The following is a 55,397-nucleotide window of genomic DNA, read 5'->3' on the forward strand; positions in this document are numbered from 1 at the left end:
TGGGTTTCTACAACCCGGTGGCCGCTGGTGGCGAGAAGCGCGTGGAGCTCAACACCGAGCGCGTGAAGCACTGGGTCGGTACCGGCGCGCAGATGTCCGACAAGGTCGCCCTGCTGTACAAGGAAGCCTTGAAGTCGGCTGATGCTCCGGCCACCACTACGGCTCCGGCCGCGGCCTGATTTACCGGCGGTGCGCCTGGCGCACTGCCAACCACGATGAATGACTCCGGGCACCGCATCCTCCTTGGCAGGGTGCTTGGTGCCCTTGGTCTGCGTGGGGAAGTCAGGATCGAATCCTGGACCGAGCCCCGCGACGCCATTTTCCGCTACCAGCCCTGGACCCTGCGCGACGCACAGGGCAACGAGCGTGCGTGCAGCGGCGTGCGCGGCAGGGACACCGGCAAGCACGTGCTCGCCATCTTCCCCGAGGCCGCAGACCGCGACGCTGCCGAAGCGCTGACCGGGCTTGAGATCCATGTGCCGCGCAGCGCATTGCCGCCGCCGGCGCCCGGCGAGTATTACTGGGCCGATCTGGAAGGCCTGCGGGTCCGCACCGTCGAGGGTGTCGACCTGGGGCGCGTATCCCACCTGTTTTCTACCGGCGCCAACGACGTGCTGGTGGCGCGTGACGACGAGCGCGAACGGATGATTCCCTTCGTCCAGCCGCAATACGTCACCGCCATCGACCTGGAGCAGGGACTGGTCACCGTCGATTGGGACCCCGAGTTCTAGCGCCGGCATGCGCGTCGATGTCATCAGCCTGTTCCCGGATTTCATTGCCCAGTGCGCCGCCTTTGGCGTGACCGGGCGTGCGGTCGAGCGGGGCCTGATGTCGCTGCATGGCTGGAACCCGCGCGACCATGCGCAGGGCAATTATCGGCGGGTCGATGATCGGCCATTCGGCGGCGGTCCGGGAATGGTGATGCTGATCGATCCGCTGCGCTCGGCGTTGAACGCGGCCCGCGCGGCGGACCCGCGGCCGGTGCGGACCATCTACCTGAGCCCCCAGGGTGCGCCACTGACCCAGGCAAAAGTGCACGAGCTTGCGGGCCGTGAGCGGCTGCTGCTGTTGTGCGGCCGCTACGAGGGTATCGATGAACGCCTTATCGCCGCCGAGGTCGACGAGGAACTCTCCATCGGTGACTACGTACTGTCCGGTGGCGAGCTGGCGGCCGCGGTCGTGGTCGATGCGGTCGCACGGCTGCAGGAGGGTGCGTTGAACGACGCCGAGTCCGCCGTCCAGGACAGCTTCGAGGACGGATTTCTCGACTGCCCGCATTACACGCGGCCGGTCTTGCACGAGCTGGGATCGGTACCGGATGTGTTGATGTCCGGCAACCACGGCGACATAGCGCGCTGGCGCCGGCAACAGTCCCTTGTGAGGACGATGCAGCGGCGCCCGGATCTCTTCGAGGAACACGCATTGTCCAAGTCCGACCGGAAGCTGCTGGAGCAGTGGCGCGCCGAGCAAGCGGAACCCGATACCGCCAGCTGAAGTCGGGATTCGGCGTAGAGGCGTCACCATCGCGAGCGCGCCGGTCCGGCGCGACCGTACAGCCCGCACTGGCAATGGCCGCCGTATCTCCGCTACAATTCGCTGCTTGACACTTCACGCCAGACGCGGGTCCACGTGCACTCGCGCTACAACTACTCCAACAGGCCGCACCCATGAAGAAGCCCTCGATCCACACGCTGCTGCAAGAATTCGAATCCGAGCAGGTCACCCGCGAACTGCCCGTCTTCGGCCCCGGCGACACCATCGTCGTCAACGTCAAGGTCAAGGAAGGCACCCGCGAGCGCGTGCAGGCCTATGAGGGCGTGGTCATCGCGATGAAGAACGCCGGTCTCAATTCCGCGTTCACCGTGCGCAAGATCTCCCACGGCTTCGGTGTGGAGCGCGTTTTCCAGAGCCACAGCGCCGTCATCGACTCGGTCGAAGTGAAGCGTCGCGGCAAGGTCCGCGCGGGCAAGCTGTACTACCTGCGTGGTCTGGAAGGTCGCAAGGCACGCATCAAGGAAGACCTGGCCGGTGCCGCCAAGTTCAAGGCCGAGGCGAAAGCCGCTGCCGCCGCTGCTGCGGACACCGCCAAGTAATCCATCTGGCGATGATGCATCCGCTGCACCACAAGGCCGCCTCCGGGCGGCTTTCGTGTGTGTGCGCGGCGAAGATCGTCGGTGGCCTGCGCGCTTGCTCGAGGGACTGGCGATGACGGATTCTTCCGTCACCGTTCGGCTCGACCTGTGGCTGTGGGCGGCGCGGTTCTTCAAGAACCGCACGCTGTCGCGCCAGGCGATCGAAACCGGCAAGGTCGAGGTCGACGGCCAGCGCCCGAAGGTGTCGCGCGCGGTGCGCATCGATGACGTCCTGCGGGTGACGCGGGGAGAGGAAACCTTCGAGGTCACCGTGCTGGCGCTCGCCAGCAAGCGCGGCTCTGCGACTGTCGCGCAGGGCCTGTATCGCGAGTCCGAGGAGTCAAAGCTCGCGCGCGAAGAGGCGAGCGCGATGCGCGCGGCTGCGCGCGTCGGCTACGAGGCACCCAGGACAAAACCCGACAAACGCGCCCGGCGACTGATCCGTGCGCTGGGCGATATCGACGCGCTGTGACTCCCGTCGGGCGGCGAGCAGTCAGCCGCTCAAGTCCGGTTCCCAAAGATCGAGCCGCCGAGTTTCATCAGGTCGGACAGTCCCAGCTGCCCATCGCCATCCTGGTCCAGCACTGCGCCCAGCAAGCCGCCGCCGATCCCGCCTTGCTGACGGATTTCCTGGTGTTCCTGTCCGAGCAGGCCTCCAAGCGCCTGGGGTGAGCCAGCCTTTGTGCTGGCCTGACGAGCGAGATAGGCCATCACCAGCGGCGCGAGCATCTTCAACAGTGATCCTGCGCGGTCGCCGTCAAGGCCGGTCGCCGCCCCGAGACCCTGCGCTGCCGGCTGTTGCCTGCTTCCGAAAATGTGGCCCAGGATGTCGTTGCCATCGCCGCCGCCGCCCATGACCGAGCCAAGAACGCTGCCCATGTCCAGCCCGGCGTGGTCGCGTTGCAGGGCGCCGAGGAGTTGCTGGGCGCCGTCGTCGCGGCTGGCGTTGCGTCCCAGTGCGCCCATCAGCAGCGGAAGGGCGGCGGCTATCGCGCCTGAGGTCTGTTGAGGGGTCAGGCCAAGCTGCCGGCCGATGCCGGACATGGGCTCGCCTTGCAGTTGCTGCATCAGATCGTTGGTGAGAGTCGTCATTGAGGTCGACCTTTTTCGCGGGTGTGGATCAGGATAGACCGCGGGCGGTCATGACGATGCTCACGCCAAAGCCTTCATCCGGTACAGCGCCTCCAGCGCCTGGCGCGGCGTCAATTCGTCAGGATCCAGCTTGGCCAATGCGTCCAGCGCTGCCGATGAGGGCGCGAACAGGCCGATCTGCTGGGGCTGGTCCAGGGCCGCCGCCGTCATCGCAGGCTTCGGCGCATCCCGGCTCTGCTGCTCCAGCTCCGCCAAGCGGCCACGTGCCTGACCGATCACCTCGCGCGGCAGGCCGGCGAGCGCGGCCACCTGCAAACCGAAGCTGCGGTTCGCCGGGCCGTCCTTGACCGCATGCATGAACACCAGGGTGTCGCCGTGCTCGCGATCGTGGTGCTCGACGGCGTCCAGGTGGACGTTGGCGATGCCGGTCCCGGGCTCGGCCAACGTCGTCAGTTCGAAATAGTGGGTGGCGAACAGGGTCCAGGCCCGGTTGTGGTGGGCAAGGTGGCGGGCGCAGGCTTCGGCCAGTGCAAGTCCGTCGTAGGTCGAGGTGCCGCGCCCGATCTCGTCCATCAGCACGAGTGACTGATCGGTGGCGTGATGCAGGATGTAGGTGGTCTCGCTCATCTCGACCATGAAGGTCGACTGGCCCTTGGCCAGGTCATCGCCGGCGCCGATCCGGGTCAGGATGCGGTCGATCGGGCCGATTACGGCGCGCGAGGCCGGTACGAAGCTGCCGATGTGCGCCAGCAGCACGATCAGCGCGTTCTGGCGCATGTAGGTGCTCTTGCCGCCCATGTTCGGGCCGGTGATCACGAGCATGCGGCGGTCGTCGTGCATCACGAGGTCGTTGGGCTCAAAAGGCTCGCTGCGCACCGCTTCCACCACCGGGTGACGGCCGCGTTCGATGGCGATGCCGGGTTCGCCAGTCAGCTGTGGCCTGGACCAGTCCAGCGCCTGCGCACGTTCGGCCAGGCAGGCCAGAACGTCCAGCTCCGCCAGCGCGGCGGCGCATCGCTTCAGGGGTTCCAACTGCTCGCCGAGGGTGTCCAGCAATTGCTCGTAGAGCAGGCGCTCGCGGGTGAGCGCACGTTCGCGGGCCGAGAGGACCTTGTCCTCGAAAGCCTTCAACTCCTCGGTGATGTAGCGCTCGGCGTTGGTCAGGGTCTGGCGCCGGGTGTAATGGGTGGGCGCCTTGGCGGCGTGGGCCTTGCTGACTTCCAAGTAGTAGCCATGCACGCGGTTGTAGCCGACCTTGAGCGTCGGGATGCCGCTGGCCTCGCGCTCGCGGCTTTCGAGGTCGATCAGGTACTGGTCGGCGGTGCTCGAAAGGGTGCGCAGCTCGTCGAGCTCGGTGTCGTAGCCGCTGGCAAAGATGCCGCCGTCGCGGGCGAGGACCGGCGGCTGGTCGACCAGTGCCGACGCGAGCAGGTGGGCATGGTCGGCGTGCTCGCCCAGCTCGGCGGAGAGACGATCCAGCAAGGGGGAGTCCAGGGGCTCCAGGCCTTTGCGCACCTCCGGCAGCATGGCCAGGCCATCGCGCAGGGTGGACAGGTCGCGGGGACGGGCACTGCGCAGGGCGATCCGGGTCAGGATCCGCTCCAGGTCACCCAGCGCGCGGAAGTGTGTGCGCAGGGTCTCCCCGGCAGGACCGGACAGTGTCTCGACCGCATGGTGCCGCCGGCGGAGGATGTCGTGATCGCGCAACGGTCGGTGCAGCCAGCGTCGCAGCAGGCGGCCGCCCATCGGCGTGACCGAGGTGTCCAGCACGCCCAACAGGGTGTGCTTGCTGTCGCCATCCATGCGGGAGTCAAGCTCCAGATGGCGGCGGGTCGGTGCGTTCATCGCGATCGCGCCGTCGCCCGATTCGACCGCAATCGCCGTCAGGTGCGGCAGCCGCTGCTTCTGGGTTTCCTCGACATAGCCGAGCAGAGCAGACGCGGCGGCAATCGCCAGTGGCTTGTCCTCCAGCCCGAAACCGGACAGATCGTGCAGGCCGAAGAACTTCAGCAACTGGCGACGTCCGCTGTCGGCGTCGAACAGCCACGGCGGCCGCAGGCGCACGCCGTTGCGCTCGCGGACGAACGACGGCCAGCCGTCCTCGTCCGCACACAGCAGCTCTGCCGGCTCCAGACGCGCCAGTTCGGCCTCCAGGGCGTCCTCGCTGGCGACCTCGTTGACCAGGAAACGCCCCCCGGCCAGGTCCGCCCAGGCGATTCCATAGCCGCTCTTTCCACGGGAGACGGCCAGCAGCAACGTGTCGCGGCGTTCACTCAGCAGCGCCTCGTCGGTGACCGTCCCCGGTGTGACGATGCGCACCACCTTGCGCTCGACCAGCCCCTTGCTGGTGGCCGGATCGCCGATCTGCTCGCAGATGGCCACCGACTCGCCCAGGGCGACCAGGCGGGCCAGATATCCTTCCGCGGCGTGATGCGGGACGCCGGCCATCGGGATCGGCTGCCCGGCGGAATTACCGCGCTGGGTCAGGGTGATGTCGAGCAGACGCGCCGCCTTGCGCGCATCGTCGTAGAACAGCTCATAGAAATCGCCCATGCGGAAGAACAGCAGCACGTCGGGATGCGCGGCTTTTTCCCGGAAGAACTGGCGCATCAGCGGGGTGTGCTCGGTGGGTGTGTCCTTCAGGTCACCTTCCGTCGTGGCGTCAGTCACTGGCTGGCTTCTCCGGGCGAGGTATGGCTTCGAGTGGGGCGTCATTCTCACGCGTTTGCGGGGGGTGTGGCCATGGTTGTCGTGGCCACTGTTACGTGGGACGCGACCTGCAGGCCTTCCGGGCGAATGTCCCCCGGCCCTCGCCTGCGGCGAGTGCCTCCTCCTTTACTTCGCCCCGAAGGCCTGCAGGTCCCGTTGATACTGTCGGTTCTGCGCTCGGCAACCGCCGCGATGCTGCAACGACGGGTCCGGATGGCCTTGCGTGTGAAGTAAAGGAGGAGGCACCGGTCTTATCGGTGCCGGGGGACATTCACACGCAAGGCTATCCGCACCCGGCACCCGGCACCCGGCCACCCCGCACATGCGCGGTGTTTGGCGTTCGGACCATCTATGATGCATGGTTTCCCGCCCTCCGCGGGCCAATGTGGAACCTCCATGAAAGTGCTTGTGACCGGCACCGCCGGTTTCATCGGCTCCCATCTCGCCATGCGCCTGCTGGAGCGCGGCGATGAGGTGGTCGGCTTCGACAATCTCAGCGACTACTACGACGTGACCCTGAAGCAGGCGCGACTGGCGCGCTTCATGGACCATCCCGGTTACACCCACATCCAGGCCGATCTCGCCGACCGCGAGGCGGTGGAAAGCGCATTTGCGACTCACACGCCGCAACGCGTCGTGAATCTGGCTGCGCAGGCCGGTGTGCGCTATGCGGCGCAGAACCCGCACGTCTATGTGTCCAGCAACGTCACCGGCTTCCTGCACATCCTCGAGGGCTGTCGCCACCACGGTGTCGAGCATCTGGTGTTCGCGTCCACCAGCTCGGTCTACGGCGCCAACACCACGATGCCGTTCTCCGAGCATCAGTCGACCGAGCATCCGTTGACGCTTTACGCGGCGACCAAGAAAGCCAACGAGATGATGGCGCACAGCTACGCGCACCTCTACGGCATCCCCAGCACCGGCCTGCGGTTCTTCACCGTGTACGGGCCGTGGGGCCGGCCGGACATGGCGCTGTTCCTGTTCACCAGGGCGATCCTCGCCGGCGAGCCGATCAAGGTGTTCAACCACGGCCACCACAAGCGCAGCTTCACCTACGTGGATGACATCGTGGAGGGCGTGATCCGCAGCCTGGACCATCCGCCGGTTGCCAACCCTGCGTGGAATGCCGCCGCGCCCGATCCGGCGACCAGCAACGCTCCGTACCGCCTGTTCAACATCGGCAACGAGAGCACGGTCGAGCTGCTTCGCTATATCGAAGTGCTGGAGCAGTGCCTGGGTCGGAAAGCGCAGATGGAACTGCTGCCGCTGCAGGCCGGCGACGTGCCCGATACCGAGGCCGACGTGTCCGAGCTGATCAAGGCGGTGGATTACCGGCCGCAGGTCTCGGTGGAGACTGGCGTGGCGAATTTCGTCGATTGGTACCGCGACTACTACAGGGTCTGAACCGCCCACGCGTCGGCTGACGGCAGACCGCGGGTTCCACCGCGGATCTCCCGCGGTGCGACAGGGGGCCGCTAAAGTGGCGTCCCGCCCGTTTCGATGCCGCCCATGTCCTTCGCCAGCAAATCGTCCGCCAAGTCCGCCGCCAAGGCGAAGATCGCCTACGTCTGCTCGGAATGCGGCTCCGACCACAACAAGTGGCAGGGGCAGTGCGCGGACTGCGGTGAGTGGAACACGCTGGCCGAGTTCGTGATCGAGTCGGCCGCAGCGCAGAAAAGTGCGGCTCCGGCGCGTCGCAGCGGCTGGGCAGGCAAGGTCGATCCGCCCAAGGTCACCGCGCTCAAGGACGTCAGCCACTCGGGCGAGTCGCGCGTCTCCACCGGCATCGGTGAGCTGGACCGTGTCCTGGGCGGTGGCATGGTGGCCGGCTCGGTGGTGCTGGTGGGCGGCGATCCAGGGATCGGCAAGTCGACGCTGCTGTTGCAGGCGGTGTCGAAGATGGCCGAGTCACTGCCCGCGCTCTACGTGACGGGCGAGGAATCACTGGCCCAGGTCGCCGCTCGCGGCGCGCGTCTTGGCCTGTCGCTGGACGGCGTCAACGCGCTGGCAGAAACCGGCGTGGAGCGGATTCTCGAGCAGGCGGTTGCCACATCGCCGCGTCTGCTGGTCGCCGACTCCATCCAGACCCTGTGGACCGAGTCGCTGACCGCCGCCCCCGGCTCGGTCAGCCAGGTCCGTGAAAGCGCGGCGCGGCTGGTGCGCTACGCCAAGGAAACCGGCACCGCGGTGTTCCTGGTCGGCCACGTGACCAAGGAAGGCGGAATCGCCGGTCCGCGCGTGCTGGAGCACATGGTTGATGCAGTGCTGTACTTCGAGGGCGAATCGGGTAGCCGGTTCCGGGTCCTGAGGGCGTTCAAGAACCGCTTCGGCGCGGTCAACGAACTGGGCGTGTTCGCGATGGGCGACAAGGGCCTGCGTGAGGTGTCGAATCCCTCGGCGATCTTCCTCTCCGGCAGTGTTGCCGCCCAGCCGGGCAGCTGCGTGATGGTGACCCGCGAGGGCACACGGCCTTTGCTGGTCGAGGTGCAGGCGCTGGTGGACGCCTCGCCGCTGTCCAACCCGCGCCGGGTGGCCGTCGGCATGGAAGGAAACCGGCTGGCGATGCTGTTGGCGGTCCTGCACCGGCATGCCGGAGTCGGGGTGGGAGACCAGGACGTATTCGTGAACATCGTTGGCGGCATCCGCGTGCAGGAGACCGCCGCCGACCTGCCGGTATTGCTGGCGGTGCTGTCGAGTCTTCGTGACCGGCCGCTGGCGGAGAAGACGATTGCCTTCGGCGAGGTCGGACTGTCAGGCGAGATCCGCCCCGTCCCGAACGGCGAAGACCGCCTGAAAGAGGCGGCCACCCACGGCTTCAAGCGCGCGATCGTGCCCAAGGGCAACGCGCCACGCAGCGGGAAGATAGGCGCGATGGAAGTGATTGCGGTGGAGCGCCTGGCGGAGGCGGTTGAGGCCGCGGGCTGAGGGCGGGTAGAGCTCTGCGCTTCTTGGTTGCAGGGGGGCTGAGGGCGGGTAGAGCTCTGCGCTTATTGATTGCGGGGGGGGGGGGCGGAGGTGATTGTCCTTGGGTGCGAATGTCCCCCGGCACCGTTGAAGCCGGTGCCTCCTCCTTTATTTCGCACCCAAGGACACTCACCCCCGTCGGTCAGCGTAGCGGCGGTGAGAGCGCAATCGCGCCGCCTTGCTTCGAGCGTAGCGCGGCGGCCCGAGAGCGGGACCTGCAGGCCTTCGGGGCGAAGTAAAGGAGGAGGCCTCCGCAGGCGGAGGCCGGGGGACATTCGCCTCGAAGGCCTGCAGGTCTCGCCCAGCAAAGAAAAACGGCCGGATTTCTCCGGCCGTCTCGATCCAACGCGTAGCGTGCGGCTTACTTCAGGTTCGACGCCACGAAGTCCCAGTTGACCAGCTTCCAGAACGTTTCCACGTACTTCGGCCGCGCGTTGCGGTAGTCGATGTAGTACGCGTGCTCCCAGACATCGCAGGTCAGCAGCGGCGTGTCGCTGCCGGTCAGCGGCGTGTTGGCGTTGGAGGTGCTGACCAGCGCCAGCGAACCGTCGGTGCGCTGCACCAGCCAACCCCAGCCGGAACCGAAGGTCTTGACCGCGGTATCGCTGAACTGCTCCTTGAAGGTGGCGAAGTCGCCGAAGGACTTGTTGATCGCCTCGGCCAGCTTGCCGGTCGGCTCGCCGCCGCCGTTCGGGCTCAGGCAGTTCCAGTAGAAGGTGTGGTTCCAGACCTGGGCGGCGTTGTTGAACATCCCGCCCTGCGACTTGCGGATGATGTCCTCAAGCGGCATGTCGGCAAACTCGGTCCCTTCGATCATCTTGTTGAGGTTGTCGACGTAGGACTTGTGATGCTTGCCGTAGTGGAAGTCGATGGTCTCGCCGGAGATGTGCGGCTCCAGGGCGGTGCGTTCAAACGGAAGCGGTGGCAGTTCGATGGCCATTGGCGGGCTCCTTGCAGGCTGGCGGGGGAGACGACGGCACCCGGTGGGGCCGCCGACAGTGATGAGGTATTACAATTGGCCATTCTATCCCCACCTCCGTTTCCGGGCCGTCAATGCCCGGAAGCACCATTGCAGGAGCCGCGCCCATGTCCGTGATGGACCAGATCCGGGCTGCAGTCGAAGGCCATGCGGTCGTGCTCTTCATGAAGGGCACGCCGCAATTTCCGATGTGTGAATTTTCCAGCCGCGCGGTGCAGATCCTGCAGGCGGCTGGCGGCGCAGCCATGCACACCGTCAACGTGCTGGAGGAGCCGGAAATCCGTGCCAATCTGCCGCGTTACTCCAACTGGCCGACGTTTCCACAGCTGTTCATCCATGGCGAGTTGATTGGCGGCAGCGACATCACCGCCGAGCTCGCCGAGTCGGGTGAGCTGGCGCGGATGTTGAGCGAGGCACTTCCACAGTGAACGCCCTGTTGGACACGATTCCTGGCGACGCGCTTGCCGGTCGCGTAGTGCTGGTGACCGGCGCACATGGGGGTTTGGGCAACCAGGCCGCCATCGCCTGCGCCCGCGCGGGGGCACAGCTGGTGCTGTCCGGCCGCAAGGTGCCGCGCCTCAACCGGGTGTACGACGCGGTGGCCGCTGCAGGTCTGGAACCGGTGCTGTACCCGCTGGATCTGGAAGGCGCCTCCCCGGATGATTACGCGCAGATGGCGGAGCGGATCGGCAACGAGCTGGGCCGACTGGACGGGGTGCTGCACTGCGCGGCCGACTTTGCCGGGCTGACGCCGTTGCTGCACACCGATCCGGCGGCCTTCGCGCGCGCCATCCACGTCAACCTGACCGCACCGTGGTGGCTCAGCCAGGCCTGCCTGCCGCTGCTCTCCCAGGCACCCGATGCTGCGCTCGTGTTCGCTGTGGACGATCCGGCGAGGGTGGGCAAGGCGTTCTGGGGCGGGTATGGCGTTGCCCAGCACGGACTGGCGGGTCTGGTGGGCATGCTGCACGCCGAACTGGCCAGCACCACCGTGCGCGTGTCGGGCCTCCAACCCGGGCCGATGCGCACCGCTTTGCGGGCGAAGGCGTACGTCGAGGAGGATGTTCAGCGCGCGGCCGATCCGGAGCGGTACGCACCGGCCTGCGTAACCCTGCTGTCGGGCGCCGGCGCGGCCCATCGCGGCCAGGTCTGGGCTCCGGTGGGTTGACCTGCCGCCCATGACCATCACCGCCGCCGCCCTTCTGCTGTTCCTGATCCTGGATCCGCTGGGCAATATCCCGATCTTCCTGAGCATGCTCCGCACGCTGTCGCCGGAGCGACAGCGCTACGTGCTGGCGCGTGAGCTCCTGATTGCGCTGGGCGTGTTGATGATCTTCCTGTGGGGAGGCAAGTACGCCCTGGAAGCCATGCACCTGCGCCAGGACTCGGTGTCGATTGCCGGCGGCATCGTCCTGTTCCTGATCGGCATCCGGATGATCTTTCCCCCGCCAGAGGGGCTGATGGGAGAGTTGCCCGACGGTGAACCCTTCATCGTGCCGCTGGCCATTCCGCTGGTGGCCGGGCCTTCAGGCATGGCTGCGGTGCTTCTGCTGGGCAGCAACGAGCCCGGTCGCCTGATGGAATGGAGTCTGGCGCTGCTGATCGCGTGGGGCGCCACGGCGGCGATCCTGTTCTCGGCCACCTACCTGTACAAGCTGCTGGGCATGCGTGTGCTGACCGCGGTCGAGCGCCTGATGGGGATGCTGCTGGTCGCGATTTCGGTGCAGATGTTCCTGGACGGTCTGGTCGGGTATCTGGGCATCGCGGTCTGAGGCAAGCACGCACGCCGTGCCGTTTTCGTCATTGGCCGGTAACACGCGCAAGCTATCGTTTCTCCGTGTTAAACTGCCGTTAACCGGCGACGCAGTCGGTTTTTTACATCCCAGCGATCCGGAAATCATGCCAGCGACCTGTCGCTGGACGTGCCCGTTACCCACGCCCGAGGCCCTTTTGCCATGACCCACCCCAGCCGCGTCCGGTTGTCCAAGCTCACTTTGGGACTGCTCGTCGTCCTCGCTTCCGCCCCCGTCTTTGCCCAGAGCACGTCCGCCGGCCTCGGTGGCCAGGTCGTCGGTGCTGATGGCCAGCCGGTCGCCGGTGCGGAAGTCACCATCGTCCATGCCGAGTCGGGCACGGTGAGCCGCGTCACCACCGATGCCAGCGGTCGCTACAACGCCCGCGGTCTGCGCGTCGGTGGCCCGTACACGGTGACCATCAACAAGGCGGGTGCAGGCAGCCGGTCGCAGGACGACATCTACCTGCCGCTGAACCAGGTCGCGACCGTCAACGCGCAGCTCAACAATGACGTAACCACCCTGGGCTCGGTCCAGGCCGTGGCGACGATGGGCGGCTCGGAGATTTTCAGCGCAGAGAAGATGGGTACCGGCACCAACGTCACCCGCGAGACCATTGACGCGCTGCCCTCGGCCAACCGCAACATCCAGGACTACATCCGCCTGGATCCGCGCATCTCCCAGATCAGCAAGGCGGACGGCGCGATTTCCGCCGGGGGCCAGAACACCCGCTACAACGCGATCCGCATCGACGGCATCAGCGCGTCCGATCCGTTCGGCCTGGAATCCAACAACCTGCCGACCGAGCGCCAGCCCGTCTCGATGGACGCGATCGAAGAGATCACCATCGACCTGGCCAACTACGACACCACCATCAGCGGCGGCACAGGCGCGGTGGTCAACGCGGTCACCAAGTCGGGTACCAACGAGTACCACGGCACGGTCTACTACACCTACCGCGACAAGGACCTGGTCCGCACGCGCCTGGAAGGCGACCGCGGCGATTTCAACGGCTTCAACGATGAACAGACCTACGGCATGACCTTCGGCGGCCCGCTCGTCAAGGACAAGCTGTTCTTCTTCGCCAACTACGAGAAGTACGAGCGCTCCGCGCCCGGCGTCGCGCTGGAAAGCACCCCGTTCGGCTCCGGTGACATCACTGCCGCTGACATCACCACCGTGCAGAACCTGATGTCCGCCCGCGGCTACGACATCGGCGGCCTGTCCGCGCCCGACAGCAAGACCGAGATCGAGGAGTACGCGGTCAAGCTGGACTGGAACATCAACGACAACCACCGCGCCGCCCTGCGTTACAACAAGATGGAGCAGGACGTGATGCGCTTCCCGGGCATCGGTACCGGCACGGTGTCGCTGAGCAACTACTGGTATTCGCAGCCCAAGATCTACGAGACCTGGATGGGCGAAGTGTTCTCCGACTGGAGCGAGAACTTCTCCACCGAGTTCAAGGTCTCGCACAAGGACTACTCGGCCAACCGCGTGCCCAACGTCAACCTGCCGCAGATCCGCGTCAACGGATTTGGTGACAACAACGCGGCGTTGCTGTTCGGAACCGAGCAGAACACGCACGTCAACATCATCGAGAGCAAGGAGTTGAGCGCGTTCGGTGCCGCCATCTGGTACGCCGGCGATCACACCGTCAAGTTCGGCTTCGACTACTCCGACAACGACCTGATGAACTTCTACGGTCGCAACCTCAACGGCGTCTACGAGTTCAAGGATCTGGACGCGTTCGTTGCCGGCACTCCTTCGCGCTACCAGTTGCGCGCGCCGCGTCCGGGCGGCAGCCGCGCCGACATCCCGGCCAGCTTCACCCTCAAGAACACCGGCGTGTTCCTGCAGGACACCTGGGCGATCAACTACAACCTGAACCTGATGGCAGGGGTCCGCGTCGACATGCCGTCCTTCAGCGACCAGCGCCTGTACAACGCGCGCATCGAGCAGCTGTACGGCTACAACAACACCAATCTGGTGGACAGCAACCTCGTGCAGCCGCGCGTGGGCTTCAACTACACCTTCGACAGCGATCGTCCGACCCAGCTGCGCGGCGGCATCGGCCTGTTCGGCGGTGCGGCTCCCAACGTCTGGCTCGCTGGTGCGTACCAGAACACCGGCCTGAACTACGTCGAGTACGATCTGCGCGGCGGCCAGGCACCGACCTTCGATCCGTCCCAGCCGCCGTCCACCGCCGGCCTGACCCCGGGCGCGGCACGCCAGAACGTCGACCTGATCGAGCCGGGCACCAAGCTGCCGTCGGTCTGGAAGACCAACCTGGCCTTCGATCACGAGCTGCCGTGGCACGGCATCGTGGCCTCGGCGGAGTTGCTGTTCACCAAGGTCAATGACGGCATCTACTTCGAGCGCCTGGACGTGATGAACCCGACGTTCACCGACACCATGGACGGCCGCGACAACTACTGGAACGCCGCCGGCCGTGACCCGGCCAACGCGGGCCGGTTCGGCATGGAAGCGGGCAGGATCGGTGGCAGCAATTGCAGCGCCGACGTGGTTGCCGCCGGCATGTGCCCGGACGTCAAGGCCAACCGTCCCGGCGACATCGGCGACGTTCTACTGCTGCGCAACACCAGCAAGGGCAGCAGCTCGCAGGCGACGTTCTCGCTGAGTAAGCCGATGACCCAGAACTGGGGCTGGTCGCTGGGTTATACCTTTACCCAGGCCAAGGAAGTCAGCCCGCTGACCAGCTCGCAGAACACCTCGAACTGGGGCAACACGCTGATCTACAACGCCAACGAGAACGTGGCCTACGACTCGCGCTACGCAATCAAGGACCGCGTCACCGGCACCCTGCAGTGGCAGCACGACTTCTTCGGTGACAACACCACCAGCGTCGGTCTGTTCTACGAAGGCCGCTCGGGTCGTCCGTACAGCTACATCTACTACAACGACGCCAACGGCGACGGTGCCAACACCAACGACCTGTTCTACGTGCCGGCCGGCCCGGGCGACGTGCAGTGGACCGGCGGCGCTGCGATGGAGCAGCAGTTCTTCGACTGGATGGCCAGCAACGCACCCGAGTTGCAGGGTCATCGTGGCAGCGTGGCTCCGGCCAACGGCTTCCGCGCCGGCTGGACCAACAGCTTCGACGTCCGCGTCAGCCAGGAACTGCCCGGCTTCTTCAAGGGCCACAAGGCCGAGCTCGCGCTGGACGTGATGAACGTCGGCAACCTGCTCAACAAGGACTGGGGCCTGATCGAGGACTACGGCTTCTACGCGACCCGTCGCGTGGTCAACTACGCCGGTATCGACCCGGTCACCGGTAAGTACGTCTACAACTTCTCCGGATCCACCGACAATGCGCAGGTCCAGGAAAACAACAACGACAAGGGCAACACCGCGGTGTCGCGCTGGTCGATGATGTTGAGTTTCAAGTACAAGTTCTGATTCCGGTCAGGACGATGGACGACGGAAGCGGCCGGGGAAACCCGGCCGTTTTCATGTGTCTGCGTTAAAGTCGCCCGGTCGAGAAAAATACAACAAGGAAACACCCGCAAATGAGTCATCCCAGCAACGCCGTCCTGCCCACCGTCAACGCCCGGATCCATCCGCGCGGGGGGCTGGACATTCTTTCGCGCAAGGAAGTCGCGCGCCTGGCCGATGCGTCCAGTGGCGGCATGCACGAGCTGTTGCGTCGGTGTGCGCTGGCGGTGATGACCAGCGGCAGCACCTCCGACGATCCGCGCGCCGCGCAGGAGCTGTATCCGAACTTCGACATCCAGGTCCACCAGCAGGATCGCGGCGTGCGCATAGACCTGCAGCACGCGCCGGCGATGGCGTTCGTCGATGGAGAGATCATCCACGGTGTGGCCGAGCTCCTGGCCGCGGTAGTGCGTGATCTCGCGTACCGCTCGATCGAGCTGGGACAGGAAGGGGATCGTGACCTCAAGAGCAGCGAAGGCATCACCGATGCGGTGTTTGGCCTGCTGCGCAACGCCGAGGCGCTGCTGCCGGCAGACCCCAATCTGGTGGTGTGCTGGGGCGGCCACTCGATCAACCGCGAGGAGTACCTCTATACCAAGGAGGTCGGCTACGAATTGGGCCTGCGCGGCCTGGACATCTGCACCGGTTGTGGACCCGGTGCAATGAAGGGCCCGATGAAGGGCGCCACGATTGCGCACGCCAAACAGCGCAAGCGCCACATGCGCTATATCGGCGTCACCGAGCCGGGAATCATCGCGGCCGAGTCGCCGAACCCGATCGTGAACCACCTGGTGATCATGCCGGACATCGAGAAGCGCCTGGAGGCGTTCGTGCGTCTTGGCCATGGCATCGTGGTGTTCCCCGGTGGCGTGGGTACCGCGGAGGAAATCCTCTACCTGCTGGGCATTCTGCTGCGCGAGGAGAACGCCGACGTGCCATTCCCGCTGGTATTCAGCGGACCGACCAGCGCGGCGCCGTACTTCGAACAGATCGACCGCTTCATCCGCCTGACCCTGGGCGATGCGGCGACCCGGCGCTACCAGATCATCACCGGCGACCCGACCGCGGTCGCCCGGCGCATGGCGAACGGTGTCCGCAAGGTACGCGAGCACCGCCTGAACATGCGCGACTCGTTCTTCTTCAACTGGTCGCTCAATGTACCGCTGGAGTTCCAGCAGCCGTTCATCCCGACCCACGAAGCGATGGCGTCACTGGACCTGCACCACGGCCGCAAACCGTTCGAACTGGCAGCCGACCTGCGCCGCGCGTTCTCCGGCATCGTCGCCGGCAACGTCAAGGAAGACGGACTGCGTCGCATCGAGGAGCACGGCCCGTTCGAGATCCACGGCGACCCGGAGATCATGGCTTCGCTCGACGCACTGCTGCTGGCGTTTGTCGAGCAGCGGCGCATGAAGATCGCCGGCGACTACAAGCCGTGCTACCGGGTGGTTGCCTGATGCTCAATGAGCTACAGGCAACCGCACCGTGGCGATGAAGCGTCCGTTATCGACCTGCGTCTGCACACTGCCGCGACCGTCCGTCATCGCCTCGATACGCACCTGCGACGCATTCAGACCGACCTGATGGCCGGTTGACGCGGTGCCGTCGGGAGGCGACAGCGGGTTGCTGATCCGCACGATGACGTGCTCGGGCGTCGTCGTCACCCGCACATCCACATCGCCATGCGGGAGCCGCTCTACCCCATGGCGCACCGCGTTCTCCACCAGCGGCTGGATTGACAGCGCCGGAACCGTGACCGCCGGCAGCTCGCGCGGCAGGTGCCAGTGCACCGTGAGCCGTTCTCCGAAGCGCAGCCCTTCGATTTCCAGATAGCGTCGCGCGAGCGACAACTCGTCCGCAAGCGGAATCTGCCGCGGCCCGCCAAGCGCGGCGCGGAACAGGTCCGCCAGGTCAAGCAGCAGGCGCTCCGCCTCCTCCGGCCGCTCGTGCACGAGCGCCGCGCCCGTGTTGAGTGTGTTGAACAGGAAGTGGGGGCGGATGCGGGCCTGCAGCGCCTGCAGTTCGGACTGCTTGGCTCGGACCGCTAGCTGCTGTGCACGGAGGTGATTCTGGATTGCGGCGAGGCCGAGCAGTCCCACCGTGACGGAAACGCCCAGAAATCGCACGAACAATGCCCACCATTCCCCCTCCGGAAGGCTCCAGAAGTGTCGAAGCACCCACCACGCACATACGCTGACCAAGCTGCTAGCAAGAACCAGCAGCGCCAGGGCGATGTAGGCGACATGGGCTGGACGGACTCTGCGGAGTGGCTTACGGAGCAGGTACAGCCATCCCAGAGTCAGCAAAGCTACCCATTGAACGATCAGTGAGAGAAGCCCGAAATGGATCAGAGGTGTCTCTCCGATGCCCGTTGCTAGGGTCAACACCACTGCCAGCCCTTCCCCTGCCAGGATCACCGAAATAAGAACCGGTGCTTGCCAGAGGGGATCCAGCTGGCTTTGTTGACCCGGAAATTCCGGCATGTGTTCACGTCCAAGTGCGCATGGAGGTACCTATGATGCCTCCGAAGCAGCCAACAGCGGTCGGTCGAGCCGCTGACCGCCTTGGACGCCCCGCCTGTCGGTAAAGCAATCGCGCAGTGCAATTCTGGGCCTATGGTGTATCGGGCTCTTTTTTAGGCTTTGTCATGGTTCAAGGGGATTGGGGGGTTCAGCTTCCACGTGGAGCACGCAGCGGGCGATTCGAGAGTGGCTTCTCTTTGATCGAGTTGATTGTGACGATTGTGGTGCTCGCGATTCTCGTAACGCTCGCGACGCCCAGCTTCACCTCCTTGCTGAATTCAAGCAGGTTGACGGCCCAGGCCAACGAGTTGGTCGCCTCCTTGCAACTGGCCAGGTCGGAAGCGGTACGCAGGAATACGCCGGTGACCCTGTGTCGGTCAACCAATGGCAGCACGTGCGCGGGAGCAGGCGCGTGGGAGCGCTGGATTGCCGTCGTGTCAGCGACCGGAGGAGCTGCGGCGGAAGTGGTCCGTGATACCTCCGTGCGCCAACCGTTGAACGTCACCGCCGGGGTGGACAGCGTGGTCTTTCGCCCCGACGGGCTGGCGCGCAATGGCGCTGGCGGACTTCTGTCGACCAGTCTCAACGTGTGTCTTGATACGTCCAAGCCGCCGGAGAACCAGCGGGTGGTGGAGTTGGCGTCGGGCAGTCGTATCTCGATTGCGAAGGCGTCCGGAGACTGCCCGTGATGAATCGGAGTGAATCTGTGAGTGAGCAAACGAAAATCCTCCAGCCTATGGGCAGCGCGGTCGCACGCCAACGTGGGGCGGGTCTTATCGAAGTGTTGATTGCGGTGCTCATACTCGGCGTTGGCATGCTCGGCATTGCCGCCATGCAGGCAACCGCATTGCGGAACAGCCAAGGCGCGTTGGAGCGCAGCCAAGCGGTTGTCCAAAGCTATTCCATCCTAGATGCCATGCGGGCAAACCGTGATGCCGCAGCAGCAGGCGGATACAACACCGGAGGGCTTGCGTGTGCTGCTCCCGGCACCGGAACGTTGGCTCAAAATGATTTAGCCCTGTGGATCGCTGCGCTCAAGTCGACGCTGGGCGGCAGCGATGCAACGTGTGGCGAGGTTAAATGTAATGGCACCGACTGTACGATCACAGTGCAATGGGACGACAGCCGTGCGTCGGATAGCTCGGTCAGCGGCAGCGAGACATCGCAGTTGGTGACGAGGGCAGAACTATGACCAGGCCGCCGGATACGTGGAAAGTCCCGGGCAACATGCGCGGACTTACGCTGATCGAATTGATGATTGCGCTATTGCTTGGTTTGTTGGTGGTGGGCGCCGCGATCGGGATATTCCTCTCCAACAAACGCGCTTACGACACAACGGAGGGGCTTGGACGGGTGCAGGAAGGCGTCCGCACAGCCTTCGAACTGATGGCTCGCGACATCCGTGAAGCCGGCGGCAATCCCTGCGATGTGGATCTTCCGTTTGCGAACGTGATCAACAGCGGTTCGACGAACTGGTGGACCAACTGGGGCGTAGGTTTGGAGGGGTTCGATCAGGGCGCACTGCCCGGGAGTCTCGCAGGCACCGACGCGATTCAGCTCCTTTCAGCAGGAGATGAGTCGGTGACCCTGCAGTCACACTCGGGGACCAATCTCACGGTCGCCGCCCATCCTTACGCGGCCGGCCAGAACCTCATCGTCTGCGATACGCAACAGATGGCGGTCTTCAAGGTCTCCGGGACAACCGGCACCACGATCGGCCACGCAGAAGGCGGCGGTAACTGCAGCAACAGTCTGGGCATTATTCCCGCGGCGTGTGCTGCAGGCGCGCCGCCCTATCTGTTCAAGCAGAACGCCGTCATCAGCCAGTTGCACGCTGCCCGATGGTATGTGGCGAACAACACCAGGGGCGGCACGTCGCTCTACCAGTCGATCGACGGCGGTGCCGGTCAGGAAGTCGCGGAAGGCATCTCGGATCTGCAGCTGACCTACCTCCAGCTGGACGCCAGCGCATCCAACTACGTGGCGGCTTCCGCCGTGACGAACTGGAGCCAGGTGCGAGCGGTTCGGGTTGTCATGGGGCTGACTGGAACGGCAGCAGTCGGCACCGATGGCCAGCCACTGAGTAGACAGCTTGAGCACGTGGTCACTTTGCGGAACCGGAACCTATGAACACTTCTCACTGCATACGCGGGTACAAGGCACAGTCTGGCGTGGCGCTGGTGGTCGTGCTGATTCTGTTGCTGGTAATGACGCTCCTGGGGCTAGCAGTAGTCAGAAGCACACTGCTGGAAGAGAAAATGAGCTCCAACCTCTACGACCGCAGCTTGGCTTTCCAGTCAGCTGAGTCGGCCTTGCGCGAGGCGGAAACCGCCGTCAGAACGGCGGTTCTCTCCGGAACCTCCATTGGCTACGACTGCTCGCTGCCAGGGAACGAATGCCCGGTGGTGCCACCCAATACCTATACGGGCAATGTTGCAGGTTGTGTCGCTAACGCGCAGAACTGCTGGCAGGACGGCTCGGCACAGCAAAGCCTATCTCCAGCGGCTCCCCAATATTACGTTGAATACTTCGGTAAACGCGACAGCACCGATACGCTAAGTCTTGGTTCAAGCGCAAACGCCAATCAGTACGGTGGCGGCGGTGGGGTCCAGTTGGAATCGTTCTACCGTATAACCGCGCGCAGCGCGGACCCGACATTGTCATCGGGGCGCGCAGTAGTCGTTTTGAAGTCAAACATCGTCGTCAAGTAGCCTCGAGATGAGGCTTGTCTGCAGGGCGTTTGGCGTTTTCGCCAAGGAAAACTATGAAAATCAATAGCGCGAAACATCGACACTTCCCTACCAAGCTGGCAACACGCCTCGGCGCGTTCGCGATTGGCGCGATCGCAGCTCTCAGCTCTATGTCCGCGACGTCCGTCGAAGTCGCGCAAGCGCCGCTATATATTGGCAGCGACGTTCCGGGCAACCTCGCGCTGGTGCCGTCGGTCGAGTTCCCGACGATCGATAGCCAGGCGAATATCGGCGCGTATGATAACTCACGTGATTACATGGGCTATTTCGACGCGAAAAAGTGCTACAAGTATCATTACGATAAAGACGAGACAAAGCGCCACTTTTTCCCGGTAAAGGTGACAGCAGGTCACGACTGTTCCGGAGAAGATCTATGGAGTGGCAACTTCCTTAGCTGGGCGGCTACCCAGACCATCGATCCCTTTCGCTTGGCTTTGACCGGAGGCGACCGTGTCAAAGATGAGGTCGGCGAAACCTGGCTGCAGAAGGCGCGTCATGATGGCCAAAGCGCATATAGCGACAGGACAATTCCGGCGAGTGGAAGCAGCTCCATCACTGTATCGAAAATGACCCCAGCAGAATGGGGGAAGTTCAGGGTAAAGATTCATGGCTTGGGTTATAGGATGCATTTTACGGCCGACGGGACCTTCGGGTCGGACTCGGCACATGCGTTCGACCCATCCAGCGACCATCTTCAGGATAATCAGGGACAGAGGAAAAAGATCTACGAAGTAAGCATGCGGGTCAAGGTCTGCGTGCCGGGGCTCCTCGAAGGAAATTGCGTGAAGTACGGTAACAATTACAAGCCGGAAGGACTTATCCAGGAATACGCAGCCCAAATTCGGTTCAGCATATTCGGGTATCTGAACGACTCCGGCGCGCATCGCGACGGCGGCGTAATGCGAGCGCGGCAGAAGTATGTGGGCCCGATGACGTATTATCCGGAGCATGGAGTTACTTCAAATCCGCGTCGGGAGTGGGATCCTGACACTGGCGTCCTTTACAAAAATCCCGATGGCTCGGATGCGACGGCGACAAATGCATCGATTCAGGACAGCGGCGTCATCAACTACCTCAACAAGTTTGGCCGCATGACGACGGCGAAGCCGAAGGGACTGGATCCGGTCAGTGAGCTTTACTACACGGCCATTCGTTACTTTAAAAACATCGGCAACGTTCCCGAGTACTCGGCGCTGTCCGGGACTAAGTACCAACTGGCTGACGGGTTCCCGGTAATTACCGACTGGGACGACCCTATTCGTTACAGCTGTCAAGTAAATGCAATCTTGGGAATCGGCGACGTCAATACGCACCGCGACGGTAACCTCCCCGGTAGCAAATACCGTGCCGGGGATCCTGCAATGCCGGCGGCGGTCGCAGCCGATAAGAGCATCGACGTTGCCGAAATGACTAAGAAGATATTTGTCATGGAGGGAATCACTCGTGGCGTGGACGAGGAGTTCACCGGGCGCAACAATACCGCCTACATCGCAGGACTCGCCTACGACTCGAATACCCGCGACATTCGTCCCGACGATGCGAGCAAGCCGCAGACCAAGGGGCGTCAGACTGTCTCGACCCATTGGGTCGATGTCCGGGAGAATGAGGTGCTCCTCGACCGGAAAAGGAATCAGTATTGGCTTGCGGCGAAGTACGGTGGGTTCAAAGTGCCCGCGGGATTCAATCCCGATACGAACACCGCGCCTTTGCCAGACCCTCTCTGGACAACGACAGGCGAGATTCTTTCCACTAACGACAGGCGGCCTGACAACTTCTATGTGGCCAGTGAAGCCGACAAGATGGTGCAGAGCCTGACGCGCGCCTTCCAGAACATCATCCAGGAAATGCGCGGGTCCGGCAGCTCGTTTGCGAGTAACAGCACAAAGCTCGAAGCGGGCGCGATGACCTATCAGGCGCAGTTCTACGGTGGATCCTGGGGCGGTGAGCTGACGGGCTATTCGGCGGACGTGGGCACGGGTGCGCTCAACGCCGTCTGGTCGGCCACCAGTGAGTTCCCGAACTGGGGCCCACTGAATTCGACCGTAGTCGATAGCAAGCCATCACGAAAGATACTGTTCGCCAAAAGCGGCACGCTCGCCGCTTTTGAGGCCGGTCAGTTGGGTGACACGCCACTCTCCGGAGCCTCCAGCGATGAAATCAAGTATTTGCGGGGTGACCGCTCGAAGGAAGCCCCGCTTGGCACCTTTCGCGCGCGCCGTAGCGTTTTGGGAGACATCGTCAACTCACAGCCTGTGTATGTCGGTGTTCCGAACTCGCGCCTGTATCTGGGACAATCCTTTGCTGGCGCAACCAGCTACGCAGCTTTCGTAGGTGGAAGTGCGTCCACCCGCACACCGGCGGTATACGTCGGCGCAAACGACGGCATGTTGCACGCTTTCAATGCGGCAACCGGTAAGGAGATCTTCGCGTTTGTGCCGACTGGCGCGATGGCAAAGCTCACCGGCGCCGGGGGATATACCGACCCGGCCTATGAGCATCGTTATACCGTCGACGGTAACCTGACGGTCGCCGACGTGTACGTGAGTGGCGCGTGGAAAACCGTGTTGGTGGGCAGTCTGGGGCGCGGAGGGCGGAGTCTCTTTGCGCTAGACGTGACGGATCCTGCGACCCCGTCCCTGCTTTGGGAGAAAAGTGAGGCTCAAGTACCTGCCTTGGGCAATAACTTGGGACAGCCGATCATTGCGCAGGTCGCCGACGGTGATTGGCGCGTGCTGCTTGGCAATGGTCCGAACAGCACCGGTGGCAGCGCCCAACTGGTCATGGTGGGAGTGGCCAGCGGTGCGGTCTCCACGATCGACACCGGAGTCGCGGGGGACAACGGCATGGCCGGAGTCAACGCGTGGTCGTCCGCGGGTGATGGGTTCGTGGACACGGTCTACGGTGGCGACCTCAAGGGAAACCTGTGGAAACTGAGCGGCCTTACCGGTGCGAAAGCGGCGACTAAGTTGTTCGCCGCCGGGACGACCAAGCCGATTACGGCAACGCCGCTGGTCGCCAAGAACCCCGCGACTCTGGAGACTTGGGTATTCTTCGGCACCGGCAGCTATCTCAACTCGGCAGATATCGCGAACAAGGACGTACAGAGCTGGTACGGAATCATCGATAAGGGACCGCTTCCGATCGCCCAGACTGATCTCCAAAACACGGCCATCCTGGCGGAGGGCGATGTAAGCGGTGTCACGGTCCGGGCGATCGAGTCCTATTCAAGTGCGGGCGCGCGCGGTTGGTACATGGATCTTGTCTCACCAGGCGCCGGCGCGCGTGGCGAGCGCATGGTGGTTCCCAATTTCTTCCAGGGACTGGCACTCATCGGAACGACGCGAATCCCGGACTCGACCGACGTGTGCAGCCCCAGCGGTACGGGATTCACGATGGCAATTTCGCCATTTACAGGCGGTCGCCTTGCACAGTCATTCTTCGACGTGAATGATGACGGCAACTTTGATAGTGGAGACACGCTCAACGGCGTTCCGGTGTCGGGAATTGGCTATGAGAGCAGCCCCAACAACCCTATATTTCTCGGCGATACCATGTACACAGGACTCGATGACGGCAGCAACAGCGTTGTAAAGACCAACGCATCCGCCATGAACGTCCGGCGCGTCTCTTGGCGCGAACTCATCAAGGAGTAATTCGATGTTTAGCCTCAGCGCGATTGCCGTTGTGGGGATGAAGGAACCTATTTTCCGTCCTATCCGTGCACGTGGATTCACCCTGATCGAGCTGATGATAGTTGTGGCGATTGTCGCGATCCTCGCGGCAGTCGCCTATCCCAGCTACCAATCGCACGTCACCAAAACCCGCCGCGCCACGGCTGCGACCTGTCTGCAGGAGCGCGCGCAGTTCATGGAACGTTATTACACGACGAAAATGACCTACGCGGACGCGCCTGCGCCGGCGCAGTGTGGCCAGGGAGTGGACGACTTCTATGTGATTGCTTTCAGCGGCGCACCGGGTGCAAAGACATACCAGCTCACTGCGACGCCGACCGCCAAGCAGAAGGATGCGAAATGCGGCACGCTGTCCTTGGACGCGAAGGGAGCACGGGGTAGAACAGGTACTGCGTCCAATGCGGCGGAGTGCTGGTGACCAGTCGCGTCACGCAGGAGTAGCCGAGCGACCGCCGCTGAAGTGTCGTCTGCGGTTTTTCTAGCAGGTCATAAGAAAAGGCCACGATTTCTCGTGGCCTTTTCTTATCGCTGACTTTGCGCCCGAAGCTGGACTCGAACCAGCGACCCCCTGATTAACAGTCAAGTGCTCTAACCAGCTGAGCTATTCGGGCGGGGACGGGCATTGTAAGCGCTGTGCGCGTGGGGTCAAGTGCTTGCACCCCCTACAAGGCGAACGGGCAGGACTCGTTCTCCTTTCGCTCGGTGCGCGCACGTCCGGCGTTGTTGACGACCACGCTCCCCAGGTAGGTGCTGTCGCCTTCGGAACAAAGGCGCAGGCTGAGGTTGCTGCCCGCTGACATACCGCTAGGCTGGAAGCGCAGCAGTGTCCTGCCTGCCGTGCTGCGCAATACGACTCCACCTTTCAAGCTTCCGAAGCGCTGCATGACGGCGCTGTCCGCGGCCGGCTGGCTTGCACGGTCAGCGTCCTCGAACACGATCCACCCCTTCTCCCAAGCGGTGTGGCGATCACAGCGGAGCCCATCGGCGCTGGGACAAAGGCTGACCGGCACGCCACGCGTCACCGCCGTCGCGCGGGCGGTTGCCAGCGCACTGGTGATCATATGAAACGTCGTGTCTGCACGCATCCGCCGCTGCAGGCTCTGAAACGAAGGCACCCCAACCCCCAGCATCACCCCCATCACCGCGATCGCCACCAGCAACTCCAGCAACGTCAAACCCCGGGCATCCTGCCTCATCGCCATCAGTCCTTTTGATCCGATTGCGGCAAAGGATCGCGCTGGCCTCGCTGAACAGCCATCCGGTCACCCGCCGTCCGGCAGTAGGGATTTGCCGTGTCCGCCCCCATCACGAAGGGGTCCTACACTGACCCGTTGAGCATTCCGACGCTTGGATACGATGAACGACGCAGCGCACACCCCATCCGCCGTCACCGATGCCCCTCCCGAGCGCTTCCCTGGCGCGCGGCAGCGCGAGGGAACCTTTGAGCTGGTATCGCCCTACTCGCCGGCTGGCGACCAGCCACAGGCGATTGAGAAGCTCGTGGAGGGCTTCGAGGCCGGGCTGGCCCACCAGACGCTGCTTGGCGTCACCGGGTCGGGCAAGACCTACACCATCGCCAACGTGATCCAGCAGGTGCAGAAGCCGACGCTGGTGATGGCGCCCAACAAGACGCTGGCCGCGCAGCTGTACGGCGAGTTCAAGTCGTTCTTCCCCAACAACGCGGTCGAATACTTCGTCAGCTACTACGACTACTACCAGCCCGAGGCTTACGTGGCGTCGTCGGACACCTTCATCGAGAAGGACAGTTCGGTCAACGAGCACATCGAGCAGATGCGGCTCTCGGCGACCAAGGCGCTGCTGGAGCGGCGCGACGCGATCATCGTGTGCACGGTCTCGGCGATCTACGGCCTGGGCGATCCAAACGAGTACTTCCGCATGGTGCTGCACATGGTGCGCGGCGAGCGCATCGACCAGCGCGAGCTGATCCGCCGGCTCACCGAGATGCAGTACTCGCGCAACGACACCGAACTGCGCCGCGGCACCTACCGCGTGCGTGGCGAGGTGATCGACGTGCATCCGGCCGAGTCCGAGATGGAGGCGGTGCGGATCGAGCTGTTCGATGGCGAGATCGAGAACGTCTCCACTTTCGACCCGCTGACCGGCGAAAGCCTGCGCAAACTGCAGCGCTACACGATCTATCCCAAGTCCCACTACGTCACCACGCGGCGCACGGTGCTGGACGCCGTGGATGCCATCAAGGACGAGCTGCGCGTGCGGCTGGAGCAGTTGTACGCGCAGAACAAGCTGCTGGAGGCGCAGCGGCTCGCGCAGCGCACCCAGTTCGATCTGGAGATGCTGGCAGAGGTCGGCTACTGCAACGGCGTGGAGAACTACAGCCGGCACCTGACTGGCCACATGCCCGGCGAGCCGCCGCCGTGCCTGTTCGACTACCTGCCGCCCGACGCGCTGCTGGTGGTGGACGAGTCGCACGTGACCATTCCGCAGATCGGCGCGATGTACAAGGGCGACCGGTCGCGCAAGGAGACCCTGGTGGAGTTCGGTTTCCGCCTGCCGTCCGCGCTCGACAACCGGCCACTGCGTTTCGAGGAGTGGGAAGGGCGGTCGCCGCGATCGATCTACGTGTCCGCCACGCCGCGTGCCTACGAGCTGGAGAAGTCGGAAGGCCAGGTCGTCGAACTGGTCGTGCGTCCGACAGGACTGATCGACCCGGAAGTGGAGGTGCGCCCCGTCGCCACCCAGGTGGATGACGTGCTCGGCGAGATCAACCTGCGCGTCGCGATGGGTGACCGCGTGCTGATCACGACGCTGACCAAGCGCATGGCCGAGAACCTCACCGAATACCTCGCCGAGCACGATGTGCGCGTGCGTTACCTGCACTCCGACATCGACACGGTCGAGCGGGTGGAGATCATCCGCGACCTGCGCCTGGGCAAATTCGATGTGGTGGTGGGGATCAACCTGCTGCGCGAGGGCCTGGACATGCCCGAGGTGTCGCTGGTGGCGATCCTGGACGCCGACAAGGAGGGCTTCCTGCGCTCGACCGGCTCATTGATCCAGACCATCGGCCGCGCGGCCCGCAACGTGCGCGGCAAGGCGATCCTGTACGCGGACAAGGTCACCGACTCGATGAAGCGGGCGATCGAGGAGACCGAGCGGCGGCGCGGCAAGCAGGTCGAGTACAACACCGAGCACGGCATCACGCCGACGTCGGTGAATCGCGCCGTGATGGATGTCATGGAGGGCGCGCGTGTGGATCCGGCCGCGCTGAAGGAGCGCAATCGCGCGCGTCAGATCGCCGAGGAGCTGGCGGAGTACGCGGCGCTCAATCCTGCCCAGCTGGCGGCGAGGATCAAGAAGCTCGAGCAGAAGATGTACCAGCACGCGCGGGATCTGGAATTCGAGGAGGCCGGCGCCGTGCGCGACCAGTTGCACCTGCTGAAACAGCAGGGCTTCGGCGTCTAGCGGATGAAAGCTGTTGCCGAAGCGCCGCTGGCGGGCTAAACTGCGCGCCCTCTCGCCGGGTTCATGAGTTTGGCGAATGGGGCGGTTAGCTCAGTGGTAGAGCACTACCTTGACATGGTAGGGGTCGGGGGTTCGAAACCCTCACCGCCCACCACATCCAATGAAAACGGCAGGCCTTCGCAGGTCTGCCGTTTTTTTTGGGTGGATCAGTGGCGCGCCGGGACCGCGCTGGTGAAGCCGCCCGAGTTCACGCTCACGCTTTTCAGGTCCGGACCGTCGGGGAGCATGTTGCGCTGCACGCCGTCGCGATATTGCGCCAGCAGCTTCTTGTCGCCGCCGGCCTGGAGGGTCCGGTAACCGCCCAGTGCCGCCGCGGTATGGAGCATGAAGGTCTCCGCGATTTCCTGCCGATCCGCATCGTCCATCGCGGCCAGTTCCGGGTCATCGCGCATGGCCTGGCGCAACTGGTTGCGGATGGAGGTGACCTGAGCGCGGGTCAGCGCGGTTCCCCTGACGACCTCCCACAGGGCGGCGTAGTGGGCCGCGGTGACATCGATGAGGTCATTGGATGCCAAGCCGTTGGCGTCGAGCAGCTTCTTGAAGTCCGCGCGGTAATGGCCGGCCTCAAGATCGCGCATCACCATTGCCAACGCTTCCTCCTCGTTGGGCTGATCGCTGGCCAGGTAGCGCGCGAAACGCTGGTCGACCAGCTTGCTTACCTTTGGGTCCGACTTGAATCGCGGATTGAAGGGCGGCTGCTTTGCTTTGGCTGGGGACACGCTGGGTGTCGGTGATTCAATGGCCTTGTTGCTGCTCTTGCTCAGCGCGCGGGTGCCCCCGATCGCCGACTGGCTGAGTGCCATCTGGCCGTAATTCACGCCCATGTCGAGGGTAGGGCTGGGTGACCACTGGGCATGCGCGGGCGCCAGAAGGGACGCGCCGGCCAATCCGATCAACAGGCATTTCAGTTGGGTTCGCATAGGAGATCCTCCACAAAGCACATGGCGACCCCGGAAGCCCGGGATCGCCATGTGGTGACACTTTGGTGAAGCTTGTTGAAACAGGGCAGCCGGGAGATTACTGCTTGCGGGCTACCGTGGTCATGCCTTCACCGATCGACTTGATGGCGGTGCTGCTGGCGTTGGAGATCATGCTGAAGAGCTGGCTCTGCGCCTGGAACTCCATCATGGTCTTCTGGAACTGCTTCGCCGCCTTCTGGTCCTCAGGATTCGCTGCAGCCAGCTTGTCCATCTTGCCCGTCAGCTCGACCAGCTTGGCCGCCTTGTCGCCCATGATGCCACCCAGCGCCTGGGCGATCGCGACCAGCCAGCTCTTGCCTTTGCCGCCCTTGGCGTCACCCGCCTGGAGGTTCTGGACGACCATCTTGGCGATGGCGAAATTGTTGGAAGCCTGTGCAGTCATGTCGATTCTCCGTTGTGTTGGATTTGGCCGAGAGCGGGTTGGAACGATTGGGCCGGGGGATGGATGGGGATCTGTTGCGTGTGATTGATACTGCTAGTGGACGGCATCGCTTACTAGCTAGGGCGTGCCCTAGTCGTTGGGGCTCATCGGCGGCGTCGAAGTGCCATGGCGACGTGGGCCGGCAGACCCATCGCGTGATCCGCGGAAGCAGCGGTTTGCGCTGCACCCATCTGCTCGGTCAGCCAGGCCTGTGCGGCCGCTTCGCCTTGCTCCCTGCAGCGCTGCGCGAACTCGGTCGCCGTACGCAAGGCGTCGTTCTGCAGGCTGCCCAGCGCATCGTCGAACTGTCGCACCAGCTCGTTGCGGTCGGACTCGTCGAGCATCTGGTTGCCGACCAGCAGGTCGAGGGTTTCCATCCACTGGGCGCGGTCAGGTCCGACGCTCTGCGTCGTGCTGGCAGAGGCTGCCTCGTTTTCCAGCGCTTCACGGAAGTGGCGGAGGATGGTTTCACGATCCGCCGCATCGACGTCGGGGTTCTCGGCCAGTGACGCATCCAGTTGCGCGAGCATCTGTTCGTGGTCCGCGGTGCGGGATGGCGTGTCGTAACTGGTCATCGTCGGCTTCCTGTGGTGACGGTGGAAAAAGTCAGGGGGATTGACTGGCGTCGAGACCGTCGACGACCCGTCGACTTTCCCGGCCGTGTTCCTCGCCCAGCGCGCGGGCTTTCTCGCCGAGCCAACGGTCAGCGCTGTCCTTGCCATCGTCGGCCAGGCGCTGCTTGTACTCGGGCATGATCCGCTCCAGCGCCTGCTCGAGCGACTCGCGTTGCTCGCTTACATGGCGGATGAGGGTGGACTCGTCGTCGGCATTGATGCCGCCATCGCCCTTGAGCTCCTCGATGCGGCCGATCCATTCGCGGTTGTCACCGTCGCCCGGAGCGGGCCGGTCACCGGCAACCGCGGAGGCTGACGCCACCGCGGTTGGGATGTCGAACGGCGGCAGTTGGTCAGCTGCCATAGCCGTCGGCAAAACCTGACGAGTAGGCGGCGCTGAAGTACTGGCTGACGTCGGTCGGGATGTTGGCACGGCTGAAGGCGGCCGAGATGGCCTGGTCGAACACGTCGCCGATGATGTCACCGACGATGTTGCCGATCATGCCGCCCAGCGGGCCGCCGATCGCGGTACCAACCATTTTGCTGACGGATTGGACAATGTCACCGATCAAGGACATGGGGTTTCTCCGGTTGCTGAAAAGAGTGGTGCGGGTTGATTCATGGTCAAGTATCCGCACCGACTGCCGGTTGGGTATTGGGGCTGACCCCACCTAGGTGTTGCCCGAGGGTGCTGCGCGGCGCTCCTTACTCGGTGAGACGGGGGTCGATGGTGAGGGCGCCCAGTCCGCGTTGGGCAAAGCGTTCGCTGAGCTGGCTGCCGGCCTGCTGGATCGCGTCGAAACTGTCGCGCGAGCGCACGTCGGCGCGCAGGAGCCAGCCGTCCGAGGTCCGGCTCAACAGGAGGTCGGTGCCGGCCAGCGTCGTGTCGGCCATGCGCAGCAGGACCTGGCCATCCTCGCTGCTTGCCGAGCCCTCGCTGACCGCAAGCTGGCGAACGTGGCGCTCGAGCAGTTCGGCGAATGCGGTGGAATTGACCGGAGGTGCCGGTAGCGCGCTGGCGGTCCCTGAGGCCTGGTGGGCGAGGTTCTGGGCCTGCCATATCGCGGCGACTTCGGCCGGCGGCAGCGGTTCGGCGGACACCTTGCCTGGATCGCGCACGGAGCTCGTGTCCTGCTGGCTGGGGAAACTGCGGTTGACGCGCTCGCCGGCCAGTTCCTCGCCCTTGCGCGCGGCAGCTTGGGAGTCGCCCTGGCCCTTCAGCTGTCCCTCGCGCATGAGGTGCTGGAAGCGCTGCCGGTCCGCCGGGTCAACCGCGCGCTGCGGATCGCGCGCGGAGTCGCGATTGCGGGAATTGTCGATGCTGTCGGAGGAGGGCGCGGACGCACTGTCGCGGATGATGCTCATGGCATACCTCAGTGGAAGGCGTTGGGAGGGGTGCGGCGGTGCAGCAGTTCCGCCGAAGCAAGTTCTTCCTGGCGAAGTTCTTTGGCGTGCTGTTCTTCGCGCCACAGGTCCTTGCGCTTCTTGAGCGCATCCTCGCGGGCCTTGATGCGGAAAAACGCCTCGCGCACCTTTTGCAGCTCCGCCTCGGCTTCGGTCAGCAACTGCTGGGCGCGGAGCAACTGCTGGTGCGCCAGTTCCGTCTGCTGCTGCAGCAGCTCGATGTGGGCCTCGCGCTGCGCCAGCGCCATCGGCCAGGCAATGCCGGCCGGCGGCGGATCGAGCAGTTGGCGGCGCTGGCGCGCACGCTCCTCGCCCAAGGCGTCGATGTGACGCTCGATCTCCATGCAGGTGGCGCGCTTCGCCGCGACTTCGCGCTGGTGCTGAAGCACCAGTTGCTGCGCGGCCTGGGTGCGGTGCTCGCGCAGGCGGATGAGCGTCGCCAGGGGATAGCGCTTCATGGGAACAGCCTGCGCAGCGCGTCGGCGGAGCGTTCGAACGGCACCAGCTCGGTCGCCGGCTGTTGCAGCAGGCGGCGGATGGGCTCGATGCGGTCGATGGCGATGTCCGCCTCGGGATCGGTGCCGCGCTGGTACTCGCCAAGCTGCAGCAACAGTTCGATGTCCTGGTACTTGGCCAGGTACTTCCGCAATTGCCCGGCAGCGTGCTGATGGGTGCGGTCGACCAGACGCGGCATCGTCCGGCTGAGGCTGCCGAGCACGTCGATGGCGGGGTAGTGGTAGGCGGCCGCGAGCTTGCGCGAGAGCACGACGTGGCCGTCGAGGATCGAACGGACCTCTTCGGCGATCGGGTCGCTGCCGTCCTCGTCCTCCATCAAGACGGTGTAGAACGCGGTGATACTGCCCTTGTCGTTGTTGCCGGCCCGCTCGAACAGCCCCGGCAGGGCGCTGAAGACGGAGGGCGGATAACCGCGACGGGCCGGGGGCTCGCCCACCGCCAGTCCGACATCGCGCAGGGCGCGGGCGAAACGGGTCACGGAATCGAGGAGCAACAGCGCGCGCTGGCCGCGATCGCGGAAGTGCTCGGCGATCGCGGTGGCGACCCAGGCCGCGCGGCTGCGCTCCAGCGCGGGACGGTCGGAAGTAGCCACGATGACCACAGAGCGCGCCAGACCTTCGGCGCCCAGGTTGTCGAGGATGAATTCGTTGACCTCGCGGCCGCGTTCGCCGACCAGGGCGATGATGTTGACGTCGGCATCGCCGCCCCGCGCCAGCATCCCAAGCAGCGTGCTCTTGCCGCCGCCGGCGACAGCGAAGATGCCCAGTCGCTGGCCCTCGCCAACGCTCATGACGCTGTCGATCGCCCGCACGCCGGTCGAAAACGGCCGGTCGATCAACTTTCGCGAGAGCGGGTTGGGCGAACTGGCGTAGATGGGCGCCGGCACGCCGCCACTGATCGGTCCGAGGCCATCGATCGGGTTGCCGTGGGCATCCAGGACGCGACCCAGCAGACCATCGCCGGCGAGCACGGTGGCCTGGCGTCCGGTCGCATAGACCTCGGTGGTCGCCGACACCCCGTCCAGCGCGCCCAGCGGCGTCAGCAGGGTGTGCTGGCGGGACACCCCAACCACCTCGGCGGCGAGGTGGAAGTCGGCGGGACCTTCATGCGGCGGATTGCGCAGTTCGCACAACTCGCCGATCGCGGCCTTCAGGCCGGTCGCCCGGATCAGGGTGCCGTAGGCCTCGGCGACCTTGCCGACCCGCTCGACGGTGCGTGCGCGGTTCAGGGCGCCGGCGAGCAGCGCGTCCTGTTCGTTGCCAAGCAGCGTGCTCACGTGGAATTACCGCGCGAGGCGCCGGCGCCTTGATCCGACCCACCGGCTTCCGCCTCAGCATCGGGATCCACCGCCGGCGTGTGTGCCGCCAGCGCGGAGCGGATCGCTTCGATCTGCTGGGCGATCCCGGCGCGCACCTGTCCCGCCTCGGACACGACCACGCAGCTCAGCGGGTCCAGGCTCTCGTCATCCACCAGCTCGATCACGCCGACGGCCGGGTGCGCCTGGCGGACGGCGCCAAGACCGGCCGTCACCGATTCGCGTACCGAGGGATGCACGCGGATCAGCAGGAATTGCTCGGCCTGCGCCGCCTCTACGGCCTCCATGACCAGCGATGGCGCAACCTGGGCCGGATCGAATCCCGGCGCCAGGCGCGCAACGATCGCGCAGGCCAAGTCGATCACGCGCTGCTGGGCCTCGCCGAGCACGCGGGCGCGCCGTTCATTGAGTGATGCGAGCTGCTCGGTCATCTGCGTCTGGGCGCGGGCGATGCCTTCGGCGTATCCCGCCGCCGCCGCTTCCTTGCGCGCCTGCTCGATCTGCTCGCTGGCCTGTGTGTGCAAGGCGTTGACCTGCTCGACCACGGCATCGACGTCGGCCAGTCGCTCCCAGGAATCCGGCGGCACGATGTTGCCGGCCAGCACGCGCTCGAAACGCCCCGGCTCCATGACGCCAACACCGCCATGCGGCCTCCGGGTGGCCGGGGATGCCGTGGAAAAGCTGCTGGACTGATCGTCTGAACGCATGGTGTCGATATCTGCTTCTTCGGCTCGGGTGGGTCAGTTGCCCGCGTGGACGGAATAGAGCTGTTGCACCGCCGAGGGAGGCAGGTGCGTCGGCGGCAACGCCTGCTCACGCGGATGCAGAAGCGCCAGCCACTCGGTGAACGCCGGATCACGCGGATGCGCCCAGGCGCGCAGTTCGGCGCAGCCGTGGCGGTCGAACAGCGAGAGCAGCCCAGGCGTGGGGTCGGTTTCCTCAAGCGCGGTGCGCATCGCCTGCTGTAGCCGGACCTGCACGTCACGCGGCACCTCGCCATCCCAGACATTGCGATCCAGCGCCAGCAGGTAGCGCTTGTCGAGCGCCAGCTTGAGGCGGCGCACCGGCTCGCGGCCGACCTCGGAACGGATCGCGGGCGCGAACGCCAGAACGCCGATATTGCGCACCAAGGAGCGCAGTTTTTCCGGTGACCAGCGTGCTACGACGCGATCCAGCGCTGGCTTCGGAGCGGGCGCCAGCAGCGTCGAGGCCGCGCCGCGTGCGAGCGTGCGCGCCAGCAGGCGGCGTCCCAGCGGACTGCAACGCGCCGCGGCAAGCAATGTGGAATCAAATTCGTCCAGCCAGCTGGCGTCGGTGCCTTCAATCACCGTGTGCAAGCCGGGCGCCGTATCCATCAATCACTCCAGGCCGGTGGCTTTGCCTCGGCCGCTGGACTCAGACGCGCGCGCAGCTTTCCGCGAAATGCGATGCCCAGCCCGAGCAGGGCGGCCAGCACGACCGCCACCAGCGCCATCGGGCCCATCGATGACATGGCAATCGGTGCATTCGTTTGCTGGTCAGCCGCCCCCGGAGCGGCGATGGTGAAGAACTTGATGGTGACCTTGTTGACGTCTGCCAGGCCTTCCACGCTGTCCTTGATGAAGACCTTCAGGTCGGTTTCGCGGTCACGCAGCTTCGCGCCGGGGCGCTCGAAGATGATCACGGATGCCGAGGAGTCGCTGTCGCGGCCACCCAGCGGGTCCGGCGGCGGCAGGGCGATATGAACGCGCGCTTCCACGACGCCGTCGATCCGCGACAGGGTCCGCGCGATCTCCTGCTGCAGCCCGTCCATGTAGCGGGCGCGCTCGTCCATCGCCGAGGACACGAAACCTTCCTTCTTGAAGATCTCGCCCATCGAGCGGTAGCTGGCGTGGGGCAGGCCCTGCGAGTTGAGCACCTGCATCGCGTACGGGAAGTCGCCCCGGTTGACCCGCACTTCCCAACCCTTCTTGCTGGAGGACGGCGCTTTTTCCGATGAAACCCCGGACCCGAGCAGTGCCGCCATGACCTGGTTGGCCTGTTGCTCGTCCAGCTCGTTGTAGAGCGTTACCCGGTTGCAGGCGGCCAGCAGCAGGCAGGTCAGGACGAGGCAGGTGATGCGCCAGGGGAATGCCCGGTTGCGAAGGTTCATGCGTGCTCCTGCTTACGACTGCTGACGGAACAATTGCTGGATGCCGTCAGAGGAACGGTTGGCAACGTTGGAGGTCAACTGCGCGGTGAACAGGAACTGGTGGCTGCGCATGGTGAGCTGGATCATCTCGCCCGGAGTGAGATCGGCCCCGTTGGCGGTCAGGATCTGCGACATCGACTCGATCTTGTCCGCGCCGCCATTGAGGCCGTCGAGGGCGCCCAGCACGGCCCGCGTTCCCTGCGATGGCTCCGACACCGTTGGCGGCGACACCGGCGCCGGCGCGTTCGCATTGGGTGCCGCGCCAGTGCGCTCCATCGTCGCCGCGAAATCACGCACGTCGAACGGTGTGGCCTGCGCTTGCGATGTTGGCGGCTGCTGGGCCGGCGACAGACCTCCGGCGCCGGTTTTTGCGGCGTCGAGCGCCGATACCTGGATTGCTTCGATCATGATCGTGTCCTCGCGAAGGTTTGGAATTACTGGCGCTTGCCGAGCGTTTCCAGTGCGTGGCCGACAGCGTTCTGCGAGGTCGCCGCGTTGTTGGACATGAACTGCATGCGCAGGCTTTCGGCGGTCAGCTGGACCATGTTGGAAGGCTGGTCGCCACCCGAGGCGATGGCATCCGACAGTTGCGTCACGCGCGCCGCCTGGCCGTCAAGTGTCTGGCCCCAGGCGCGGGACATCGCCTCGTACCAGCTGCCGCTGTCGCCGGAGGACACGCTGCTGCGGGTGCTGCCACTGCTCGCGGTGGCGATGAAGGTGGTGACGGGCGCGTTCGGATCGTTGGCGTTGATGCTCATGAGGTTTCTCCTTGATTCCCTTGGCGGGTTACATCCGGTTGGTGCGTGGATTGGCGGCAACGAATTGCCTGGCGACTGCATCGGTGGGGCGGGCTTCCTGCGTCTTCTTCGCAGCTTCCGCGGGCGAGGGCCGGGAGCTCTTGCTGCCGGAATCCGCGGCCGTGGCTATACCGCGGGTGCTTTCATCGCCTGACACGCCTGCCGCAGCGGGTTCATCGACCTCGACCGGCGGATCGGGTTTGACCTGGTTGACCTTGCCGTCGACCAGTGCCCACGCGGACTTGCCAATAGCGACGAGCGTGCCGCGATCATCTGGGAGTTCGGCTCCCACCGCGTAACGCGTGCCGTCGGCGGCGAGGACGTAGGAATCGTCACCGCCCACGATCGACACGATGCGGGTCCGCTCTACCGGCACCGTTGCGCGCGGGAGTGACTTGGCGTCCTCGTCGGCGTAGTTGCGCGGGATCACGCGGTTGATGCCGGTGACGTCGATCATCGCTCGGGAAGTCGCGGCCGCGCGCAGCTTGTCCTGGTCCTCGAAACGTCCGCTCACCTCAACGTCGCCGTTGCCCAGATAGCGGGTGCGCGCGGTGATGCCCTGGCTGCGCAGCACCTCGGCGACGTCCGCGGCGACGTCCTCCCCTGTGCGCAGGTTGAGTCGGATGGGAATTTCGTTCGACTCGACATGTTGCTGGATACGGGCGCGGGAGACGCTGTCGGGCACTGTTCCGGTCAGCACGGTCATGCCTGCGTCGTTGGTCGATACCGTGTTGTCGCCGATGTCGTAGGTGGTCACGAGTGCTGCGACCTGGTCTTCGATACTCGGGACGGGCGCTGCGGCGGGGCGCACCGACGCGTAGATACCGGCGGAGACGAGTGAAAGCACGGCCAGCCCGGCCAGTGTCCTGGACAGCCCGGGGCGCACCGCGCGTCGCGCATTCAACGGCGTCTGCTCGACTTCATCGAGGCCGTCGGCAGGCATCCATTTTGGATCGCTGGCATCACCCACGGCAAAGCTCGCATCGCCCAATCGAACCGGGGCGCCAAGCTGCAACTCGATGGGGTCGCCCGGGTACAGCGGGTCACCGGCGAAACCGGCTGGTGCATCGATCGCCCGCAGTGCCAGTGAGTCGCCGTTGCGCAGCAGCATGGCGTGATGGGGCGCGACGCCGTCATCGGAAAGCACGATGTCGCAGTCCTCACCGCTGCCGACCAGCAGCATCTCCTGATCCCCCAGGATCCGGCTGGCGCCGATGTGGAGGCCGGCAAGAATCCGCAGAACCAGCTTCGTGGCGGGCTTGGCAGTCATGGATTTTTCTTCTGTCCCGACCGCAGTTGCCCCGGGCTGCCGAGGCGTCTCCGGCGTAGCGGAGACCTGGTCTGGATCGGGGACGATGTCGTCGATCATTGGAATTTCTCCTTGCATGCGTGATGCGTCATGCGTTGATCTGTCCTGCCTGCGAGATTCGCAGGTCGGCTGCCAATTCCTGGTACGAAAGCACGGGCAACTCGAAGAAATCGTTCTCCAGCAGCTTGCGCAAGTGCCTGCGCACGTCCAGTGAACACAAAAGGACGGGTCGAACGGACCCGCCTTGGCGGGCCAGCTGGGTGCGCACTTCGCCGGACAGGCGGGCCGCCAGCTCGGGTGCAATGGCGAGCTGGCTGGCGCCACCGGCAACGCGCACCGACTGGCGCAGCCGATCCTCAAGCTCGGGGTGGATCAGCAGCACGTGCAGCGTGCGCTCGCCATCGGCATAGCGATCGGCGATCTCCCGCTTCAGCGCCACCCGCACGTACTCCGTCAGCAGCACAACGTCCTTCTCGCGCCCGCCCACATCGGTGATCGCTTCAAACACGTCGCGCAGGTTGCGCACCGGAATGCCTTCCTCGGCCAGGCGGCGCAGGACGTCGGCCACCCGTTGCGGAGCTACGACGCGCAGCATTTCCTTGACCAGGTCCGGGTAGTCGCGCTGCATCTTCGCGAACAGGTTGGAGGCCTCCTGGATGCCGATGAAACCGCCCAGCCGGCGCTGCAGCGCGCGGCGGACGTGCTCGGTCAGCATCTCCAGTGGAGCGAGCGTGTCCTCGCCAGCGTCGTCCTGCCATTGGCCGGCGAGCGGCGGGTGGAAGCCCGCCAGCGCAGGGGTGTTGTCACTGCTGCTGCGTGCCGGACGGAAGTGGGCGCCGGTACGCAGCACCCCGTTGGCCATGCGGGCACCGAACGCGGTGAGCTGGTACTCGCCGTCGCCCAGGGTGGCGTCGACGCGTGCCGTCGGCGCCGGCACCGGCACGCCGAACTCCTCGCGCAGGCGTTGGCTGATCTGGGTGAGCCCATCGAGCAGCGGCTGCTTGCCGAACTCCGCCGCAAGGCTCGGCGACACCGCAAGCTGCAACGGTGCAGGCGGAGCAAGGTCGTCGATGTCGACCGGCTGCTGGTGGCTCGCCATGGCCTCGTCGGTGACCCGGAACGCGCGCCGCAAGAGATCGTTCTGGTGCCGGTAGCGCCAAGCGGCGATGGTCAGCAGGGTCGCGCCCAACAGGCCGAAAACCACGGTGGGGAAGCCGGGCACGAGCATCATCAGCAAGGACAGCACGCCGGTGATGGTCAGCACCCGGGGCTGGGCGGAGATCTGCTTGGAAATTGCGTCGCCCAGGTGGCGGTCGTCTTCGATGCCGGTGGTGCGGGTCACCACCAGTCCCGCCGAGATGGCCGCCAGGATCGCCGGGATCTGTGCCACCAGACCGTCGCCGATGGTCAGGATGCTGTAGGTCTGGGTGGCGTCGCCCAGGGACATGTCGCGCTGCAACACGCCGATGGCCAGGCCGCCGAGCAGGTTGATGATGATGATCACGATGCCGGCGATCGCGTCGCCTTTGACGAACTTCATCGCGCCATCGAGGCTGCCGTAGAGCTGGCTCTCGGTTTCCAGGTAGCGACGTTTCTTGCGCGCCTCGTCCTTGTCCAGCAGCCCGGAGCGCAGGTCGGAATCGATCGACATCTGCTTGCCGGGCATCGCGTCCAGTGTGAAGCGCGCGGCGACTTCGGCCACGCGCTCGGCGCCCTTGGCGACGACGATGAACTGGACCACCGTGATGATCAGGAACACCACCAGCCCGACCACCAAGTTGCCGCCGGCGACCATCGTGCCGAAGGTGTCGATGATGTGGCCCGCCTCGGCTTCCAGCAGGATCGATTTGGTGATCGCGATCGACAGCGCAAGGCGGAACAGCGTGGTCAGCAGGAGAACGCTGGGAAAACTGGAAAACGCCACCGGCGACGGGATGTAGATCGCCAGCAGCAGCAGGCCGAACCCTATCGCGATATTGAAGGCAACCAGAGTGTCGATCACCGCCATCGGCAGCGGCAGGATCATCAGGCTGATGATCAGGACGGCGGCAAAGGCCAGCACGATGTCGCTGTAGCCGCCGCGCACGCGGGGGGCTGCGCCGGCCGGCGCAGCCATCAAGGATCCGATCAGCGTGCGCAAGACAGCCCCCGGCCGTCATTGGCGAGGGCCATTCCCCGGGTATGGATCAGTGCTGCTGCATATCGCATCCGTTGCCTCTCTCGATTTGACACACGAGCGTCGCGGCGGTGCCCGGCGGCGGCTTTATCGTGCGTAACTTCCCGCCTTGAGCGTCACTATGTGACAATCAAGGTCAATCGAACGTAGCCGAATGCGATCTGCAATACCAGCCTGAAGCGTGTTTTTTTTCCCTATCTGAGACTTTTGGACGACGCCGTTCAGATAGCCCGTAAGTCACTGTTCGCCTTCACTAAAAGCTAACGCGAGACTGCTGACCGTAAGGCGGGATGCGCTGGTTGCAAGGGGTCAGATGCCCGGGTCCCCGGCATCCACCGCGATGTCAGCGGCGTCGAGTTCTGCTATCAGATTCAGGGATTGCGCCCCGACGCCGATCGCGAATACCCGGTCGGCACGGGTCTTCAGTACCACCACCCGCTCGCGGGGGCCCACCGGCAGCACCTGCACGATGGACAGGGCAGCGTCGCGGCCGGTCAACTTGTAGCGGCGACGGGCGAAGAAAAGGATGGCGAACAGGCCAGCGATGACGAGAAGCAAAGGCACCACGACCGCAATCAGGTCCCACATGAATGAGCCGGACGCAACCGCGGGCGTACCGGCCGCGGCCGCCAGGTCGGGGTCAACGGACGTGGCGGCCTGCATCGCTGCCCGGGCAGGAAAACAGCCCAGCGCCAGTAATGACGCGGTAGCGGTCGCGATGGGGTGGCGCGGGAAGAGGGTCATGTCAGCCATCGGAGCGGGACTCGGGCGGGAAGGGCGCGGCTACGGTAGCAGCAAGGCACCGCGGATCCGGATGCCGATTGCGGGGACAAGAGTGACGGGATGGGCTTGGAATGAGCAGTGAAGTGAAAACCGCGGTCCCGCGGAAAACGACATCGCCCGACTCCTGTCCTGACCTGCTGGCGGTTTTGGACGGGTTGCCGTTCGCGTGCGCCGCGTTTGATCCGGCCAGCGAGGGACTGGTGGGCGCCAACAAGCGCTACCTGGACGAGTTTGGTCCGCTGCCCGGGCACGTCGCGCGCGATCAGTTGCTCGCCCACTTCCCCGGCGCCAGCGACGAGGTGCGGCTGGAGCACAACGGGCGCTGGTACGGGCTGCACTGGAGCAGCATCACCACCGCCGCTGCGTCGTTGGCACTGCTGACCGCGGTCGACATCAGCGAGCGCCTGGAAGTGCTCGACTCGCACAAGAGCCAGCAGGAAAAGTTGCTGTTCACCTCGCGGATGATGTCGGTCGGTGAAATGGCGGCGACCCTGGCCCACGAGCTCAACCAGCCGTTGGCGGCGATCGTGAACTACCTCAACGGCAGCCTGCGCCTGGTCGCGCAGGCTGGCGGCCCGGTGCAGGTTGAGCGCGCGCTGCAGGCCGCGCGCACCCAGGCGGAACATGCCAGCGCGGTGATTGCCCGGGTCCGCGAGTTTGTCCGTGCCCGCGAACCGCGCCGCTCCCCGCAGGCGCTGGCATCGATGGTCGAGACGGTGCTTGAGCTGCTTCGACTGGAAGCCGAGCGCCAGCAGTTGCGCATCGACGTGATCCTGCCGCCGGTGCTCCCGGCCGCGTGGGCCGACCACGTGATGGTCGAGCAGGTGCTGTTGAACCTGGTCAAGAACGCGATCGAAGCCATGCGCGAGGTCCCGGCCGAGCGTCGCGCCCTGCGTGTCGAAGGCCGGGTCAACCTTGACGGTGATCTTGAAGTCAGGGTCATTGACCGTGGCGTCGGCCTGGCTGCGGACGAGCAGGACCAGCTGTTCTCGCCATTCTTCACCACCAAGGCCGATGGCCTGGGGATCGGCCTGGCGATCTGCCGCTCGATCATCGAGTACCACGAGGGACGCCTGTTCTTTGAACCCCATCCCGACGGCGGTAGTGTGTTCGGCTTTACCCTGCCTACGGCTCAGGGGCGGCAATGACGGGCCACGGGATTTTCCACGCCGGAGGCTGGCATGACTGACGTCGGTGCAATCGCAACGCTCGTCCATCTGGTCGATGACAACGACGCGTTCCGTGAATCGACCGCATGGCTGTTGCAGACCGCGGGTTTCGAGGTGCGGGAATATGCCTCCGGTCCGCAGTTCCTGGCCGAGGTGGTGGACGCGGCTGCGACGGCGTCATCGACCTCAGGCGCGCCGGCTGAATGCCTGGTGTCGGACATCCGCATGCCCGAGATGAGTGGCCTGCACCTGCAGGCCGAGCTGCGCCGTCGCGACAACGCATTGCCGCTGGTGTTCGTGACCGCGCACGGCGACGTTCCGCTGGCGGTGGAGGCGATGCGCAATGGCGCCGCACACTTCCTGGAGAAGCCTTTCTCCGATGACGCGCTGATCGAGGCGATCCGCACCGCCCTCGCCAAGCCGGTAGGCGCGGCCGTGGCGCTGGCCAAGCTGACCCCGCGCGAGAAGCAGGTGCTGGACCTGGTGGTAGCCAGCAAGCCCAACAAGATCATTGCCGACATCCTCGGCATCAGCATCAAGACCGTTGAACTGCACAGGGCGAACATGATGGCAAAGCTTGGGGTACGGTCGGTGCCCGATTTGATGAAGGTGGCACTCGGACATGGCTGATGCGGGAAGTGGAACGATCGAGGCGAACCGGGACGACGCCGCCGCAGCCGCGACCAAGGTCACCTCGCTGCGTGGGCGCGTGCCGTCAATCGCGGCGTCGCAGCTGCTTCCGCTGCAGGCCTTGTTCGAATACCCGCGCCGATGGCATCTGGCAGATGGAGGCCGCCTGCTGTTCTCGCCGGGTACACCTGATGCCGGTGCCGCAACCTTCGCCATGGATGCGGACGGCACGGGCATGGCGCTGCGCCTGGACGAAGATCGGTCCGCGGAGCGTGCCGGCTTGCACTGGAGCGATTACGAGGGCCGCTCACGCGTACTCGCCTGGAGCCTGGCCCAGGAATCCCGGCTGGCGCGCCTGAGCGAAGCGCTGGGAATGGCACTGGTACCGGTGCTGCCGGCGGCCGGTGCGTCCTCCGCAGCGGTCGCGACCGATGCGGACTCCGGGGATGTCTGGCTCGACTTCGTGGTTGAAGAGCCCGACATCCCCGACGAGCCCAAGCCGCCGGGCCTGAGCGGGCTGCTGCGCCTGCCGGTCGACAGCCTGGCGCCCCTGCTTGCGCGCGCCGGAGACCCGTACGGCGAGGATCCGCCGGTGCCACTGGGCGCCTGGCCTGGCTTGCCCGCCAACGTGGCGATTGCTTTTGCCGGACCCGATATCCCCCTTGCGGAATGGCGGACCCTCACGCCGGGCAGTGTCATTGTTGCCGGTCGCCTGAGCGCGCCTCCGCCGGTGCACGCGTTCGCTTGCGGACGGCGCTGGCCGCTGGCGTCCGACGGTCAGGGTTGGCGCGTGGACGGCCCATCAGAACCTTTGTCACCCCCTCAGGAGAGTTCCATGACCAGCAACGATGAAGCCGGCGCGCAGCCGGAAGCGCAGGCCCCGGTTGGCGGCGAGGGTATTGAGCAACTGCCGGTCCAACTGCGGTTCGAACTGGGCGAGCTCGAGCTGAGCATCGCCGAGTTGTCGGCCCTGCAGCCCGGATACGTCTTCCCGCTGGCCAGCCGCCTGGAAGGCGCCAACGTGGCGATCCGCGCCAATGGCCGCAACGTCGGTCGCGGCGAGGTGGTCGCGGTCGGCGACACGCTGGGTATCCGTCTGCTGGCGTGGAGCTGACGCGTGGACTTCAGTTCCTTCTCCCCGGCGCTGATCCTCGTCACCGTCGTCAGCCTTGCGCTGGCGCCGTTCGTGGCGGTGATGGTGACCTCGTTCACCAAGATCGTGGTCGTGCTCAGCCTGCTGCGCAACGCGCTCGGGCTGCAGCAGGTCCCGCCCAACGTGGTCATCAACGGCCTGGCCATCGTGCTGTCGATCTACGTGATGTATCCGGTGCTGCTGGACACGCACGCGGCGATCACCGGTCAGGTCCAGTCCACCAGTGCGACCGCGTCGGCCACGCAACCCGGCGCGCCTGAAACCCCCGCTGCGGCCGCGCTGGCGCTGGTTCCCGGCGTCGAGGTTGCGGTGGACAGCACGGCGCAGATGCTGGGCCCGGCCGGGTCGCAGGTCGCCGCGCAATCCCAGGGCGACAATCTTGCCGAAGCTGGGGAGGCGGAAGCGGAAGCGGAGCAGGAAGGGGTCGCCGCACTGCCGCCGCTGGCACCGGGCGAGCGCATGGATACCGCGCGCCTGCTGAAGCTGGTCGAGGTGGGCAAGGAGCCGCTGCGCGGGTTCCTGATCAAGCATTCCAGCGACACCGAACGCGCGTTCTTCCTGCGCAGCGCGCAGCGGCTGTTGCCACCGGCGCGGCAGGCGGACATCTCCGCCAACGACTTCATTGTGATCGTGCCGGCCTTCACCGTCAGCGAACTGACCGCCGCATTCCAGATCGGCTTCCTCATCTTCCTTCCGTTCCTGATCATCGACCTGGTGGTCGCCAATATCCTGCTGGCGCTGGGCATGATGATGATGTCGCCCACGATCGTCTCGCTGCCGTTCAAGCTGCTGCTGTTCGTGCTGATCGATGGCTGGGCGAAGCTGGTGCACGGACTGGTGCTCACGTATGCGATCTAGGCCAGGTGCCGTCAGTCGTGGCCCCGCCTGGCGCATTTCCGGAGTCCGGCCATGAACGAGGTCCTGGAGCTCACCAAGCAGGCACTGTGGCTGGTGCTGATCCTGTCCGGACCGCCGATCGCCGCGGCGGCGATCTTCGGGCTGGTGATCGCCTTCCTGCAGGCGGCGACCCAGTTGCAGGAGCAGACCTTCGCCTACGCGGTGAAGTTGCTGGTGATCGTGCTCACGCTGTTCATCACCGCATCCCTGCTGGGCGGGACGCTGTTTACCTTCGCCGAGCGCCTGTTCATCGAGTTCCCCGGGCTGGTCAGGCGATGACCCCGCGGACCGGCGTGCGCGCACTCGTCGGCAAGCGCGACGGTTTCGGGCCGGCGCATCCACTGAAGTCCGACTGATGCCGTTTGACGGTGTCGGCAATGCGCTGCTGGCCCTGGCACTCACGCTGCCGCGTGTAATCGGCGCGTTCGTGATGCTGCCTTTGCTCACCTCGCAGAACATCCCGGCGATGGTGCGCAACAGCTTCCTGGTCAGCCTTGCCGTGGTGGCGCTGCCCATCGCGATGGCCGGGGCGCCGATCGATGCGATGGGCGCACCGATGTGGCCGGTGATCGTGCTCAAGGAGATCTTCCTGGGCATGGCGATCGGGTTCTGTTTCGGCATGGTGTTCTGGGCGATCGGTGCGGCGGGCAACCTGATGGACAGCCAGGTCGGCATGGCGATGGCGTCGATCTTTGATCCCATCCAGGGGCACCAGGCGGCGCCCCATGGGCAGTTCCTGTCGCAATTGGCGGCCTGGCTGTTCATGGCCAGCGGCGCGTTCCTGATCTTCCTCGACCTGCTCCTGTCCAGTTACGCGCTGTGGCCGGTGATGTCCTACTTCCCGCAGATCCAGGCCGAGGGCAGGGAGCTGTTCATCGGCCAGTTCAGCTATCTGATGACCGCGCTGCTGGTGATGGCCTCGCCGGCGTTGATCCTGTTGCTGCTGGTGGATCTGTCCTTCGGACTGGTCAACCGCTACGCGCCGCAGCTGAACGTGTTCGCGCTGACGCTGCCGATCAAGGCCTGGGTGGCAACCGGCATGATCCTGCTGCTGATGGGGGTGTACGTGGAGATGGTGCTGAAGAAACTGGGTGAGAACCGCGCCCTGCTGGAAGTCCTCAACCGGGTGTTTTCCTGACCGACCCGCAGTGACGGTGCGCTGCCCAGACCGGCCTCAGTCGCGCGAGTCGCGCACGCCCTCGGCCCAGTGCAGGACCTCGGCGACGGCCTCGAAGAACTCGTTGCTGATGTGGTCGTCCAGCGCGACCTTCTCGTGCAGCCCGCGCGCCAGTGGAATGTTCTGCAGGATCGGAACCCCGGCTTCCTCAGCTGCCTGGCGGATCATCTCGGCGGTATGGCCTTCGCCCTTGGCGACGACAATCGGCAGGTCGGTCTCGCCGTCCTGGTAGCGCAGCGCGATGGCGATGTGGGTGGGGTTGGTCACGACGACGTTGGCTCCGCGCACGGCATGCATCATGTTCTGCTGCGACCACTCCTGATGCAACTGGCGACGGCGCTGTTTGACGTGCGGGTCGCCCTCGCTGTCCTTCAGCTCCTGGCGGATGTCGCGCCGGCTCATGCGCAGGTTCTTCAGGTACGAGTACTTCTGGTACGAGGTGTCCAGCGCGGAGATGAAGAAGAACACGCAGATTGTCCAGATCACGATCCGCGACAGGCCCTGCCACAACGCTGCGCCGATCGCCTGGGGCGGGGAGGTCGGCAGCTGGAGCAGGTCGGGAAGCATCGCGCGTACGACGATCCAGCCAATCCCGATCAGCGCGGTGGACTTGATGATCGATTTGACCAAGTCCACCAGGTTGTCCATCGAGAACATCTTCTTGATGCCTTCCACCGGGTTGAGCTTGTCCATCTTGGGTTTGACCTTCTCCCAGCTCAGCAACGGCCCCACCTGGAGGAACTCGATCAGCAGGCCCAGCATCAGCGACATCGCGAGCAGCGGCAGCATCAGCCACAGGAAGGTCTCGATCGCGGTCTGCGCCAGCAGCGGCAGGCTGGTCTCAAAGGGCTGTCCCAGGGTCGCCAGACTCTGTTCGAACAGGTTGTTGATGCGCGCGTGCATGGAGCCCGCCAGCATCCATGCCGTCACCAGCCAGCCCATCACCAGCACGGTCCCGGTGAGGTCGCGGCTCTTGGAGACGTTGCCTTCCTTGCGCGCATCGAGGATGCGTTTTCGGGTAGGGGGCTCGGTCTTGTCGGCGCCTTTGTCTTTCTCCGACACGGGCGGCCCTCGATTCTGGGAGGATCAGAGGCTAGCATGTGCCCACGCCGGTTCCGACAGCCTGCGGATGGACCTGAATACGCCGGCAGCACCCTGGTAGTTACCCCAGATGCCAGGGTCGGCCACACGCGGTACATTTCAGCCATCCCTCCGTTCCCGGGTGTTATCGAGGCCAACGCAAACGCATGAACAGCATCGGCAACAGTCCACAACTTGATCGCGCCGGCCTGCAATCGCTCGCCGACCGTCTTGCGCTGGATCATCCTGCACGCCATGGCGCGCAACTGCCGACTGCCACTCCTGCGATCGACGAAGCCGCAGGATTACGCAGCCACGCGCCTCCCGCTCTTGTCGATGCCGGCGAGCAGGCGCTGGGCGTGGCGGCATGGGACGGTGTGGCTGGCGGGCAGCGGATGTTGTCCAGCGACATGGCGCTTCAGGGCATGCTCGGTCGCCTCGACCTGGCATCAGCGGTCGATGCCGGCGTCGACGCGGTAGTCGCCGCACTCGGCTGAGGGCTAGCATCGGCACGACGCAGCGTTTGGATCCTGCGCGGAGACCGGTTGCCCCATGAATGACATTCCTTCGTCCGACGGACTGCGTTCGGCTTCGGCCAGCCTGGTGGCTGCGCTCGCGTCGCACTCGGATCCGGAGTACCGGCTGAGCGTGCTCAAGCGGCTCGCACGCCGGCTGGGCGAAGCGCGCTATCCCGTCTTCCTGCGCATACTGGGCGTGATTGCCGAGAGCGACGATCTGCGCGCGCAGCGGCTCCTTGCCGATACCTTCGGGCTGGCGCTGCGCCGCATGGACCTGCCCGGCGGTGCCTTGAGCTCCTGGGGCGCGACCGGCCTGCCCGACAGCAAGACGCCGGTCGCGGCCAGCACCTTTTCCGGCAACTTCTTCGGCGCCACGCCGCAACGTCTGCTGGGCCCATTGGAGTACCTGGCGGTGTGGCACCTGCAACGCACCCAGCGCCAGTTACTCGGTCGCGACGCTTTTGTACAGGCGACCTCACGTCTGGTCGCGCTGCTCAACCACAGCGAGGACGCGCGTCGGCTGTATCCGCAGAAGCTCGCCGTTGACGCCCAGAACGAGCTGGAAGGCGCCTACACCCGGACCACCCGCGAACGTCTCGCCGCCATGGCGGTCGCGTGGCAGTCGGGGAAATCGCCCGAAGAGGTGGCGCGCGCGGCGCTGGGGGTTGCTCCCGACTCACGGGAAGGGCAGTGGGTCGTCCATGATCTCTAGTCGCAGACGGGCCTCTGCTTGCCCGCCGTGCCCGTGGCCGTTGACTTGGAGGTCGTGGTCCCCAATATTAGAAGGTCACGCGGTGAGACTTCGCCGCCCCATCCTGCAAAGGTGGCCCGCACCCACGTGCCGGTCGAGTGTGTGACATGAGCACTACGCGCATCCAACGCTAGAACCGCCCCGGGCTTCCATTTCGATGCAGGCGCCCAGGGGGCGCTTTTCTCTTTTCGGGTCGGACGTTTTTCCGACATCAAGCCAGACACTTTGTAGACACCGCCATGATCGCAATTACCCTTCCCGACGGCAGCCGCCGTGAATTCGACGCACCCCTGAGCATTGCCGACGTGGCCGCATCCATCGGCCCGGGACTGGCCAAGGCCGCGCTGGCCGGCAAGGTGGATGGCGATCTGGTCGATACCAGCTACTGCCTGACCGGCGACGCCGCGCTGGAAATCGTCACCGACAAGCATCCCGACGCGCTGGAGGTGATCCGCCATTCCACCGCGCACCTTCTCGCCCAGGCAGTGCAGCGTCTGTTCCCGGGCACCCAGGTCACGATCGGCCCGGTGATCGAGAACGGTTTCTACTACGACTTCGCCTACGAACGGCCCTTCACGCCCGAAGACCTGCCGGCGATCGAAGCGGAGATGCACAGGATCGCCAAGGAAGCGCTGCCTGTGAGCCGGGAAGTGAAGTCGCGCCACGACGCGATCCATTTCTTCAACGGGATCGGTGAGCACTTCAAGGCCGAGATCATCGCCTCGATCCCGGACGGCGAGGACCTCTCGCTTTACAGCCAGGGCGAGTTCACCGACCTGTGCCGCGGTCCGCACGTACCCAGCACCGACAAGCTGCGCAGCTTCAAGTTGATGAAGGTCGCCGGCGCGTACTGGCGCGGCGACCACAACAACCAGATGCTGAGCCGCATCTACGGCACGGCCTGGCTCAACGACAAGGACCTGAAGGCGCACCTGCTGCAGTTGGAGGAGGCCGAGAAGCGCGATCACCGCAAGATCGGGCGCGCGCAGGACCTGTTCCACATGCAGGAGGAAGCGCCGGGCCTGGTGTTCTGGCATCCCAAGGGCTGGGCGATCTGGCAGGTGGTGGAGCAGTACATGCGAGGCGTTTACCGCAACAGCGGCTACGACGAGGTGCGCTGCCCGCAGATCCTGGACGTCTCGCTGTGGAAGCAGTCCGGCCACTGGGACAACTACCAGGAGAACATGTTCTTCACCGAGTCGGAGAAGCGCACCTACGCGCTCAAGCCGATGAACTGCCCGGGCCACGTCCAGGTCTTCAACCACGGCCTGCACAGCTACCGTGACCTGCCGATCCGCTACGGCGAGTTCGGCGCCTGCCATCGCAACGAGCCGTCCGGTGCGCTGCACGGCATCCTGCGCGTGCGCGGGTTCACCCAGGACGATGGCCACGTGTTCTGCACCGAGGCGCAGATCGAGTCCGAGGTCACCGCGTTCCACCAGCAGGCGATGAAGGTCTACGAGGACTTTGGCTTCACCGACGTGCAGGTCAAGCTGGCCCTGCGCCCGGAGCCGCGCATGGGCGACAACGAGACCTGGGACAAGGCCGAGGAGGCCTTGCGCCTGGCGCTGCGTGCCACCGGGGTGGAGTGGGAGGAGTTGCCCGGCGAGGGCGCCTTCTACGGCCCGAAGGTCGAATACCACCTCAGCGACGCGATTGGCCGTACCTGGCAGCTGGGGACCATGCAGGTCGACTTCATGATGCCCGGCCGCCTTGGCGCGGAATACATCGATGAGTCCAGCCAGCGCAAGCATCCGGTCATGCTGCACCGGGCGATCGTCGGCTCGATGGAGCGCTTCATCGGCATCCTGATCGAGCATCACGCCGGCCACTTTCCGGCCTGGCTGGCACCGGTACAGGCGGTGGTGGGCAACATCACCGACGCCCAGGCAAGTTACGCGGCAGAAGTGGCCCAATCCCTTGCAGATCAAGGGTTCCGGGTGGAAAAGGATTTGCGCAACGAGAAAATCGGCCGTAAGATTCGCGAGCACACGCTCCAGCGCGTGCCGTACCTGCTCGTGGTCGGAGACCGCGAAAAGGAGAACGGCCTGGTCGCGGTGCGCACGCGTGGGGGGGAAGATCTTGGCTCGATGTCCGTTGCCGAGTTCGCCGCGCGTTTACGTAACGAAGACGCCCGCTAAGGCAGCGTCGTCCATACTGTATCGGTCGCACGTGCGGCCGAACGACCCATACCGGAGATTGCAACATCAGTACCCCCGACAAGCGGAACCGCAAGAATCAGGAGATCCGCGCGCTGAAAGTGCGCGTGATCGGCAGCGATGGCGAACAGGTCGGCGTGCTTTCACGCGACGAGGCGCTTGAGCTCGCCCAGGAAGCAGGTCTCGACCTGGTGGAAATCCAGCCCCACGGCGATCCGCCGGTGTGCCGCATCATGGATTTCGGCAAGTTCATCTTCGATCTGCAAAAGAAGGCCAATCTGGCCAAGAAGAAGCAGAAGCAGGTCGAGATCAAGGAAATCAAGTTCCGCCCGGTCACCGATGAAGGCGACTACCAGATCAAGTTGCGCAACATGCGCCGCTTCCTGGAGGACGGGGACAAGATCAAGGTCAACATCCGGTTCCGTGGCCGCGAGATGCGCCACCAGGACCTCGGTCGCCAGATGGCGGACCGGATCGAGCTGGATCTGGGTGAGGACATCGTTGTGGAATCGCGTCCCCGTCTGGAAGGCCGTCAGATGGTGATGATGATCGCGCCGAAGAAAAAGTAATTCCGCGTGCTGCCGCCTGGCAGCCGCAAACCCGGATGACGCCATTTCCCATTTGTGTTGCGCGCACCCTGCGGTGCCGGCATAATGGGCGGCCCGGTTCGCCGGGCTTGTTGTTTGCAGTATCAGGACCTGTTGCTGATCCTTTTCGGATCAATGACTTACCGACCGATACGGGCAGGACGGAAAGTGTGGCCATGCCACCGCCCATGTCAGTGACATATACCCGAAAGGACCTTCGCAATGCCCAAGATCAAAACCCACCGTGGGGCGGCCAAGCGTTTTCGCAAGACCGCGTCCGGCAAGTTCAAGTGCGGCCACGCCAACCGTAGCCACATCCTCACCAAGAAGGCGACCAAGCGGAAGCGCAACCTGAGGCAGACGAATTACGCCCGCCCGGAAGATGCCGGCCGTATCAATCGCATGCTGCCGTACGCCTGAGGAGGACTGAGAAATGGCACGAGTCAAACGTGGTGTACAGGCGCGCCGTCGCCACAAGAAGGTGTTGGACCTCGCCAAGGGCTATTACCATGCCCGTCGCAAGGTCTATCGCGTCGCCCATCAGGCCGTCATCAAGGCACAGCAGTACGCCTACATCGGCCGCAAGCAGAAGAAGCGCAATTTCCGTTCGCTGTGGATCACCCGCATCAACGCGGCTGCCCGCATGAACGGCATGAGCTACAGCCGTTTCATCAACGGTCTGATGAAGGCCGGCATTACCCTTGATCGCAAGGTGCTGGCGGACATCGCCGTGCACGACGCGGCGGGTTTTGCCGCGCTGACCGAGAAGGCCAAGGGCGCGCTCGCAGCGTAAACGTGCCGAATCGGCCCGCGGCACTGTACGCGGCTGCCGGTCAGCAACGAGATAAACGCATGGGGAAGGGCGCAAGTCCTTCCCCATGTTTTTTTTTTGGAACAGGCATGAGTGCAATCGAAACCCTCACCGCCCAGGCGCTGGAACGCATCGCCGCCGCCGACGCTCCCGCCGTGGTGGAGTCGCTGCGAGTGGAGTTGCTGGGCAAGTCCGGCAGCATCACCGCCCAGCTCAAACAGCTGGGGTCACTGCCCGCCGATCAGCGCAAGGCAGCGGGCGAGGCGATCAACAAGGCCCGCAACACTGTCACCCACGCGCTTGTCGCACGCCGTGACGCGCTGCAGGATGCGGCGCTGGACGCGCGATTGGCGTCAGAGACCATCGATGTCACGCTGCCGGGGATCAATGCCTCGCGCGGTGGCCTGCATCCGGTCAGCCGCACGCTGGAACGGATCACCGAAATCTTCGGGCGACTTGGATTCGAGCTCGCCGAGGGGCCGGAGATCGAGGACGATTGGCACAACTTCGAGGCTCTGAATTTCCCGCCGCATCATCCGGCGCGGGCAATGCACGACACCTTCTACATGCGCCCCGATGGCACGGACGTCGCGCGCCTGCTGCGCACCCACACCTCCGGCGTGCAGGTCCGCTACATGAAGGACCACGCTCCGCCGCTGCGGATGATTGCCGCAGGCAAGGTCTATCGCAGCGACAGCGACCAGACCCACACGCCGATGTTCCACCAGGTTGAAGGGCTGCTGGTTGACGAGCACGCCAGCTTCGCCGACCTGAAGGGAACCCTCGCCGAATTCGTGCGCGCGTTTTTCGAGCGTGACTTCCAGATGCGTTTTCGCCCCAGCTACTTCCCGTTTACCGAGCCGTCTGCCGAGGTCGACATTGCCTGGGAGCAGCCCGATGGGAGCATGCGCTGGCTGGAGGTCCTGGGCTGCGGCATGGTCCATCCCAACGTGCTGCGCAACATCGGCGTGGACCCGGAGAAGTACACCGGCTTTGCGTTCGGCCTGGGCGTGGAGCGTTTTGCGATGCTCCGGTACGGCGTCGACGACCTGCGCAGCTTCTTCGAGAACGACGTGCGTTTCCTGAAACAGTTCGCGTAAGCCAGGGATCGATTGAATGAAGTTTTCCGAAAACTGGCTGCGCCAGCACGTATCCACCACTGCCAGCCACGACGAGCTGGTCGACACCCTCACCGCGATCGGCCTGGAGGTGGAGGAGGTCACTCGTATCGGCGACGGCCTCGACAACGTCGTTGTGTCGCGGATCGTATCGGCGGACAAGCACCCGGAGGCCGACCGCCTGCAGGTGTGTCAGGTCGATGCCGGCGGCGATGATCTGGTGCAGATCGTCTGCGGTGCGCCCAATGCCCGCGCCGGCCTGATGGCGCCGCTGGCGAAAGTCGGGGCGGTTCTGCCCGGCGGCATGAAAATCGAGGCTGCCCAACTCCGCGGTGTCGAGTCGTTCGGCATGCTGTGTTCGGCGAAGGAGCTCGGCACCGACAGCGATGCGTCCGGGCTGCTTGAACTGCCCGCCGATGCCACTCCCGGCACGCCGGTAGGCGATCTGCTGGGCCTTCCCGATTCGGCCATCGAGATCAAGCTGACCCCCAACCGCGCCGACTGTTACGGCGTGCGCGGCATCGCCTTCGACGTGGCGGCAGCCGCGGATGCTGCCGTATCCGGTTTCAACGTGGACCCGGTGGAGGCGCGCATTGAGGACGCGCTGTCGATCCAGCTTGATGCCGGCGCCGACGCAGCGCGCTACTGCGGTCGAGTGCTGCGTGATGTGGACGCGACTGCACGCACCCCGCTGTGGATGGCCGAGCGCCTGCGTCGCAGCGGCGTGCGCCCGGTATCGCTGCTGGTGGATGTGACCCAGTACGTGATGCTGGAGCTCGGCCAACCGATGCATGCGTTCGATCGGGACCTGCTCAGCGGCGGCACGGTAGGTGCCCGCCGCGCCCGCGACGGCGAGCGGCTCAAGCTACTGGATGGCCGCGACGCCGCGCTCGACCCGCAGTTCCTGCTGGTTACCGATGCCGACACGCCGATCGCGCTGGCGGGGATCATGGGCGGTTTTGACGCCCGCGTGACCGAGGCGACCCGCAGCGTGTTCCTGGAGGCCGCACACTTTGCGCCCGCCGCCATCATCGGCCGCAGCCGCAAGCTCGGCCTGCACACGGACGCCAGCCACCGCTTCGAGCGCGGCGTGGATCCCGAACTTCCGCGCATCGCCATCGAGTACGCCACCGCGCTGATCCTCGATGCCGCCGGCGGTAGCGCGGGCCCGGTGGTCGAGGCGGCGCTGCATGAGCATCTGCCGCAACCGCAGCCGATCGCGATGCGCCGTGCGCGGCTTGCGCGGGTACTTGGCATCGAGGTACCCGGTGCGCGGGTCGAGCGCATCTTCCGCGCGCTCGGCATGCAGGTGGAAGCGCTGGAAGAGGGCTGGCAGGTCATCGCTCCCAGCCGCCGCTTCGACATCGCGATCGAGGAGGACCTGATCGAGGAGGTCGCCCGCATCCACGGCTACGACAACATTCCCACTACGCTTCCCAGCGGGGCGTCGCGACTCGCCGCCCCTACCGAAACCATGGTCGACGGCGGCGATATCCGTCGGCACATGGCCTCGCGTGATTATCTGGAGGCGATCAACTACGCCTTTGTCGGTGGCGACCTGCTCGACTCGTGGACCGCTTCGGAGGGCGCGGTGGCCATTGCCAATCCCCTCAGCGCGGAGCTCGGCGTAATGCGCACGATGCTGCTGCCGGGTCTGGTCTCGGCGCTGGCGCGAAATGCCGCGCGACAGCAGTCCCGTGTCCGCCTGTTCGAGCTCGGCAATGTCTTCACTGCCGCGGACGGCGAGGCGCCGCTGCACATCGAGCGTATCGCAGCGGTGGCCTGCGGCGATGCGGCCACCGAGCAGTGGGGCCACCCGTCGCGCGAGGTTGGCTTCCACGATCTGCAGGGCGATCTGGAGAGCCTCGCCGCGCTGTCCGGCGCGCGCCTGGAGTACGAGCCCGTCGTCACGCCCTGGGCGCATCCCGGGCGCTGTGCGCGTGTCCTGCGTAGAGCCGAGGCAGGCCAGGCCACGCCGCTGGGCTGGATTGCCCAGCTGCACCCGCGCTTGCTGCAGACCCTGGAAATCGATGTCGACGTGATCGCCTTCGAGCTGGATCTGGAGCCCCTGCAATCCCGAGCGGTGCCCAAGGCGAGCACGCGCTCGCGGTATCCCTCAGTGCGGCGGGATCTGGCATTTGTGCTACCCGAAGGCGTGCCTTGGGGCGAGGTTGCGCGCAGTGTCCGCAAAGCGGCCGGCCCTGTCCTGCGCGATCTGGTCCTGTTTGACCGCTACCAGGGCAGTGGGGTGGAATCCGGATGCAAGAGTCTTGCTATGGGCTTGATTTTGCAGGAAGAATCCCGCACGCTCATCGAGTCTGACGTCGATCGCGTCGTGGCTTCCGTCACGACCGCCATGCTTTCCGATCACGCAGCGAAGATTCGGGACTGAGCCGGTTTTCGGCCTTCAGCTGGCGAACCGGCACACAGCAGCAGGGGATGGAGCGGACAATGGCGTTGACCAAGGCTGAAATGGCCGAGCGGTTGTTCGACGAGGTCGGCCTCAACAAGCGTGAGGCAAAGGAATTCGTCGACGCCTTCTTTGATTCCCTCCGCCAGGCGCTGCAGAGCGGTCGCCAGGTCAAGCTGTCCGGCTTTGGCAACTTCGATCTACGGCGCAAGAAGGAGCGGCCTGGACGCAATCCCAAAACCGGTGAGGAGATTCCGATCTCGGCCCGAACCGTGGTGACCTTCCGCCCCGGACAGAAGTTGAAGGAACGCGTCGAATCCTACGCCGGTACTGAAAATGCTTGATCCGGGCAGCAACCGCGAACTTCCGCCGATCCCGGCCAAACGGTACTTCACCATTGGCGAGGTCAGCGAGCTGTGCGACGTCAAGCCGCACGTACTGCGGTATTGGGAAACCGAATTTCCTTCACTCAAGCCGGTCAAGCGTCGCGGCAACCGGCGCTATTATCAGCGCCACGAAGTGCTGATGATCCGCCAGATCCGCGGCCTGCTGTATGAGCAGGGATACACCATTGGTGGCGCGCGGCTGCGGCTGGAAGGGGAGGAGGCCAAGGACGAATCAGCGCTGAGCACGCAGATCATCCGGCAGGTCCGGATGGAACTGGAGGAAGTGCTGCAGATGCTTCGTCGATGACAAGCCTTCATCCTGAACACGCTGAAGGGCTCGCGATCTGTTGATTTTCGGCTATACTTATCCGTCGCCAAAACAGCGGCGGAAGGCAACAACTTCGGGGCGTAGCGCAGCCTGGTAGCGCACTTGTCTGGGGGACAAGTGGTCGTCGGTTCAAATCCGGCCGCCC

57 protein-coding genes and 3 tRNA genes (2 of these 60 running past the window's edge) are annotated in these 55,397 nt (G+C 64.9%); 37 read left to right on the top strand and 23 right to left on the bottom strand.

The window, feature by feature from the left end:
• The 5 genes from rpsP to INQ43_RS04665 all read left to right on the top strand — a co-directional run.
• A protein-coding gene (rpsP, locus tag INQ43_RS04645; protein WP_194037254.1) for a 30S ribosomal protein S16 crosses the window boundary here: on the top strand, positions 1-179 show its 3' portion. The gene continues 106 nt to the left of window position 1, outside the view; only the last 179 of its 285 coding nucleotides appear in the window; the start codon falls outside the window, past its left edge; the stop codon is at positions 177-179.
• Positions 180-215: 36 nt separating this feature from the next.
• Positions 216-731: a ribosome maturation factor RimM gene (gene rimM / locus INQ43_RS04650; RefSeq protein WP_194037255.1), complete on the top strand. Its 516-nt coding sequence runs from the start codon at positions 216-218 to the stop codon at positions 729-731.
• A gap of 7 nt (positions 732-738) precedes the next feature.
• Positions 739-1,494 carry a tRNA (guanosine(37)-N1)-methyltransferase TrmD gene (gene trmD, locus INQ43_RS04655; RefSeq protein WP_194037256.1) on the top strand — a complete coding sequence of 252 codons (756 nt, stop codon included), beginning with the start codon at positions 739-741 and terminating at the stop codon, positions 1,492-1,494.
• 173 nt (positions 1,495-1,667) lie between these two features.
• The gene (gene rplS / locus INQ43_RS04660) at positions 1,668-2,093 is read left to right on the top strand and encodes a 50S ribosomal protein L19 (protein ID WP_194035311.1); all 426 of its coding nucleotides are present in this window, start codon (positions 1,668-1,670) and stop codon (positions 2,091-2,093) included.
• Positions 2,094-2,205: 112 nt separating this feature from the next.
• The gene (locus INQ43_RS04665) at positions 2,206-2,604 is read left to right on the top strand and encodes an RNA-binding S4 domain-containing protein (protein ID WP_194035312.1); all 399 of its coding nucleotides are present in this window, start codon (positions 2,206-2,208) and stop codon (positions 2,602-2,604) included.
• A 29-nt stretch (positions 2,605-2,633) separates the two neighbouring features.
• On the opposite strand, the gene INQ43_RS04670 is transcribed toward INQ43_RS04665, so the two are convergent.
• Together INQ43_RS04670 and mutS are read right to left on the bottom strand one after the other, a co-directional pair.
• A complete protein-coding gene (locus tag INQ43_RS04670) occupies positions 2,634-3,224 on the bottom strand; it encodes a DUF937 domain-containing protein (protein ID WP_194035313.1) in 591 nt (196 codons plus the stop codon).
• Positions 3,225-3,284: 60 nt separating this feature from the next.
• A complete protein-coding gene (mutS, locus tag INQ43_RS04675; protein WP_228062668.1) occupies positions 3,285-5,834 on the bottom strand; it encodes a DNA mismatch repair protein MutS in 2,550 nt (849 codons plus the stop codon).
• A gap of 495 nt (positions 5,835-6,329) precedes the next feature.
• On the opposite strand from mutS, the gene INQ43_RS04680 reads away from it, so the two are divergent.
• Positions 6,330-7,337 carry an NAD-dependent epimerase gene (locus INQ43_RS04680; protein WP_194035315.1) on the top strand — a complete coding sequence of 336 codons (1,008 nt, stop codon included), beginning with the start codon at positions 6,330-6,332 and terminating at the stop codon, positions 7,335-7,337.
• A 105-nt stretch (positions 7,338-7,442) separates the two neighbouring features.
• Positions 7,443-8,858, top strand: coding sequence for a DNA repair protein RadA (gene radA / locus INQ43_RS04685; RefSeq protein ID WP_194035316.1), 1,416 nt, complete (start codon positions 7,443-7,445; stop codon positions 8,856-8,858).
• Between the two features lie 400 nt (positions 8,859-9,258).
• On the opposite strand, the gene sodB is transcribed toward radA, so the two are convergent.
• Complete coding sequence (sodB, locus tag INQ43_RS04690; RefSeq protein ID WP_194035317.1) at positions 9,259-9,837, bottom strand: superoxide dismutase [Fe]; 579 nt, start codon at positions 9,835-9,837, stop codon at positions 9,259-9,261.
• 146 nt (positions 9,838-9,983) lie between these two features.
• Here sodB and grxD point away from each other — a divergent pair, with 146 nt between their 5' ends.
• From grxD to ppnN, 5 genes are all read left to right on the top strand, one after another.
• The gene (gene grxD, locus INQ43_RS04695; RefSeq protein ID WP_194035318.1) at positions 9,984-10,304 is read left to right on the top strand and encodes a Grx4 family monothiol glutaredoxin; all 321 of its coding nucleotides are present in this window, start codon (positions 9,984-9,986) and stop codon (positions 10,302-10,304) included.
• Positions 10,301-11,044 carry an SDR family NAD(P)-dependent oxidoreductase gene (locus INQ43_RS04700; RefSeq protein ID WP_228062620.1) on the top strand — a complete coding sequence of 248 codons (744 nt, stop codon included), beginning with the start codon at positions 10,301-10,303 and terminating at the stop codon, positions 11,042-11,044. Before grxD ends, INQ43_RS04700 begins: the two co-directional genes overlap by 4 nt.
• Positions 11,045-11,054: 10 nt before the next feature.
• Positions 11,055-11,648, top strand: a complete 594-nt coding sequence (locus INQ43_RS04705) for a MarC family protein (protein WP_194035319.1) — start codon at positions 11,055-11,057, stop codon at positions 11,646-11,648.
• 183 nt (positions 11,649-11,831) lie between these two features.
• A complete protein-coding gene (locus INQ43_RS04710) occupies positions 11,832-15,089 on the top strand; it encodes a carboxypeptidase regulatory-like domain-containing protein (RefSeq protein WP_194037258.1) in 3,258 nt (1,085 codons plus the stop codon).
• A gap of 110 nt (positions 15,090-15,199) precedes the next feature.
• Complete coding sequence (gene ppnN / locus INQ43_RS04715; protein WP_194037259.1) at positions 15,200-16,582, top strand: nucleotide 5'-monophosphate nucleosidase PpnN; 1,383 nt, start codon at positions 15,200-15,202, stop codon at positions 16,580-16,582.
• 3 nt (positions 16,583-16,585) lie between these two features.
• On the opposite strand, the gene INQ43_RS04720 is transcribed toward ppnN, so the two are convergent.
• Positions 16,586-17,608 (bottom strand): histidine kinase, encoded by a 1,023-nt coding sequence (locus tag INQ43_RS04720; protein WP_194037260.1) that lies wholly within the window; start codon positions 17,606-17,608, stop codon positions 16,586-16,588.
• A gap of 116 nt (positions 17,609-17,724) precedes the next feature.
• Between INQ43_RS04720 and INQ43_RS04725 the strand changes: the two genes are divergently transcribed.
• From INQ43_RS04725 to INQ43_RS04750, 6 genes are read left to right on the top strand one after another with little or no spacing between them, the layout of a single operon-like run.
• The gene (locus INQ43_RS04725) at positions 17,725-18,336 is read left to right on the top strand and encodes a GspH/FimT family pseudopilin (RefSeq protein ID WP_305058228.1); all 612 of its coding nucleotides are present in this window, start codon (positions 17,725-17,727) and stop codon (positions 18,334-18,336) included.
• 47 nt (positions 18,337-18,383) lie between these two features.
• Positions 18,384-18,839, top strand: coding sequence for a type IV pilus modification protein PilV (pilV, locus tag INQ43_RS04730; RefSeq protein ID WP_194037569.1), 456 nt, complete (start codon positions 18,384-18,386; stop codon positions 18,837-18,839).
• Positions 18,840-18,874: 35 nt separating this feature from the next.
• On the top strand, positions 18,875-19,777 hold the full coding sequence (locus INQ43_RS04735) for a PilW family protein (protein WP_194037261.1): 903 nt from the start codon (positions 18,875-18,877) through the stop codon (positions 19,775-19,777).
• Positions 19,774-20,358 carry a PilX N-terminal domain-containing pilus assembly protein gene (locus INQ43_RS04740; RefSeq protein ID WP_194037262.1) on the top strand — a complete coding sequence of 195 codons (585 nt, stop codon included), beginning with the start codon at positions 19,774-19,776 and terminating at the stop codon, positions 20,356-20,358. The genes INQ43_RS04735 and INQ43_RS04740 overlap by 4 nt, the downstream gene beginning before the upstream one ends.
• A 53-nt stretch (positions 20,359-20,411) precedes the next feature.
• Positions 20,412-24,050 (top strand): PilC/PilY family type IV pilus protein, encoded by a 3,639-nt coding sequence (locus INQ43_RS04745; RefSeq protein ID WP_194037263.1) that lies wholly within the window; start codon positions 20,412-20,414, stop codon positions 24,048-24,050.
• A gap of 4 nt (positions 24,051-24,054) precedes the next feature.
• On the top strand, positions 24,055-24,507 hold the full coding sequence (locus INQ43_RS04750; RefSeq protein ID WP_305058229.1) for a type IV pilin protein: 453 nt from the start codon (positions 24,055-24,057) through the stop codon (positions 24,505-24,507).
• Positions 24,508-24,626: 119 nt separating this feature from the next.
• Here INQ43_RS04750 and INQ43_RS04755 read toward each other — a convergent pair.
• Positions 24,627-24,700: transfer RNA gene (locus INQ43_RS04755), tRNA-Asn, on the bottom strand.
• Positions 24,701-24,751: 51 nt separating this feature from the next.
• Positions 24,752-25,243 carry a GspH/FimT family pseudopilin gene (locus INQ43_RS04760; protein ID WP_255518475.1) on the bottom strand — a complete coding sequence of 164 codons (492 nt, stop codon included), beginning with the start codon at positions 25,241-25,243 and terminating at the stop codon, positions 24,752-24,754.
• A gap of 202 nt (positions 25,244-25,445) precedes the next feature.
• On the opposite strand from INQ43_RS04760, the gene uvrB reads away from it, so the two are divergent.
• Together uvrB and INQ43_RS04770 are read left to right on the top strand one after the other, a co-directional pair.
• Positions 25,446-27,533, top strand: coding sequence for an excinuclease ABC subunit UvrB (uvrB, locus tag INQ43_RS04765; protein ID WP_194037265.1), 2,088 nt, complete (start codon positions 25,446-25,448; stop codon positions 27,531-27,533).
• Positions 27,534-27,612: 79 nt separating this feature from the next.
• Positions 27,613-27,687, top strand: a tRNA-Val gene (locus INQ43_RS04770).
• A gap of 52 nt (positions 27,688-27,739) precedes the next feature.
• Here INQ43_RS04770 and INQ43_RS04775 read toward each other — a convergent pair.
• The 16 genes from INQ43_RS04775 to INQ43_RS04850 form a co-directional block, all read right to left on the bottom strand.
• Complete coding sequence (locus tag INQ43_RS04775) at positions 27,740-28,513, bottom strand: DUF6683 family protein (RefSeq protein WP_194037266.1); 774 nt, start codon at positions 28,511-28,513, stop codon at positions 27,740-27,742.
• A 97-nt stretch (positions 28,514-28,610) separates the two neighbouring features.
• Positions 28,611-28,955 carry a hypothetical protein gene (locus INQ43_RS04780; protein ID WP_043958465.1) on the bottom strand — a complete coding sequence of 115 codons (345 nt, stop codon included), beginning with the start codon at positions 28,953-28,955 and terminating at the stop codon, positions 28,611-28,613.
• A 143-nt stretch (positions 28,956-29,098) separates the two neighbouring features.
• Positions 29,099-29,569 (bottom strand): hypothetical protein, encoded by a 471-nt coding sequence (locus INQ43_RS04785; RefSeq protein WP_194037267.1) that lies wholly within the window; start codon positions 29,567-29,569, stop codon positions 29,099-29,101.
• A 31-nt stretch (positions 29,570-29,600) separates the two neighbouring features.
• On the bottom strand, positions 29,601-29,972 hold the full coding sequence (locus INQ43_RS04790; RefSeq protein WP_194037268.1) for a hypothetical protein: 372 nt from the start codon (positions 29,970-29,972) through the stop codon (positions 29,601-29,603).
• Positions 29,962-30,186 carry a hypothetical protein gene (locus INQ43_RS04795; protein ID WP_043958468.1) on the bottom strand — a complete coding sequence of 75 codons (225 nt, stop codon included), beginning with the start codon at positions 30,184-30,186 and terminating at the stop codon, positions 29,962-29,964. Before INQ43_RS04795 ends, INQ43_RS04790 begins: the two co-directional genes overlap by 11 nt.
• Positions 30,187-30,313: 127 nt before the next feature.
• Positions 30,314-30,973 (bottom strand): hypothetical protein, encoded by a 660-nt coding sequence (locus INQ43_RS04800; RefSeq protein ID WP_194037269.1) that lies wholly within the window; start codon positions 30,971-30,973, stop codon positions 30,314-30,316.
• A gap of 8 nt (positions 30,974-30,981) precedes the next feature.
• A complete protein-coding gene (locus INQ43_RS04805) occupies positions 30,982-31,470 on the bottom strand; it encodes a hypothetical protein (RefSeq protein ID WP_194037270.1) in 489 nt (162 codons plus the stop codon).
• A complete protein-coding gene (locus INQ43_RS04810) occupies positions 31,467-32,804 on the bottom strand; it encodes a FliI/YscN family ATPase (RefSeq protein WP_228062621.1) in 1,338 nt (445 codons plus the stop codon). The genes INQ43_RS04805 and INQ43_RS04810 overlap by 4 nt, the downstream gene beginning before the upstream one ends.
• Positions 32,801-33,550, bottom strand: a complete 750-nt coding sequence (locus INQ43_RS04815) for a FliH/SctL family protein (RefSeq protein WP_194037271.1) — start codon at positions 33,548-33,550, stop codon at positions 32,801-32,803. Before INQ43_RS04815 ends, INQ43_RS04810 begins: the two co-directional genes overlap by 4 nt.
• 33 nt (positions 33,551-33,583) lie before the next feature.
• Positions 33,584-34,198 carry a hypothetical protein gene (locus INQ43_RS04820; RefSeq protein ID WP_194037272.1) on the bottom strand — a complete coding sequence of 205 codons (615 nt, stop codon included), beginning with the start codon at positions 34,196-34,198 and terminating at the stop codon, positions 33,584-33,586.
• Positions 34,198-34,974 (bottom strand): type III secretion inner membrane ring lipoprotein SctJ, encoded by a 777-nt coding sequence (gene sctJ, locus INQ43_RS04825; protein ID WP_194037273.1) that lies wholly within the window; start codon positions 34,972-34,974, stop codon positions 34,198-34,200. Before sctJ ends, INQ43_RS04820 begins: the two co-directional genes overlap by 1 nt.
• A 12-nt stretch (positions 34,975-34,986) precedes the next feature.
• A complete protein-coding gene (locus tag INQ43_RS04830; protein WP_194037274.1) occupies positions 34,987-35,421 on the bottom strand; it encodes a hypothetical protein in 435 nt (144 codons plus the stop codon).
• Between the two features lie 26 nt (positions 35,422-35,447).
• Complete coding sequence (locus INQ43_RS04835; RefSeq protein WP_193986664.1) at positions 35,448-35,771, bottom strand: hypothetical protein; 324 nt, start codon at positions 35,769-35,771, stop codon at positions 35,448-35,450.
• 28 nt (positions 35,772-35,799) lie between these two features.
• Positions 35,800-37,080, bottom strand: a complete 1,281-nt coding sequence (locus tag INQ43_RS04840) for an FHA domain-containing protein (protein WP_194037275.1) — start codon at positions 37,078-37,080, stop codon at positions 35,800-35,802.
• A 127-nt stretch (positions 37,081-37,207) separates the two neighbouring features.
• Entirely contained in the window at positions 37,208-39,235 is a 2,028-nt protein-coding gene (gene sctV, locus INQ43_RS04845) for a type III secretion system export apparatus subunit SctV (protein WP_194037276.1), read from the bottom strand.
• 369 nt (positions 39,236-39,604) lie between these two features.
• Positions 39,605-40,048, bottom strand: a complete 444-nt coding sequence (locus INQ43_RS04850) for a flagellar biosynthetic protein FliO (RefSeq protein ID WP_194037277.1) — start codon at positions 40,046-40,048, stop codon at positions 39,605-39,607.
• A gap of 101 nt (positions 40,049-40,149) precedes the next feature.
• Between INQ43_RS04850 and INQ43_RS04855 the strand changes: the two genes are divergently transcribed.
• The 6 genes from INQ43_RS04855 to sctT all read left to right on the top strand — a co-directional run bounded on the left by INQ43_RS04855 (position 40,150) and on the right by sctT (position 45,065).
• The gene (locus INQ43_RS04855; RefSeq protein ID WP_194037278.1) at positions 40,150-41,226 is read left to right on the top strand and encodes an ATP-binding protein; all 1,077 of its coding nucleotides are present in this window, start codon (positions 40,150-40,152) and stop codon (positions 41,224-41,226) included.
• A gap of 33 nt (positions 41,227-41,259) precedes the next feature.
• On the top strand, positions 41,260-41,877 hold the full coding sequence (locus INQ43_RS04860) for a response regulator (protein WP_194037279.1): 618 nt from the start codon (positions 41,260-41,262) through the stop codon (positions 41,875-41,877).
• Complete coding sequence (gene sctQ / locus INQ43_RS04865) at positions 41,870-42,991, top strand: type III secretion system cytoplasmic ring protein SctQ (protein ID WP_194037280.1); 1,122 nt, start codon at positions 41,870-41,872, stop codon at positions 42,989-42,991. The genes INQ43_RS04860 and sctQ overlap by 8 nt, the downstream gene beginning before the upstream one ends.
• Before the next feature lie 3 nt (positions 42,992-42,994).
• The gene (locus INQ43_RS13020; RefSeq protein WP_194035345.1) at positions 42,995-43,888 is read left to right on the top strand and encodes an EscR/YscR/HrcR family type III secretion system export apparatus protein; all 894 of its coding nucleotides are present in this window, start codon (positions 42,995-42,997) and stop codon (positions 43,886-43,888) included.
• Positions 43,889-43,939: 51 nt separating this feature from the next.
• A complete protein-coding gene (sctS, locus tag INQ43_RS04875; RefSeq protein ID WP_043958481.1) occupies positions 43,940-44,206 on the top strand; it encodes a type III secretion system export apparatus subunit SctS in 267 nt (88 codons plus the stop codon).
• Positions 44,207-44,282: 76 nt separating this feature from the next.
• Positions 44,283-45,065, top strand: coding sequence for a type III secretion system export apparatus subunit SctT (gene sctT, locus INQ43_RS04880; RefSeq protein WP_193986679.1), 783 nt, complete (start codon positions 44,283-44,285; stop codon positions 45,063-45,065).
• 36 nt (positions 45,066-45,101) lie between these two features.
• On the opposite strand, the gene sctU is transcribed toward sctT, so the two are convergent.
• Complete coding sequence (gene sctU / locus INQ43_RS04885; protein ID WP_194037281.1) at positions 45,102-46,166, bottom strand: type III secretion system export apparatus subunit SctU; 1,065 nt, start codon at positions 46,164-46,166, stop codon at positions 45,102-45,104.
• A gap of 185 nt (positions 46,167-46,351) precedes the next feature.
• Between sctU and INQ43_RS04890 the strand changes: the two genes are divergently transcribed.
• The 11 genes from INQ43_RS04890 to INQ43_RS04940 form a co-directional block, all read left to right on the top strand.
• Positions 46,352-46,681 carry a hypothetical protein gene (locus INQ43_RS04890; RefSeq protein ID WP_194037282.1) on the top strand — a complete coding sequence of 110 codons (330 nt, stop codon included), beginning with the start codon at positions 46,352-46,354 and terminating at the stop codon, positions 46,679-46,681.
• Positions 46,682-46,736: 55 nt separating this feature from the next.
• Entirely contained in the window at positions 46,737-47,414 is a 678-nt protein-coding gene (locus INQ43_RS04895) for a hypothetical protein (RefSeq protein ID WP_194035349.1), read from the top strand.
• Positions 47,415-47,692: 278 nt separating this feature from the next.
• A complete protein-coding gene (thrS, locus tag INQ43_RS04900; protein ID WP_194035350.1) occupies positions 47,693-49,594 on the top strand; it encodes a threonine--tRNA ligase in 1,902 nt (633 codons plus the stop codon).
• Between the two features lie 65 nt (positions 49,595-49,659).
• Positions 49,660-50,181: a translation initiation factor IF-3 gene (infC, locus tag INQ43_RS04905; RefSeq protein WP_084227701.1), complete on the top strand. Its 522-nt coding sequence runs from the start codon at positions 49,660-49,662 to the stop codon at positions 50,179-50,181.
• 240 nt (positions 50,182-50,421) lie between these two features.
• Positions 50,422-50,619 carry a 50S ribosomal protein L35 gene (gene rpmI / locus INQ43_RS04910; protein ID WP_043958488.1) on the top strand — a complete coding sequence of 66 codons (198 nt, stop codon included), beginning with the start codon at positions 50,422-50,424 and terminating at the stop codon, positions 50,617-50,619.
• A 13-nt stretch (positions 50,620-50,632) separates the two neighbouring features.
• Positions 50,633-50,992, top strand: a complete 360-nt coding sequence (gene rplT / locus INQ43_RS04915; protein WP_194035351.1) for a 50S ribosomal protein L20 — start codon at positions 50,633-50,635, stop codon at positions 50,990-50,992.
• A 107-nt stretch (positions 50,993-51,099) separates the two neighbouring features.
• Positions 51,100-52,110 (top strand): phenylalanine--tRNA ligase subunit alpha, encoded by a 1,011-nt coding sequence (gene pheS, locus INQ43_RS04920; RefSeq protein ID WP_194037283.1) that lies wholly within the window; start codon positions 51,100-51,102, stop codon positions 52,108-52,110.
• 16 nt (positions 52,111-52,126) lie between these two features.
• Positions 52,127-54,520 (top strand): phenylalanine--tRNA ligase subunit beta, encoded by a 2,394-nt coding sequence (pheT, locus tag INQ43_RS04925; protein ID WP_194037284.1) that lies wholly within the window; start codon positions 52,127-52,129, stop codon positions 54,518-54,520.
• Positions 54,521-54,579: 59 nt separating this feature from the next.
• Complete coding sequence (locus INQ43_RS04930) at positions 54,580-54,882, top strand: integration host factor subunit alpha (protein ID WP_043958540.1); 303 nt, start codon at positions 54,580-54,582, stop codon at positions 54,880-54,882.
• On the top strand, positions 54,875-55,231 hold the full coding sequence (locus tag INQ43_RS04935; RefSeq protein WP_043958492.1) for a MerR family transcriptional regulator: 357 nt from the start codon (positions 54,875-54,877) through the stop codon (positions 55,229-55,231). The genes INQ43_RS04930 and INQ43_RS04935 overlap by 8 nt, the downstream gene beginning before the upstream one ends.
• A 95-nt stretch (positions 55,232-55,326) precedes the next feature.
• Positions 55,327-55,397: transfer RNA gene (locus INQ43_RS04940), tRNA-Pro, on the top strand; it runs 6 nt beyond the window's last position.

This window comes from Lysobacter sp. H23M47 (genome assembly GCF_015209765.1).
Lineage (GTDB): Bacteria > Pseudomonadota > Gammaproteobacteria > Xanthomonadales > Xanthomonadaceae > Novilysobacter > Novilysobacter avium.

What these genes read in the sequence shown, in the direction of transcription:
- rimM (WP_194037255.1), top strand. Translation starts at nt 216, where the DNA reads ATGAATGACTCCGGGCACCGCATCCTCCTTGGCAGGGTGCTTGGTGCC.
- trmD (WP_194037256.1), top strand. Translation starts at nt 739, where the DNA reads ATGCGCGTCGATGTCATCAGCCTGTTCCCGGATTTCATTGCCCAGTGC.
- rplS (WP_194035311.1), top strand. Translation starts at nt 1,668, where the DNA reads ATGAAGAAGCCCTCGATCCACACGCTGCTGCAAGAATTCGAATCCGAG.
- INQ43_RS04665 (WP_194035312.1), top strand. Translation starts at nt 2,206, where the DNA reads ATGACGGATTCTTCCGTCACCGTTCGGCTCGACCTGTGGCTGTGGGCG.
- INQ43_RS04670 (WP_194035313.1), bottom strand. Translation starts at nt 3,224, where the DNA reads ATGACGACTCTCACCAACGATCTGATGCAGCAACTGCAAGGCGAGCCC.
- mutS (WP_228062668.1), bottom strand. Translation starts at nt 5,834, where the DNA reads ATGCGCCAGTTCTTCCGGGAAAAAGCCGCGCATCCCGACGTGCTGCTG.
- INQ43_RS04680 (WP_194035315.1), top strand. Translation starts at nt 6,330, where the DNA reads ATGAAAGTGCTTGTGACCGGCACCGCCGGTTTCATCGGCTCCCATCTC.
- radA (WP_194035316.1), top strand. Translation starts at nt 7,443, where the DNA reads ATGTCCTTCGCCAGCAAATCGTCCGCCAAGTCCGCCGCCAAGGCGAAG.
- sodB (WP_194035317.1), bottom strand. Translation starts at nt 9,837, where the DNA reads ATGGCCATCGAACTGCCACCGCTTCCGTTTGAACGCACCGCCCTGGAG.
- grxD (WP_194035318.1), top strand. Translation starts at nt 9,984, where the DNA reads ATGTCCGTGATGGACCAGATCCGGGCTGCAGTCGAAGGCCATGCGGTC.
- INQ43_RS04705 (WP_194035319.1), top strand. Translation starts at nt 11,055, where the DNA reads ATGACCATCACCGCCGCCGCCCTTCTGCTGTTCCTGATCCTGGATCCG.
- INQ43_RS04710 (WP_194037258.1), top strand. Translation starts at nt 11,832, where the DNA reads ATGACCCACCCCAGCCGCGTCCGGTTGTCCAAGCTCACTTTGGGACTG.
- ppnN (WP_194037259.1), top strand. Translation starts at nt 15,200, where the DNA reads ATGAGTCATCCCAGCAACGCCGTCCTGCCCACCGTCAACGCCCGGATC.
- INQ43_RS04720 (WP_194037260.1), bottom strand. Translation starts at nt 17,608, where the DNA reads ATGCCGGAATTTCCGGGTCAACAAAGCCAGCTGGATCCCCTCTGGCAA.
- pilV (WP_194037569.1), top strand. Translation starts at nt 18,384, where the DNA reads ATGGGCAGCGCGGTCGCACGCCAACGTGGGGCGGGTCTTATCGAAGTG.
- INQ43_RS04735 (WP_194037261.1), top strand. Translation starts at nt 18,875, where the DNA reads ATGCGCGGACTTACGCTGATCGAATTGATGATTGCGCTATTGCTTGGT.
- INQ43_RS04740 (WP_194037262.1), top strand. Translation starts at nt 19,774, where the DNA reads ATGAACACTTCTCACTGCATACGCGGGTACAAGGCACAGTCTGGCGTG.
- INQ43_RS04745 (WP_194037263.1), top strand. Translation starts at nt 20,412, where the DNA reads ATGAAAATCAATAGCGCGAAACATCGACACTTCCCTACCAAGCTGGCA.
- INQ43_RS04750 (WP_305058229.1), top strand. Translation starts at nt 24,055, where the DNA reads ATGTTTAGCCTCAGCGCGATTGCCGTTGTGGGGATGAAGGAACCTATT.
- uvrB (WP_194037265.1), top strand. Translation starts at nt 25,446, where the DNA reads ATGAACGACGCAGCGCACACCCCATCCGCCGTCACCGATGCCCCTCCC.
- INQ43_RS04775 (WP_194037266.1), bottom strand. Translation starts at nt 28,513, where the DNA reads ATGCGAACCCAACTGAAATGCCTGTTGATCGGATTGGCCGGCGCGTCC.
- INQ43_RS04780 (WP_043958465.1), bottom strand. Translation starts at nt 28,955, where the DNA reads ATGACTGCACAGGCTTCCAACAATTTCGCCATCGCCAAGATGGTCGTC.
- INQ43_RS04785 (WP_194037267.1), bottom strand. Translation starts at nt 29,569, where the DNA reads ATGACCAGTTACGACACGCCATCCCGCACCGCGGACCACGAACAGATG.
- INQ43_RS04790 (WP_194037268.1), bottom strand. Translation starts at nt 29,972, where the DNA reads ATGGCAGCTGACCAACTGCCGCCGTTCGACATCCCAACCGCGGTGGCG.
- INQ43_RS04795 (WP_043958468.1), bottom strand. Translation starts at nt 30,186, where the DNA reads ATGTCCTTGATCGGTGACATTGTCCAATCCGTCAGCAAAATGGTTGGT.
- INQ43_RS04800 (WP_194037269.1), bottom strand. Translation starts at nt 30,973, where the DNA reads ATGAGCATCATCCGCGACAGTGCGTCCGCGCCCTCCTCCGACAGCATC.
- INQ43_RS04805 (WP_194037270.1), bottom strand. Translation starts at nt 31,470, where the DNA reads ATGAAGCGCTATCCCCTGGCGACGCTCATCCGCCTGCGCGAGCACCGC.
- INQ43_RS04815 (WP_194037271.1), bottom strand. Translation starts at nt 33,550, where the DNA reads ATGCGTTCAGACGATCAGTCCAGCAGCTTTTCCACGGCATCCCCGGCC.
- INQ43_RS04820 (WP_194037272.1), bottom strand. Translation starts at nt 34,198, where the DNA reads ATGGATACGGCGCCCGGCTTGCACACGGTGATTGAAGGCACCGACGCC.
- sctJ (WP_194037273.1), bottom strand. Translation starts at nt 34,974, where the DNA reads ATGAACCTTCGCAACCGGGCATTCCCCTGGCGCATCACCTGCCTCGTC.
- INQ43_RS04830 (WP_194037274.1), bottom strand. Translation starts at nt 35,421, where the DNA reads ATGATCGAAGCAATCCAGGTATCGGCGCTCGACGCCGCAAAAACCGGC.
- INQ43_RS04835 (WP_193986664.1), bottom strand. Translation starts at nt 35,771, where the DNA reads ATGAGCATCAACGCCAACGATCCGAACGCGCCCGTCACCACCTTCATC.
- INQ43_RS04840 (WP_194037275.1), bottom strand. Translation starts at nt 37,080, where the DNA reads ATGACTGCCAAGCCCGCCACGAAGCTGGTTCTGCGGATTCTTGCCGGC.
- sctV (WP_194037276.1), bottom strand. Translation starts at nt 39,235, where the DNA reads ATGGCTGCGCCGGCCGGCGCAGCCCCCCGCGTGCGCGGCGGCTACAGC.
- INQ43_RS04850 (WP_194037277.1), bottom strand. Translation starts at nt 40,048, where the DNA reads ATGGCTGACATGACCCTCTTCCCGCGCCACCCCATCGCGACCGCTACC.
- INQ43_RS04855 (WP_194037278.1), top strand. Translation starts at nt 40,150, where the DNA reads ATGAGCAGTGAAGTGAAAACCGCGGTCCCGCGGAAAACGACATCGCCC.
- INQ43_RS04860 (WP_194037279.1), top strand. Translation starts at nt 41,260, where the DNA reads ATGACTGACGTCGGTGCAATCGCAACGCTCGTCCATCTGGTCGATGAC.
- sctQ (WP_194037280.1), top strand. Translation starts at nt 41,870, where the DNA reads ATGGCTGATGCGGGAAGTGGAACGATCGAGGCGAACCGGGACGACGCC.
- sctS (WP_043958481.1), top strand. Translation starts at nt 43,940, where the DNA reads ATGAACGAGGTCCTGGAGCTCACCAAGCAGGCACTGTGGCTGGTGCTG.
- sctT (WP_193986679.1), top strand. Translation starts at nt 44,283, where the DNA reads ATGCCGTTTGACGGTGTCGGCAATGCGCTGCTGGCCCTGGCACTCACG.
- INQ43_RS04890 (WP_194037282.1), top strand. Translation starts at nt 46,352, where the DNA reads ATGAACAGCATCGGCAACAGTCCACAACTTGATCGCGCCGGCCTGCAA.
- INQ43_RS04895 (WP_194035349.1), top strand. Translation starts at nt 46,737, where the DNA reads ATGAATGACATTCCTTCGTCCGACGGACTGCGTTCGGCTTCGGCCAGC.
- thrS (WP_194035350.1), top strand. Translation starts at nt 47,693, where the DNA reads ATGATCGCAATTACCCTTCCCGACGGCAGCCGCCGTGAATTCGACGCA.
- rpmI (WP_043958488.1), top strand. Translation starts at nt 50,422, where the DNA reads ATGCCCAAGATCAAAACCCACCGTGGGGCGGCCAAGCGTTTTCGCAAG.
- rplT (WP_194035351.1), top strand. Translation starts at nt 50,633, where the DNA reads ATGGCACGAGTCAAACGTGGTGTACAGGCGCGCCGTCGCCACAAGAAG.
- pheS (WP_194037283.1), top strand. Translation starts at nt 51,100, where the DNA reads ATGAGTGCAATCGAAACCCTCACCGCCCAGGCGCTGGAACGCATCGCC.
- pheT (WP_194037284.1), top strand. Translation starts at nt 52,127, where the DNA reads ATGAAGTTTTCCGAAAACTGGCTGCGCCAGCACGTATCCACCACTGCC.
- INQ43_RS04930 (WP_043958540.1), top strand. Translation starts at nt 54,580, where the DNA reads ATGGCGTTGACCAAGGCTGAAATGGCCGAGCGGTTGTTCGACGAGGTC.
- INQ43_RS04935 (WP_043958492.1), top strand. Translation starts at nt 54,875, where the DNA reads ATGCTTGATCCGGGCAGCAACCGCGAACTTCCGCCGATCCCGGCCAAA.